The organism is Corallococcus sp. CA047B (assembly GCF_003612065.1).
GTDB classification, from domain to species: Bacteria; Myxococcota; Myxococcia; order Myxococcales; family Myxococcaceae; genus Corallococcus; species Corallococcus praedator.
The window spans coordinates 1-45,358 of record NZ_RAWD01000034.1; the positions used below are offsets into that span (position 1 = coordinate 1).

35 protein-coding genes and 1 pseudogene are annotated in these 45,358 nt (G+C 69.6%); 15 read left to right on the top strand and 21 right to left on the bottom strand.

All coding sequences use genetic code 11. The annotated features are described in order from the left end of the window. Nucleotides 1-28: 28 nt before the first annotated feature. Nucleotides 29-265, top strand: coding sequence for a hypothetical protein (locus D7X74_RS08630; RefSeq protein WP_120532447.1), 237 nt, complete (start codon nucleotides 29-31; stop codon nucleotides 263-265). A gap of 4 nt (nucleotides 266-269) precedes the next feature. Here D7X74_RS08630 and D7X74_RS08635 read toward each other — a convergent pair whose 3' ends face one another. Beyond that, entirely contained in the window at nucleotides 270-728 is a 459-nt protein-coding gene (locus D7X74_RS08635) for a cupin domain-containing protein (RefSeq protein WP_120532448.1), read from the bottom strand. A gap of 83 nt (nucleotides 729-811) precedes the next feature. Here D7X74_RS08635 and D7X74_RS08640 point away from each other — a divergent pair, with 83 nt between their 5' ends. Further along, nucleotides 812-2,251 (top strand): PLP-dependent aminotransferase family protein, encoded by a 1,440-nt coding sequence (locus D7X74_RS08640; protein WP_120532449.1) that lies wholly within the window; start codon nucleotides 812-814, stop codon nucleotides 2,249-2,251. A gap of 295 nt (nucleotides 2,252-2,546) precedes the next feature. Beyond that, nucleotides 2,547-2,876, top strand: a pseudogene (locus D7X74_RS45225) (putative quinol monooxygenase); the annotation flags it as partial. Between the two features lie 370 nt (nucleotides 2,877-3,246). Here the strand turns inward: D7X74_RS45225 and D7X74_RS08650 are convergent. The 3 genes from D7X74_RS08650 to D7X74_RS08665 all read right to left on the bottom strand — a co-directional run bounded on the left by D7X74_RS08650 (nucleotide 3,247) and on the right by D7X74_RS08665 (nucleotide 5,841). Continuing rightward, a complete protein-coding gene (locus tag D7X74_RS08650) occupies nucleotides 3,247-4,137 on the bottom strand; it encodes a LysR family transcriptional regulator (protein WP_120532450.1) in 891 nt (296 codons plus the stop codon). A 94-nt stretch (nucleotides 4,138-4,231) separates the two neighbouring features. Continuing rightward, a complete protein-coding gene (locus D7X74_RS08655; RefSeq protein WP_120532451.1) occupies nucleotides 4,232-4,687 on the bottom strand; it encodes a nuclear transport factor 2 family protein in 456 nt (151 codons plus the stop codon). A 314-nt stretch (nucleotides 4,688-5,001) separates the two neighbouring features. Beyond that, nucleotides 5,002-5,841, bottom strand: coding sequence for a hypothetical protein (locus D7X74_RS08665; protein WP_233595345.1), 840 nt, complete (start codon nucleotides 5,839-5,841; stop codon nucleotides 5,002-5,004). A 331-nt stretch (nucleotides 5,842-6,172) separates the two neighbouring features. Between D7X74_RS08665 and D7X74_RS08670 the strand changes: the two genes are divergently transcribed. Further along, entirely contained in the window at nucleotides 6,173-7,315 is a 1,143-nt protein-coding gene (locus tag D7X74_RS08670) for a hypothetical protein (RefSeq protein ID WP_120532453.1), read from the top strand. Then, nucleotides 7,312-7,557, top strand: coding sequence for a hypothetical protein (locus D7X74_RS08675; RefSeq protein WP_120532454.1), 246 nt, complete (start codon nucleotides 7,312-7,314; stop codon nucleotides 7,555-7,557). The genes D7X74_RS08670 and D7X74_RS08675 overlap by 4 nt, the downstream gene beginning before the upstream one ends. Before the next feature lie 16 nt (nucleotides 7,558-7,573). On the opposite strand, the gene D7X74_RS08680 is transcribed toward D7X74_RS08675, so the two are convergent. The 3 genes from D7X74_RS08680 to D7X74_RS08690 all read right to left on the bottom strand — a co-directional run bounded on the left by D7X74_RS08680 (nucleotide 7,574) and on the right by D7X74_RS08690 (nucleotide 12,742). After that, nucleotides 7,574-8,863 carry an amidohydrolase family protein gene (locus D7X74_RS08680; protein WP_233602028.1) on the bottom strand — a complete coding sequence of 430 codons (1,290 nt, stop codon included), beginning with the start codon at nucleotides 8,861-8,863 and terminating at the stop codon, nucleotides 7,574-7,576. Nucleotides 8,864-9,008: 145 nt separating this feature from the next. Continuing rightward, nucleotides 9,009-10,961 (bottom strand): FG-GAP-like repeat-containing protein, encoded by a 1,953-nt coding sequence (locus tag D7X74_RS08685; protein WP_120532455.1) that lies wholly within the window; start codon nucleotides 10,959-10,961, stop codon nucleotides 9,009-9,011. 152 nt (nucleotides 10,962-11,113) lie between these two features. Next, nucleotides 11,114-12,742: a cell wall anchor protein gene (locus D7X74_RS08690; protein WP_233595343.1), complete on the bottom strand. Its 1,629-nt coding sequence runs from the start codon at nucleotides 12,740-12,742 to the stop codon at nucleotides 11,114-11,116. A 339-nt stretch (nucleotides 12,743-13,081) separates the two neighbouring features. Here D7X74_RS08690 and D7X74_RS08695 point away from each other — a divergent pair, with 339 nt between their 5' ends. Then, nucleotides 13,082-13,672: a DUF938 domain-containing protein gene (locus D7X74_RS08695; protein ID WP_120532457.1), complete on the top strand. Its 591-nt coding sequence runs from the start codon at nucleotides 13,082-13,084 to the stop codon at nucleotides 13,670-13,672. Between the two features lie 51 nt (nucleotides 13,673-13,723). Here D7X74_RS08695 and D7X74_RS08700 read toward each other — a convergent pair whose 3' ends face one another. The 3 genes from D7X74_RS08700 to D7X74_RS08710 all read right to left on the bottom strand — a co-directional run bounded on the left by D7X74_RS08700 (nucleotide 13,724) and on the right by D7X74_RS08710 (nucleotide 17,051). Then, nucleotides 13,724-14,269 carry a hypothetical protein gene (locus tag D7X74_RS08700; RefSeq protein ID WP_120532458.1) on the bottom strand — a complete coding sequence of 182 codons (546 nt, stop codon included), beginning with the start codon at nucleotides 14,267-14,269 and terminating at the stop codon, nucleotides 13,724-13,726. Nucleotides 14,270-14,669: 400 nt separating this feature from the next. After that, entirely contained in the window at nucleotides 14,670-15,428 is a 759-nt protein-coding gene (locus tag D7X74_RS08705) for a DUF1338 domain-containing protein (RefSeq protein WP_120532459.1), read from the bottom strand. A gap of 267 nt (nucleotides 15,429-15,695) precedes the next feature. Further along, nucleotides 15,696-17,051, bottom strand: coding sequence for a hypothetical protein (locus D7X74_RS08710; protein WP_147446507.1), 1,356 nt, complete (start codon nucleotides 17,049-17,051; stop codon nucleotides 15,696-15,698). 403 nt (nucleotides 17,052-17,454) lie between these two features. Here D7X74_RS08710 and D7X74_RS08715 point away from each other — a divergent pair, with 403 nt between their 5' ends. Together D7X74_RS08715 and D7X74_RS08720 are read left to right on the top strand one after the other, a co-directional pair. Further along, the gene (locus D7X74_RS08715) at nucleotides 17,455-18,336 is read left to right on the top strand and encodes a PAS domain-containing protein (RefSeq protein ID WP_120532461.1); all 882 of its coding nucleotides are present in this window, start codon (nucleotides 17,455-17,457) and stop codon (nucleotides 18,334-18,336) included. Beyond that, nucleotides 18,333-18,587, top strand: coding sequence for a hypothetical protein (locus D7X74_RS08720; RefSeq protein WP_120532462.1), 255 nt, complete (start codon nucleotides 18,333-18,335; stop codon nucleotides 18,585-18,587). Before D7X74_RS08715 ends, D7X74_RS08720 begins: the two co-directional genes overlap by 4 nt. A 144-nt stretch (nucleotides 18,588-18,731) precedes the next feature. Here D7X74_RS08720 and D7X74_RS08725 read toward each other — a convergent pair whose 3' ends face one another. Continuing rightward, on the bottom strand, nucleotides 18,732-21,482 hold the full coding sequence (locus D7X74_RS08725; RefSeq protein ID WP_120532463.1) for a pitrilysin family protein: 2,751 nt from the start codon (nucleotides 21,480-21,482) through the stop codon (nucleotides 18,732-18,734). A gap of 283 nt (nucleotides 21,483-21,765) precedes the next feature. Between D7X74_RS08725 and D7X74_RS08730 the strand changes: the two genes are divergently transcribed. Both D7X74_RS08730 and D7X74_RS08735 read left to right on the top strand, forming a co-directional pair. Further along, a complete protein-coding gene (locus D7X74_RS08730; RefSeq protein WP_120532464.1) occupies nucleotides 21,766-22,335 on the top strand; it encodes a hypothetical protein in 570 nt (189 codons plus the stop codon). A gap of 32 nt (nucleotides 22,336-22,367) precedes the next feature. After that, nucleotides 22,368-22,949 (top strand): hypothetical protein, encoded by a 582-nt coding sequence (locus D7X74_RS08735; protein ID WP_120532465.1) that lies wholly within the window; start codon nucleotides 22,368-22,370, stop codon nucleotides 22,947-22,949. On the opposite strand, the gene D7X74_RS08740 is transcribed toward D7X74_RS08735, so the two are convergent. Further along, complete coding sequence (locus D7X74_RS08740) at nucleotides 22,939-23,697, bottom strand: ferritin-like domain-containing protein (protein WP_120532466.1); 759 nt, start codon at nucleotides 23,695-23,697, stop codon at nucleotides 22,939-22,941. The genes D7X74_RS08735 and D7X74_RS08740 overlap by 11 nt on opposite strands. 185 nt (nucleotides 23,698-23,882) lie before the next feature. After that, nucleotides 23,883-24,809 carry an AraC family transcriptional regulator gene (locus D7X74_RS08745; protein WP_120532467.1) on the bottom strand — a complete coding sequence of 309 codons (927 nt, stop codon included), beginning with the start codon at nucleotides 24,807-24,809 and terminating at the stop codon, nucleotides 23,883-23,885. A 156-nt stretch (nucleotides 24,810-24,965) separates the two neighbouring features. On the opposite strand from D7X74_RS08745, the gene D7X74_RS08750 reads away from it, so the two are divergent. Together D7X74_RS08750 and D7X74_RS08755 are read left to right on the top strand one after the other, a co-directional pair. Further along, nucleotides 24,966-25,706: an SDR family oxidoreductase gene (locus tag D7X74_RS08750; RefSeq protein ID WP_120532468.1), complete on the top strand. Its 741-nt coding sequence runs from the start codon at nucleotides 24,966-24,968 to the stop codon at nucleotides 25,704-25,706. A gap of 78 nt (nucleotides 25,707-25,784) precedes the next feature. Continuing rightward, a complete protein-coding gene (locus tag D7X74_RS08755) occupies nucleotides 25,785-27,428 on the top strand; it encodes a hypothetical protein (protein ID WP_147446508.1) in 1,644 nt (547 codons plus the stop codon). Nucleotides 27,429-27,482: 54 nt separating this feature from the next. On the opposite strand, the gene D7X74_RS08760 is transcribed toward D7X74_RS08755, so the two are convergent. The 4 genes from D7X74_RS08760 to D7X74_RS08775 all read right to left on the bottom strand — a co-directional run bounded on the left by D7X74_RS08760 (nucleotide 27,483) and on the right by D7X74_RS08775 (nucleotide 36,078). Beyond that, nucleotides 27,483-30,950, bottom strand: coding sequence for a methylmalonyl-CoA mutase family protein (locus tag D7X74_RS08760; protein ID WP_120532470.1), 3,468 nt, complete (start codon nucleotides 30,948-30,950; stop codon nucleotides 27,483-27,485). Between the two features lie 75 nt (nucleotides 30,951-31,025). Beyond that, complete coding sequence (gene meaB / locus D7X74_RS08765) at nucleotides 31,026-32,009, bottom strand: methylmalonyl Co-A mutase-associated GTPase MeaB (protein WP_120532471.1); 984 nt, start codon at nucleotides 32,007-32,009, stop codon at nucleotides 31,026-31,028. Next, the gene (scpA, locus tag D7X74_RS08770; protein ID WP_120532472.1) at nucleotides 32,006-34,195 is read right to left on the bottom strand and encodes a methylmalonyl-CoA mutase; all 2,190 of its coding nucleotides are present in this window, start codon (nucleotides 34,193-34,195) and stop codon (nucleotides 32,006-32,008) included. Before scpA ends, meaB begins: the two co-directional genes overlap by 4 nt. Beyond that, nucleotides 34,195-36,078: a methylmalonyl-CoA mutase family protein gene (locus D7X74_RS08775; protein ID WP_120532473.1), complete on the bottom strand. Its 1,884-nt coding sequence runs from the start codon at nucleotides 36,076-36,078 to the stop codon at nucleotides 34,195-34,197. The genes scpA and D7X74_RS08775 overlap by 1 nt, the downstream gene beginning before the upstream one ends. 248 nt (nucleotides 36,079-36,326) lie before the next feature. Here D7X74_RS08775 and D7X74_RS08780 point away from each other — a divergent pair, with 248 nt between their 5' ends. Further along, nucleotides 36,327-36,683, top strand: coding sequence for a hypothetical protein (locus D7X74_RS08780; RefSeq protein ID WP_120532474.1), 357 nt, complete (start codon nucleotides 36,327-36,329; stop codon nucleotides 36,681-36,683). A gap of 85 nt (nucleotides 36,684-36,768) precedes the next feature. On the opposite strand, the gene D7X74_RS08785 is transcribed toward D7X74_RS08780, so the two are convergent. After that, on the bottom strand, nucleotides 36,769-38,052 hold the full coding sequence (locus D7X74_RS08785; protein ID WP_120532475.1) for an agmatine deiminase family protein: 1,284 nt from the start codon (nucleotides 38,050-38,052) through the stop codon (nucleotides 36,769-36,771). Between the two features lie 412 nt (nucleotides 38,053-38,464). Between D7X74_RS08785 and D7X74_RS08790 the strand changes: the two genes are divergently transcribed. Next, the gene (locus tag D7X74_RS08790; RefSeq protein ID WP_158622199.1) at nucleotides 38,465-40,867 is read left to right on the top strand and encodes a M12 family metallopeptidase; all 2,403 of its coding nucleotides are present in this window, start codon (nucleotides 38,465-38,467) and stop codon (nucleotides 40,865-40,867) included. A 59-nt stretch (nucleotides 40,868-40,926) separates the two neighbouring features. Here D7X74_RS08790 and D7X74_RS08795 read toward each other — a convergent pair whose 3' ends face one another. The 3 genes from D7X74_RS08795 to D7X74_RS08805 all read right to left on the bottom strand — a co-directional run bounded on the left by D7X74_RS08795 (nucleotide 40,927) and on the right by D7X74_RS08805 (nucleotide 44,929). Then, nucleotides 40,927-43,344, bottom strand: coding sequence for an arylsulfatase (locus tag D7X74_RS08795; RefSeq protein WP_233602029.1), 2,418 nt, complete (start codon nucleotides 43,342-43,344; stop codon nucleotides 40,927-40,929). A 305-nt stretch (nucleotides 43,345-43,649) separates the two neighbouring features. Then, nucleotides 43,650-44,504 (bottom strand): NmrA family NAD(P)-binding protein, encoded by an 855-nt coding sequence (locus D7X74_RS08800; protein WP_120532477.1) that lies wholly within the window; start codon nucleotides 44,502-44,504, stop codon nucleotides 43,650-43,652. After that, nucleotides 44,501-44,929 (bottom strand): nuclear transport factor 2 family protein, encoded by a 429-nt coding sequence (locus D7X74_RS08805; RefSeq protein WP_120532478.1) that lies wholly within the window; start codon nucleotides 44,927-44,929, stop codon nucleotides 44,501-44,503. Before D7X74_RS08805 ends, D7X74_RS08800 begins: the two co-directional genes overlap by 4 nt. Here D7X74_RS08805 and D7X74_RS08810 point away from each other — a divergent pair. Then, the coding region (locus D7X74_RS08810) for a cupin domain-containing protein (protein WP_233602030.1) at nucleotides 44,928-45,358 on the top strand (431 nt) is incomplete at its 3' end. The genes D7X74_RS08805 and D7X74_RS08810 overlap by 2 nt on opposite strands.

Genomic DNA, 45,358 nt, shown 5'->3' on the forward strand with positions numbered 1-45,358 from the left:
GAGGGGTGGGCCTGGGGGGCATCGTCGCGTGTCCTTTCAAGAAGACTTCGGGCACCGCGTGGAATGGCACGTCACGGGGCCTTCGGGTAGCATTCCGTGCGAGCTGTCGGGCCGGCGAAGCGCGAGTGCGACCCTGAGCGATTCCCCCTGGACGCAGACCCCGTCGTCACCTCCCAGGTCCCAGGACTCCATCGCGGTGACCCACGAGACCGTGGAGGCGCAGGTGAAGGCGCCGCTCCTGCGCCACGGCATCCGCGTCCCCTGAGGGGCTATTCGAGGGTGGCGAGGAACGCCGAGCCGGTCTCCTCGCACCAGCGCCGGTAGGTCACCAGCCGGTCCGCGGACGTCACCCGTCCCAGGACCTCGCCGTCCGGGCCCAGGTATTCGATGGCGCCGCGCACGTTGATGAGCAGCACCACGGGCTCGTCACCGACGACCTGCCAGCTGTCGACGTTGCCGGCGGGTTCGTAGACGTAGGTGCCCGGGCCAATCACCTCGCCGGTGTCGAGGAGCTGGCGGCGGCCCGAGACGTTGAAGCCGTGCGCCTCACCGGTGTGGCGGTGCCGGGGGATGCGGGTGCCGGGCTCCAGCCGGAAGAGATACATCCAGCCACTGCCGTCCCGGAAGAAGCGGAGCGGCTTGAAGGAGAGCCCGGGAGGCCCCATCGGAGTCCACGCCATGCGGTCGGAGTCGATGGGGTGCGATGCGAAGTCATGGGATGGGTTCATGACGGCAGGGTGCCTTGTTCCTGGACCCGTGACAGGGCCAGGAATGATGAATCCCACTGGGCCAATCCGTGGGAGCATCCCGCATGGACTTCCACGTCGCCCTCCAGGGCCGCAGGGACCTGTCGGGGCAGATCTACCGGGGGCTGCGCGCGGCCATCCTCGACGGGCGCCTGCGCCGGGGGGAGCGGCTGCCGCCCACCCGGGAGCTGGCGCTGCGCCTGGATGTGTCCCGCAACACCGTGGGGCTGGCCTACGAATGGCTCACCGCCGAAGGGCTCCTGGAGGGGCGCACGCGGGCGGGCAGCTTCGTCCAGGGCGAGCCTCTTCCCCGGGACGGCCGGGCAGGGCGGGCCTCCCGGGTGCGGCTGCGGGCACGGGCCTTCTGGCGCGCGCTGCCGGATGAACCCGAGCGCCGGCCCTTCGCGGGCTACGACTTCGACGTCGGGGTGCCGGATGCGCAGCGCTTCCCCTTCGAGACGTGGCGCCGGCTGGTGACGCGCCAGCTCCGAGCCGCCGCGCTGCCCGAAGGCTGCGTGGTGGATTCGGCGGGGCACCACGGGCTGCGCGAGGCGGTGGCCCGGCACGTGGGGGTCGCGCGAGGTGTCCATGCCGACGTGGAGGACGTCCTCATCACGAATGGTGCGCAGCAGGCGCTCGACCTGGTGGGGCGGGTGCTCATCGAGCCGGGAGACTGCGTGGCCGTGGAGGAGCCGGGCTATCCCCCCGCGCGGCAGGTGTTCCAGGCGCTGGGCGCGCGCGTCGTGCCCGTCCCCGTCGACGCGGAAGGGCTCGACGTGCGGGCGCTGCCGGACTCCGCGCGGCTCGTCTATGTCACGCCCTCGCACCAGTTCCCGCTGGGCATGCCCATGTCCCCAGCGAGGCGCAGCGCGCTCCTGGAATGGGCAAAGCCTCGCGACGCGGTGATTGTCGAGGACGACTATGACAGCGAGTTCCGCTTCGGAGGCCGCCCCCTGGAGACGCTGCATGGCCTGGATCGCTCCGGGCGCGTCCTCTACGTGGGCTCGTTCTCGAAGGTGATGCTCCCGACGCTGCGTCTGGGATTCCTCATCGCGCCGCCGTCACTCCAGCGGGAGCTGCGCCAGGCCCGGCGTGTGATGGACCTGCACAGCCCGCTGGCTGAACAGGCGGCCCTCGCGCGCTTCATCGACGGAGGAATGCTCGCGCGTCACATCCGGAAGATGCGGCGTGAATACGAGGAGCGCCATGCGCGCGTCGCGGAAGGCCTTGCGCGCCATTGCGGAGACTGGCTCCAGGTCGTGCCTTCCGTCGCGGGCCTGCACCTGAGCGCGACCTTCCGGCGGGGCGGCTTGAAGCTGGAGCGGGAGGTGGTGGCGCGAGCGCGGGTGGCGGACGTGGGACTCGTCACCCTCTCTCGCTTCTACGCCGGACCGCGCGCCCGGCCGGGGCTGGTGCTGGGCTATGGAACGCTGCCGACCGCGCGCATTCCGGAAGGGCTGCGGCGCCTGGGGGCCTGCCTCGCCACCGCGACGGACGGGGACTGAGCGCGGGAGGCCGGCGCGGGGCTCGCCATTCCCGGGAGCGGCCCCGAGGGCTTTCGTGCATAGGCAATGGCTATCGATCCATTGGCGCCAGGGCCTCACGGTGGCCGGAAGCGAGGACTATACGTGTCCTTGTCGCGGACGCGGTGACGCCCAGAGCGCCCCTGACCTCCCCTGGAGCCTGGAGCCTTCCATGAATGCCTTCCTGAAGCCGTACCGCATGACCTTCCTCGCGCTGGCCATCTCCCTGGTGGGGCTGGGCTGCGCGTCTTCCACCAAGAGCACGACGGGTGAATCCATGACGACGACGACGCAATCGCAGAAGGCGGAGAACGTGCACGTGGGCCTGCTGGTGCGCCTGGAGGCGAAGCCGGGCAGGGAGGGAGACGTGCAGAAGTTCCTGGAGGGCGGCCTGCCGCTGGTCCACGAGGAGCCGGCGACGGCGCAGTGGTTCGCGCTGCGCTTCGGTCCGACCGCGTTCGGCATCTTCGACACCTTCGCGGACGATGCGGGCCGCAAGGCGCACCTGGGCGGCAAGGTGGCCGCGGCCCTGATGGCGCAGGCGCCGGACCTGCTGTCGACGCCCCCGTCCATCCAGCAGGTGGACCTGCTCGCGGTGAAGGCGCCGGGAACTCCGGATGCGACCGACCAGAAGGCGCTGGTGGTCATCCTGGAGGCGAAGCCGGGCAAGGAGGGGGATGTGCGGAAGTTCCTGGAGGGCGGCCTGCCCATCGTGCGTGACGAGCCGGCCACGCTGCACTGGTATGCGATTCGTTTGTCGCCGACCACGTTCGGCATCGTGGACACGTTCCCCGACGAGGCGGGCCGCAAGGCGCACCTGGGCGGCAAGGTGGCCGCGGCCCTGATGGCGCAGGCGCCGGAGCTGCTCGCGAAGCCGCCGGCCATCGAGCAGGTGGACGTGCTCGCCGTGAAGCGCTGAGCGTCTTTCCGGCTGCCTTGATTCCGGGCGCGAGGAGGTCCTCGCGCCCCGCTTCGTTTCAGGTGCCCGGGCGAGGGCGGCCCGCGCTCTCCAGCAGGGTGCGCCAGAAGAGCTTCGCGACCGGCGGCGCGGTGCGGTCCCCCGAGCGCAGCAGGGAGATGGTGCGCTGGAGCGAAGGCTCGACGAGGGGCCGCGCGGTGGTGGCGCCGGGCAGCAGCGAGTGTTCGGGCATGAAGGCGAAGCCGACGCCCGCCGCGACCAGGCTCTGCACCCACTCCTCGCGCTCGGTGCGGTAGCTGGCGTACAGCGCCACCTTGCGAGAGGTGCACAGCGCCCCGACCTCCTCGCGCATCTCGCAGGAGAGCCGGTCGATGTAGGGCTCATCGGACAGCTCCGCCAGCCGCACGGTGTCCTGCGCGGCCAGGCGATGGCCGGGAGGGAGCACGACGAGGTAGCGCTCGTCATAGAGCGGGGTGATGACGCACCAGTCGGGCGTGGGCGCGGCGGCGTGGGTGATGACGAGGTCCACCTCCGCTTCCTCCAGGTGTCGCAGCACCTTGTCGCGCGTGCCGACCTGGAGCTCCACCTCCACCCCGGGCGCCACGGCGCGAAACGCCGCCAGATAACCGGACAGGCGCGCGGGACCGATGGTGCACAGCACCCCGACGCGCAAGGGCACCTGCTTCAGGCGGCGGTGGTTCTCCGCGATGAGCGCCACGCTCCGGCTCTCGTCGTCGATGCGCTGGAGTCGGGGCAGCACCAGCCGGCCCAGGGGCGTGAGCTTCGCGCCACCCCGGTCGCGCAGCAGCAGCGGCCCGCCCAGCTCCGCCTCCAGCTTCTTGATGGCGGCGGTCAGCGTGGGCTGGGACACGTGGCAGCGCTCCGCCGCGCGGGTGAAGCTGCGTGCCTCCGACACCGCCAGGAAGTACCGGACCTGATGCATCTCCATGCGGCGCAGGCTCGCCCGTTGGCGTTGGCGAGGCAACCCGCGTGGACCTTTCGAGTCGTCCGGTCCGGCCCGCGCGATGGGCGGGGGAGGGAGCTCACGGGGTGGCTGCGGGCTTGGACAACCGGGTCACGTGGCTGGCGGCGAGCTTCCACTGGCCTTCGCGGTGGACCCAGGTGTCGGTGAACTGGAAGTCGCCCTCGAACTGCGTCTTGCCGGAGTGGCCCTTGAGGGTGGTGATGCCGGTGACGACGGCGGCGTCGCCGTACAGCCGGACCTTCTGGTGGTGGTTGCGGAAGACCTCGTAGACCGGATCGCGCTTCACCACCTCCGCGAGGTTCTGGTCGAAGTTCGTCACGGTACCCTTCGAGTCCGTGAGGATGAATTGCTTGTCCAGGCTCTTGCGCAAGGTGTCGGCATCGCCGGACTCGAAGGCGCGGCACAGGGCCGCTTCGACCTTGAGCAGGTCGCGCTCGTCCTGCGCGGGGTCACGTGCTTCCGCGGTGCTCGCGGCGACGGCGAGGACGGTGGTCAGCATCGTCTGGACTTTCATTCGTGGCTCCCGGCGTGGGTGGAGGGCGCGAGCGAGCGAAGCACATCCGCCCGCTGGTCGTCCAAGCGCGGCCCCGGTGCTCAGCCCGGTGCCGCGATGCGGACCAGTTGCTTGCCCAGGTTGTGGCCCTCGAACAGGCCCCGCAGGGCCGTGGGCGCTTGCTCCAGTCCCTCGGCGAGGGTCTCGGCGCAGACGAGGTGTCCCCCGGCGGCCCAGGTGGACAGCTCGCGGAAGGCCTCGGATTACCCGGGTATAAATGAGCGTCAATTATACCCGGGTAGAATGTGCCGAGAACGCTCGCCCCCGTTCTGACTTCACGGCCGCGGCGTGCGCTGTCGCCAGAGTCGGAGCGTGGCCAGGAGACCCAGGGCGGTGAGGCTTCCTCCAGTCTGTGAACACCCGTCACTGGAGGCAGGAGGGCCGGGCTCCTCCGGCTCCGGCTCTTCCGGTTCGGGGTCCACCGGCTGCTCGGCGCACTTCAGCTCGAAGTCCACGTGCAACGGCGGCAGCGTGAGGTTGGCGTGCTCCAGCGTTCCCTGGAGTGTGGCCCGGTGGCGGCCGGGCGTGAGGCCGGTATTCGGGACCTGGGGCTGGAGCTCTTCGCAGACGGTGTAGAGGAAGAGCAGCCTGCGGTTGTACTCGTACAGGCGGGTGTCGAAGTTCTCCTCACCCGTCGCTGTCACCCCGCCGTGCTTCGCGTAGGACCAGGGTTCTCCATCCACCTGCACGGTCCAGCTCACCCACGGCAGGAACGGCACCAGCTCCGGTGACGGGGTGAAGCGCAGGCTGGTGGAGTCACCCTCCTGCTGCGTGTTTCCACAGTTCGGAGTTCCGTAGACGGCGAAGGTTCCCCGGCGCGGAGTCTCCGCCGTCAGGGTCCCCAGCGCCGTGGGCAGCGGCAGGGCCGTGCCCGCGGTGAAGGTCTGCGACCCGGGCTGGGTGCCCTGGAAGGTGCAGACGCCCGTCGCCTCCAGGCGGTACTCCGTTCCCTGCACCAGCGGTGCTTCCGGGACCAGGACCTGGGTCGAGTGGGCGCCCGCCGTCACGGTCGCGGGCACCGGGGTTCCATCCGCCAGGAGCAGCCGGACGGTGGCGGGGTCCACGCTCTCCAGCAGCGGTGGGACGACCACCAGCCCCGGAAGGTTCGCCGGCACGCTTCCTTCGTCCGGTGGGAGCGGGAAGCGGACCCCTCGCAGGCAGTTGGGCGCGACACAGGCGCGCGCCGAAGGCGGAAGGACCGCCCCCATCCCCACGAGGAAGACCCCCACCGTGACCGATTTCCAGACGTATCCGAGCATGCCTCATCAGACACCGGAGCCGGGCGGACTGGGACATCGTTCGAGCGTGGTGCGGAGGTCCAGCGCGGTATGGCTGTTGAGACACCCGGGGCCAGCAAGTTGGGACATGGCGACCGTTCGTCCCACGCGTTCGACCGCTGGGCCCGGAGGCCCGCACCCGGACGGCCCGGGGACGGACACTCCGGGCATGCGACGCGGACTCCTCCTGGTGTTGGCCGTGGTGGTGTGGCTTCCCCTGCTCCATCAGGTGTTCCTGCCCGGTGACCTGTCGGGACTCGCTGGAGCCCTGGCTTCGCGCCAGCGCGTGTTCTCCCTCCAGGAGGAGAGCGTGGAGCGGGACGTGCTCCACCGCACCAACCCGGAGTGGGACCTGATGGTGCGCACCTTCTCCGTGCTCTCGTTCGCGAACCTCGCGCTGTCGGAGCCCTCGCGGAAGGCAGAGCACCTGGCGGTGGTGGATGCGTGGATTACGCGGACGCTGCGCGACGAACGCCGGGCCCATGAGGCCTTCTTCCTGCCCTATGTGCACGGGGCTCCCTTCCGTGATCCGGCGGGACGCAGCCTCTTCGTGGATGGGGAGCTGGCGTTGATGCTCGCGGCCCGCCAGTTGGTGGAGCCCCGCGCGGACTACGCCCCGCTGCTGCGCGAGCGCGTGGACCTCATCAACGGCCAACTGGAACGCGCTCCGGTGCTTTCGGGGGAGAGCTATCCCGACGAGGGCTGGACCTTCTGCAACACGGTGGCGCTCGCGGCGCTGCGCCTGTCCGATGTCGTGGACGGCCGGGACCACGGCCCGCTGTTGCGCCGGTGGGTGGCGTCCGCACGCGAGCACCTGATGGAGGCGAAGCATGGCCTGCTCGTGTCGAGCTTCACCTACGACGGCGTGATGAAGGACGGACCGGAGGGCTCCACGCTGTGGCTGGCCGCGCACATGCTCCAGGTGGTGGACGCGGACTTCGCACGCGAGCAGTACCAGCGGGCCCGTCAGGCCTTGATGGGGCAGGCGCTTGGCTTCGCGTGGGCGGCGGAGTGGCCGGTGGACGGGGAGGCGGTCCAGGACATCGACTCCGGGCCGACCATTCCATGGGTGAACGCGAACGCGGGCTCCAGTGGGCTGGCGCTCGTGGGGGCGGCGGCGTTCGACGATGAGGAGGTGCTGCACGGACTCCTCACCAGCCTCCACTTCGCGGCCTTTCCCGTGCGGGACGACACCGGGTTGCGCTTCGCAGCGGGCAACCTGCTCGCGGACGCGGTGCTGCTGTATTCACTCGTGGAGGGCCCGCTCTGGCGTCTGGCCATGACGCAGCCGGGCCTGGAGGCACACCGATGATGCGCCATCCCTTCGTGCTCTTCGCGCTGGGCACCTTCGCGGTCTTCCTGCTGCTGCACCTGGCCGGAGGCCGCCAGTACGTGGGCGTGCTGTCCGGCACCGTGGTGGGCGGCGCCGGGGGCGCGGGCTTGGGACTGCTCTATGCACTGGCGTGGTTCGGCGCGGTGCTGGCCGCGCCGGTGTTGCTGCTCGCGGGGCTCCTGGACGGCGCGCTTGCCCGCGCATCGCGTGCGAGGCCTTGAGGCCGCGCCTTGGATTTCAACGCCGGTAGAGCGTGCCGCCCTTCATGACGAACCGCACCTGACGCACGGCGGAGATGTCCTGCGTGGGGTCTCCCTCCACGGCGACGAGGTCCGCGAGGAGGCCGGGCTTCACCTGTCCGATGCGGTCCTCCCGGTGCAGCATGCGCGCGTTGCCGGAGGTGGCGGCCTGGAGCGCCTGTGCGGGCGTCACGCCCTGGGCCACGAGCAGCTCCAGCTCCCGCGCGTTGTCCCCGTGCGCGAACACACCGGAGTCCCCGCCGACGCACAGGGGCACGCCCGCGGACAGCGCGGCCTTGAGGCCCGCGTTCTTCTTCTTCAGCGACTCCGGCTCGGGGTCCACGCCCCGCCTCCAGCCCCGGTACTGGAGCATCGCGTCGCTCGCCCCCAGGGTGGGGCACAGGAACACGCTCCGTTGCGCCATCAGCCTCCAGACCTCGGGGGTGCCGTCGTCGCCGTGCTCGATGCTCTCCGCGCCGGCCAGCACCGCGCGCCGCATGCCCTCCGGCGTGCTGGCGTGCACCGCCACCGGACGTCCGCCGCTCCTCGCCGTCTCCACGATGAGGCGCATCTCCTCCAGGGAGAAGGTGGGCAGGGCCTCGCCATTCGGGCCCCAGCGGTAGTCGCCGTACACCTTGATCCAGTCCGCGCCGCGCCCCATCTGTCCGCGCACCGCGCGAACCAATCCGTCCACGCCGTCCGCTTCCTCCGCGCCCTGGGGGACTGCCCATTCGGAGGCGAAGCCCTTGGGGCCGTAGCTGCCGGTGGCGACCAGCGCGCGTGTGGTGACGATCATGCGCGGGCCCGGGATGATGCCCTGGTCGATGGCCTGCTTGAGGCCCACGTCCGCGTCGCCCGCGCCCTCGGTGCCCAGGTCCCGTGTGGTGGTGAAGCCCGCGAGGAGCGTGGCCTTCGCGTGGTTCGTGGCCCGCGCCACCCGCAGCGCCAGGGACTCCTTGAGGACCTGGTCGTTCCAAGTTGCTTCGTTGTACGGGTGCAGGAACAGGTGCGAGTGGCCCTCGATGAGGCCGGGCAGGAGCGTGGTCCCGGGCAGGTCGATGACCTCCGTGCCTTCGGGCACCTTCACGCCCTGCGCGGGCCCGGCCGCGACGATGCGCTCACCGGTGACGAGCACCGTCCAACCCGTGTGCGGCCTGGGCGTGGTGCCATCGAAGACGCGCGCTGGGCGCAGCAGGTACGAGCGGGGCGGGGCCGCCACGGGCGCCTGGGCCTGGACGGACGCGGAGACGAGGACGGCGAACAGGACAATGGCGCGCAGGGAGAGCACGGTCGGAACGGTGAACCGTGCCAGGCAGAAGCGCAATCCCTTTCGGGGCCATGTCCATGGTGCAGGACGGATGCGTTTGCTGGACCTGTCTCTCCCTCGCCTGTGACAGCCATTGGAGGGCGTCCGGCCTCCTGGCTGCCTCACATCACGGTTCCAGCGAACGGAACACCTTCGTGTCGCCGTCGTAGTTGCCGGGGTTCCAGTACACCTTGTCCGCGCCGCCCCGACCGTCGATGTCCGCGAAGAAGAAGGCGGCATTCTCCGAACCGCTGTAGCCGGTATTGTCCATCACCGGGCTGCCCGCGAAGTTCGTGCCGGCGCTCGGGTAGATCTGCATCCGGCCCTGGCGGAAGGTGGGACGCCAGAAGAGCTTGTCCGCCTTGCCATCCCCGTCCACGTCCGCGAAGTAGAGGCGCGTCGTGTCCACTCCGCTGGTGCCCGCATCGTGGGCGAACGCGAAGGCGAAGGCCCCCGCGCCGGTGGACCGGTACACCCGCGTGCGGCCCCCGTCCTGGTCGGGATTCCACAGCACGCGGTCCGCCTTGCCATCCCCATCCACGTCCGCGAAGTACACGCGCGTGCCCTCGCTGGTGTTCGCTCCTTCCGTGCTCCGCACCGCCGCGCCGAAGGAGGGCGAAGCGCCGCGCTTCGCCACGAAGGTCTCGAACGCGCCGCTCCGCTCCTTCGGGTTCCAGCGCAACAGGTCCGCGCACCCATCCCCCGTCACATCCGCGAAGAACAGCCGGGTGGACTCGCTCTGGCTGGCGGCCTGGAAGACAGACACGCGGTCGCCAAAGGTCCCGTCGCACTTCGACGGGTAGATGCGCACCTCGCCGTCCCCCAGCGTCGGCCGCCAGAGGACCTTGTCCGCGCACCCATCCCCGGTGACGTCCGCGAAGAAGAAGCGCGTGGTGGCCACGCCGCTCGTCGCGCCCGCGTTCTTCACCGCCGCCGCGAAGCCCCCGTCGCACTTCGACTTCGCCACCCACGTCTCGCCCTCGCCCACCGAATAGTTCCAGGTGATGCGGTCCGCGCAGCCGTCCCCGGTGACGTCCGCGAAGAACAACTGCGTGGACGCGGACGCGCCCGACGGCGTCGGGGAGAAGGTGGAGCCGGCGGAGAAGATGGCGGGGCGGATGGTCGCGAGCACCGGGTAGTGGTCCGACGGCGTGTTGCCACCGCTCTCCGTCCGGTCGATGCCCGGCGCGGACGACGTCAGCGCGCCCCCGTTGTGGAAGATGTAGTCCAGCCGCGAGTAGTTCGTGGACGGCGTGCCGTCCCAGGCGTTGTTGAACGTGGCGTCGTCCTCGCCCGTCGTGCCGTCGAAGCGCGCGGTGCGGAACAGCTTCGCCCCGGCCTCCAGGTCCTCCAGGGTGGTCTCCCCCGGCGTGGACTGTCCCTGGGCATCGGCGTTGAAGTCGCCCATCGCGATGACGGGCAGGCCGCCCGGCTTCGAGGCCAGGAACGAGGCCATCTGCGCCGCTTCCCTCAACCGTCCCAGCGAACACTCCGCCGCGTAGGCGAAGTGCGTGTTCGCCACGAAGTACACCTGCCCCGAGGTCAGGTCGCGCAGGCCCACCCAGGAGATCTTCTTGCCCTCCGCGTGGCTGAAGCACGTCGCGCTGGCGCTGTAGGGGTTGATCAGCGCCTCGTTGCCCTGGCCCACCTCGGAGGCGATTTCAAAGCGGCTCTTCTTGAAGAAGATGAGCTTCGGACTGCCGCCTCCGGGGTTGTAGACGCCGTAGGGCTTGTCCGTGCCCGTGAGCCCCGCGATGAGGTCCGCCGGCACGCTGGGCCCACCCGAGGGCGCTTGCGCCTCCTGCACGCCGATGACGTCCGCGTTGTTCGCGAGGATGCGCTGGATGACCGCCGCCTTGCGGTTGGGCCACGCGCGCACCCCCGTGTCCAGCGGCCCCCGCACGTTGTACGTCATCACCCGGAAGGCCCGGTGGCCCGTCACCGCCGCGGCGCGAGCCTCCCCGAGCAAGACCTCGCTGGAGGGCACGTCACCGCCAGGGGCGCCCTCCTGCGGACCGCAGGCACAGACCATGGACGCAAGCGCGAAGGCGCGCACGAAACCCGTTCGGAAGAATCGCATGACTGCGATTGTACGTGAAAAACGAGTAAAAGCGACAATTCCATTCCCGCGCGAAACTTCCGGAATGTCTCATGAAGCACGAGGGGCCGCGCCCGGTGTGGAGACCCGGACGCGGCCCTGGACCCTCGGAGGAGGGATGGCTGCGATTGTGGCTACTGGCGCACGACGCGCTTGAGTCGGAAGGGCGAGGGGGACTCGCTCATCGTGTAATAGGCCGTGCCGGTGGGGTCGTACTCGATGGCCTCACCCTGGCCCTCCACGGTGTCCGTCAGGGAGACGGGGGTGGCGGCGAAGGCGGTCTCGAAGGCGGCGCCCGGGGCGGCGCGGAACTCATACACCTTGCGGTACGTGCGCAGCAGGAAGCGGTTGTCGCACGGGTGGATGTTGCCGGAGGTGGCCGCGGCGTAGTTGGTGTCCGTGGTGGTGGGCAGCTGGATGTTGGCCACGAAGACGAGCGTGGACATGACGCCCGGGGCCGGCAGCGGCTGGGGGAACTTGTAGACCTTGCTCGCGCCCGCGTAGGACTTGGTGACGATGTAGATGTCGCCGGTGGTGGGGTGGACCATGATGGTCTCCGCGTCCTTGGGCGAGTCCGGGTACTGGAAGGGGAAGGCCGTCGCGGTGAGGTCGCCGCTCGTCTGGCCCGCGCCGATATTGGGCTCCGGGATGCGGTAGACGGCGAAGGTGGACGGCGGGGTGGGGAAGTTGGCGCTCGAGCGGCCGATGTCCCCCATGTAGATGCACTGGCCGGTGGGGCACGGGCCGGTGGCGACGTCCTCCCAGTCCGCGGGCGTCACGTTGGACACGTTGAACGTGCCCAGGGTGGCGGCGTTCGCCGTGCTGATGCCGACGATGGCGGTGGTGTCCTCGTTGTGCACGTAGACGACGCCCGGCGTGAGGCGGCTCGCCGCCAGGCCCGACGGCTCCACGATGGCGGTGGACGCCACGGTGCCCTGGGTGGTGTACGTGGTGGCGAAGGTGTCCCCCACGGAGCAGGACACGGTCGCGCCCGCCTCACGCAGGGCCACGACCTGCGCGATGTTCGTGTTCGGATAGGGCGAGGTGCCGTTGAAGGCGCCCTGCGCCCCCGCGGCCCCCAGGGCCTTGTAGGCGACGTCGTAGAGGATGCCGGTGCTGTTCGCGTGGCAGGTGTCGAACGGCTCCGTGAAGCCCGTCGGCGGGACGAGGGGGCTCGCCGGGCACGCGGTGCCGGACCACAGCTGCGAGCCGAACCACACCGCGACGCCGTTGGCGGTGCTGGTGGACAGCGCGGGCGTGTCGAGGTTGGCGCTGTTGCCGTTCTTCTGGCCCGTCTGCGCGTCGATGGGGTTCGTCGGGTTCGCGCCGGAGAAGGCGGAGATGCTACCGGCCAGGTGGCTGGCGCTGGCTGAGTCCAGGGTGAAGGCGTAGCTGGCGGGCTCGGACGCGGTCGCGACCTTGTAGAAGACCCACGCCTTGATCTGCGAAGCGCTCTGGTCCGAGCGCAGGAAGGTCCAGCCCGCGGGCGGCGTGGCCACCGCGGTCACGACGTTGCGGTTGACGATGCGCGCCAGCAGCACGTCCCCCGCCACGGTGCCCGCGGGCTTCGCGAGCGTCAGCGAGGTGTTGGAGACCACGCTCGCGGTGCTGCTGCTGCGGTAGGCGATGGTGGACACCGCCTGCCGCGCGGTGCCGACCCCGGCGGTGACGCCGTCCTGTCCGGTCTGCTCGGGAAGCGAGGAGGTGCCCGAATCCTGCGGCCCACAGCTCGCGAGCGCGAGCAGGGAAACCGAGCACAGCATGCGTGAAACATTCCGATTGAAGAACTTCAAGGTCACTCCAGACTGGATGGTGATGCGAGACAGACGTCCACGAGAGCCGACGGCGCTCTCGCTTTCGCAGGAAGTTGTCGGGAAGGACGAAGGACTGTTGCGGAATTCCCGCACGTCCTCTGTTCACGTCGCCCATGGGTGCAAACTTCCGCGAGGAGCTGTCTTGAAGGGGGGCTGTCTTTCAAATCCGCACGGCTGCCTGTCCGCTGGTGGACCGACAGGACCTGGACGGTTCGCCGCGCATCGGGTGGGGCTGGCACGGGGCGTGCGGCCTTCCCTCATGCGCGCGGGTGTGGAAGACCGTCGGTCATGATGCGCCATGCCCCCGCCACCGAGCGAAACCGCGAACCGCTCCTCGCCGTCCTGAAGGAGGTGCTGCCCGCGTCCGGCGTCCTGTTGGAGGTGGCGAGCGGCACCGGCCAGCACGCGGCGTTCTTCGCCCGGGCCTTTCCGGGGCTGAGCTGGCAGCCGACGGATGGAGATGCGCAGACGTTGGAGAGCATCGACGCGTGGCGCGTGGAGGCGGGGACGCCGAACCTGCTGCCCGCGCGCCTGCTGGATGCGAGCTCCGACGCGTGGCCGGTGGAGCACGCGGACGCGATGCTGTGCGTGAACATGATCCACATCGCGCCCTGGGCGGCTTGCCAGGGGTTGATGCGGGGCGCGGGCCGGGTGCTGCGTCCGGGGGGACGGCTCGTGTTGTACGGGCCCTACTTCGTGGAGGGGACGCAGACCGCGCCGAGCAACCTCGCCTTCGACGCCTCGCTCAAGGCCCGTGACGCGGCCTGGGGCGTGCGCGAACTGGGCGCGGTCACCGCCGAGGCGCTGCGGCACGGGCTCACGCGGGAGCGCGTGGTGGAGATGCCGAGCAACAACCTCACGGTCGTGTTCGTCCGGTAGGGCCTCCCACCGGGACGGCAGCTCCCCGCCGTCCCGGTGACCTGCGCGTGGCTACATGCCGGGGCAGTGGCCGCCCTTCATCTGACGGGCCGTCTCGTTGACCTGGTCGATGAGCTCGCGCTTCTGCATCCCGTCGTCGGCGGAGTAGGTGACGGTGAGGCCGTTCGCGGTGTCCTGCACCATCGCGCGCGACGGAACCGTGGGGGCTCCGGCCGAGCCCTTGGAACCACCGCCACCGGTGCCGGTGTCATCCACACCGTCCATCTCCTCCGTCGAGCTGACGCCCAGGTCTTCCGCCTGCGCCATGTCCATCGGCGTCTCCGACTGCGCGTGCTGGGCTTGCGCGACCATCATCTTCCGGCCTCGCATCTGGAGGTCCGTCACCTGGGATGGATCCGACGTGGTGAAGATGAGCGCCACGCCGTCCGACGTTTCCTGCGTGCTGACCTGGGCGCCCGGCACCGACATGGGGCAGTTGGGGTCCTTTGACGAGGACGTCGCCTGCTTCGATTCGGACTTGTGCATCCCCTGCTTGGAACAGCCTGCGGAGAAGCACAACGCCGCGGATGCGGCGAGGGCCAGCGAAAGTCTGGACATGGGCACGGTGAGCCTCCTCTGTCGTGAGTTCTTCGTGCGCAAGGTGGGGACGCGGCTTCCACCCGCGCAAGCAGGTGTCGCCAGGGACGCGCCTGAAGGCCCCGCCCCACGGGGAGAGGCCTCCATCACGCAGCGGACAGGCGGTGGGGCTCACCACACGGCTTCGAGCTGGAGCACCACCCCGTGCTTCTCGTAGTTGCCATTCGTGGAGTCATACGTCCGGCCTTCGCGCGACGTGTGCCCCTGGCCCACGGGCGGCACGCTCACGCGCACCACCGCGGACGGGCACTGTGAGCCTGCCCGACCGCTGCGAGCGCGGCGGCGGTCGCCACTGGCTTTCACAAGGCCTCGCGGTCCGGGGGAACCACCCCTCCCCCGAATCTCTCCCGGGCCGCGAGCCTCAGCTCCGCTTCGTCATGTCGAACAGCGCGCGGGCCTGCGGGCCCAGGAAGCCGTCGAAGCCCCCCGTGCGCTGGGCGATTTCAAAGTACGCATAGGGCCACGTGCGCGTGCCACCGCCCCGGAGCTGGAGGGGCAGGGGGGACGCGTGCGTGGCCGTCTGGCGAAGCGACGTGCCGGGTGCGCCCTCGATGTCTGTCTTCATGGGCACCCCCGCCTCGCGCATGCGCCGCTGCCATGCCTCCACGTCGTCCACCGCCCCGGTGAAGTGGTTCACCTTGCGGCCGAACGCGAGCAGCCACGCGCCGTACTGCGTCTCCTTCTCAAGCTCCAGCAGCGCGGCCTCCTCCGGCGGCGACGGCGGTGAGAACCACGCCGCGAGCGACTCCACGTCCTCCGGAAGCGGTGGATCCACCGGGAGCGCGGCGAGCAGCTCGCGGGCCCGAGGCGACAGCTCCTCCGACTTCAGCTCCGAGAGGAAGACGCGCGGCAGCCCGTCCGGGTGGGCCAGATAGATGGCGGACAGGTGCGCATCCGGGAAGGTGTACGTCCCCGCCGGACGCCAGCCGAACCGCTCGAACACCCGCGAGAACAGGGCGATGCCACCCCCGGGCCGCGCGAGCGTGCGGAACGCGACGTGGTCGTTGCGGAAGCGTCCCCCCGACAGCGCCACGAAGGTGCGCGCGAAGGGGACTTCGGAGGCATAGCGCTCCCACAGCAGGTCCAGCAGCCGCGAGGCGTCGGAGGCGGAGGTCGTCATGCGCGGCAGTGTAGGCCGAAGGCGCGCCGGGTTTTGAGTGCCATCCTCCTCCCGTATTAACAAACACAGGCCCGCTTTGGGCGGAAGACTGGAACACAAGGACAAGGCTCATGACCGGGATGACGAAGGGTCTGTTGGCCCTGATGGCGGGCCTGCTGTTGGCCTGTGGCGCTGAGCTGGACGCGGCACCGCATGCGCAGGAGCTGATGGGGCAGGAGGTGGTGGCGGCCCATCTGTTTTTGAGGGTCGCCTGTCTTCCGTCGTGCTTCAGCGCAGCTCCACGGTGAGCCCACCGAAGGTCATGGCCGCCGTGTTCCCGCCGTCTCCCGAGTGCGTCATCGGCGCCTCCGCGAGCCCCACGGCCACCAGCGAGTCCCCGTCCGCGTCCACGCCCAGCAGGTGGAAGTGACGGTCCTGTCCTTCGGGGCCCGCGTGCTGCGTGCGCACCGTCTGTCCATCGGAAGAGGCCAATGTGAGCAGCGCCCCCGCGCCGCGGGAGATGCTCATGCCGCCGTACCACCGGTCCCAACCGGAGCCGCCCACCGCGAGCAGCCCCGCGTCCGTCCAGCGCAGCGCGGAGAAGTGATCCGCGCGGCCCGTGTCCACCCGGTGCTCGAAGCGCAGGGCGCCCGTGTCGAGCGACAGCACGCCCAGATAGCCGTCATACGGCGTCATCAGGGCCGGGGCTTCCGGCGTGGCCGGGTAGTACCCCACCGTGCCGTCCGCTCCTTCCGTCACCACCGTGCCGGCGAGCGCCAGCTCTCCCTCGCGCACCGCCATGTCGAAGACGACGAACTCCGCCGCGTGGGCAGGGACGAAGACGTGCGTTCCCGTGCGGGCACCCGCCGGGGTGAAGGTCGTCACGGCGAAGGGCTGGCGCTCGGTGTCCACGGTGGAGGTGACGTCGTCGCCCGTCTTGCAGTGCAGGCTCGTGAACTCGTTGAACGTGCGGCTCGCGGCCAGACAGCGGGACGTGTTCCACGTGCGGCCCACCACCAGCCGTCCATCGCCGTCCACCGCGAGCAGCGGTCGCAGCGTGGCCTCACGCCAGCGGAACTCGTCGTAGGCCCAGGCCGCCGGTTGCGTGGAGTGGCGCCCGTCGACGACGCGCGTCCACTGCTCCTGGTAGTGCCCGTCCGCCCACTGGAGCGTCATCACCCCCGACGCCAGTTGCTGCGTGTCGGCGGCGCCTTCCTCGACGGCCACCCGCGACAGGAAGGCCACGGCCACGTCCTCGCCGCGCGCCTCCGTGCGCAGCCAGCCGTCGGTGAGTGCGTCCACCCACAGCGACCTCATGCGGAAGGGGGAGGGGAGCAGGGTGCCATCCAGGTCGGATGGCGGCACCGTCGCGGGCGTGGGCAGCGGCTGGCGTGACAGCACCCGCCCTTCGGCCGACAGGCGCACGAGGTCGAACGCACCGCTCGCAGCGTCGGTGCGCTCGACGCCCAGCGTGGCCTCTCCGGATGGGTGCACGGTGAAGTCGCTGAAGTGTTCCCCGGCCGCTTCATCGAGGTGCCAGAGCACCGCGCCGCCTGCGTCCCGCACCATGAGCCGGCGGCTCGCGCGACCTTCCACGTCCCGGGCCGTCTCCAGCACCAGGGTGCGTCCGGAGACCTTGCGCACCTTGAGTCCTCCGAAGTTCGCGCGTGGCTCCACGCGCGATGACGGCGTGCAGTGCTCGAATGCCCGGAGGAGTCCCTGTCCGGGCGCACCGTCACACGGGGCCGGGAGGTCCTCGGTTTCCTGGCAGGCGGAAGCCGCAAGCCCCACCAGCGCGCCCAACAGGATTCGGATTCGACGGAGGCTCGTGGCTCGCATGCTCCTCATACGGACGCATGCGTCGGGCCGGGTCGTTCCTACGGCCCCGGACATTCTTCCGCCTGGAGGCGGCGGTGGTGTTTCGCGGCCATCCGCATACAGTGAGTCACCCCCCTGCTGTTCGAAGTGAGTCGACCGAGTGCCCCCCACTCCGCCCCGCCCGAGTCCTTCCATTGCCTCCCTGGCCCCGCCGGAGGTGAACGCAGTCGTGCGCACCCTCGCGGAGAGCGTCGAACTCGCGCTGTTCATGACGGATGCGCGGCTGCGCTGCACCTATATGAACGCGGCGGCGGAAGCCCTCACGGGCCGCACGCTCGCGGAGGTCATCGCGCGCGGCCTGTCACTGTCTGACCTGGTGCGCCCACCGTCCCCGGAAGGGCGCTCCTCCAGCGAGGACAGCGCCCTCGCCCGGGCCCTGGTGAAGCAGACGCGCGAGCGGGGCGAGGACGTCTTCGTCCACAAGGACGGCCAGCTCCATCCCGTCGCCTTCACCGTGAGCCCGCTGCGGGAAGCGGACGCAGTGGTGGGCACCCTCATCGAGGTCCGCGACCTGACGGTGGAGCGGCGGGCGGCGGAGGCCCTGCGCACCAGCGAGGCACGCTACCGCTTCCTGGCGGAGACCATCCCGGTGCAGGTGTGGACGGCGAAGCCGGACGGCCTGCTGGACTACGTGAGCTCCCGGGCCGTCATCGAGTTCGGCGTACCGCTGGACACCCTCCTCTCCGAGGGATGGCTCAACGTCCTGCACCCGGAGGACCGCCCCCTGGCCATCGAGCGCTGGACGACCGCGCTCCGCACGGGTGAAGGCTACGAGGTCGAGTTCCGCCTCAAGCTGGCCAATGGCCAGTACGCCTGGTACCTGGCGCGCGCGGTGCCCGAACGGGACGCGAACGGCCACATCCTCCAGTGGCTGGGCACCAACACGAACATCCACGAGCAGCGCGAGGCCCGCGAGCGCACCGAGGCGCTCCTGCTGGAAGTGGGCAAGCAGGCGCGGGAAACCGAAGCCACGCTGGTCCGCCTGCGCGCGGAGAAGCTCGCCGCCGAACAGCGGGCCGCGGAACTCGAAGCGAAGTCCGCCTCGCGATGAATGCCCAATCCAAGGACTGGCACGGCATCGCGGTCGCGAAGCTGAACTCCGTGCTGGGGCCCGCACGAGGGCCCGTCGTCCTCGAGGAGGCCCTGCGCGCCACGGGCCTCTCCCACATCTCCAGCGCGGATGAGCTGCATCGCTTCGCGCAGGCCCTCATCACCACCGGCGGCTTCGCGGGCGCCGTGGGAGGCCTGCTCAGCGTGCACGCCGTGATGCACGGCGCGAGCGGCGGCAGCGGCTCCCGCTGACGCCGTCGAAGGCGCCGCGACCCTCCACGCCGGGGTGACGGGGCCGCGTCGTGAGACCTGGCCCCGTCGTCTCTTCCCCCCGGTCACCCGGTGGCCGTCTCCGCTCGGGCTGGAACGTCGTGCCTGCGCGAGGTGACGGAGGGCCTACGGCACCGACACCGCTTGGAGCGCGGCGCGGCTGCGGGCCTCATCTCCCGTGACGCTCACCACGAGGCGCTGGAGACACCCGTCGAACGCCTGCTTCAGCCGGTCCGCCGTCACCGCCTGGAGGTGCGCGGGACGCTGGGCCACCGCTTCCACGGGGAAGCCGCGCACGCGCGCGGTGAGGAGCGCGTCCACCCACTCATTCGTGGTGATGAAGGACACCGCCTGCTGCGCGAGCAGCCGCGACCGGGCCTGCTCCAGGTCCGCGGCCGACACGTCCTTCGCGAACCCCGCCAGCGTCGAGCGCAGGGCGCCGATGCCCTCCTCCATGCGCTGTGCGTCCAGCATGCCCGCCACCAGCAGGTGCGCCGCGCCGCCCCGGGCGATGAAGGGCCTGGCCCCGAAGCCGTAGGACGCCCCCGTCCCGGCACGCGTCTCCTGGTACGCCCTCACCTCCAGCAGCTCCGCCATCAGCGCGTACTCCGCCTCCAGCTCCGGCGTCGCCGTGGGCAACCGGCAGGCCATCTGGACCTGACCCTGCGTGGCCCCGGGGCGGGCGGTGAAGAGCGTGCTCACGCGCGGGGACGCGGCGGGCAGCGCCGGCGCCGGCGGCACCCCCACGGGCTGGGGCTTGCCCCGGCTCCAGTCGCCCAGGTACTTGCGCACCAGGGGTTCGACCTCCTTCACGTCGAACTCACCGGCCACCACCACCACCGTGTTGCCGGGGCGGTAGACGTCCTCCAGCCAGGACTGCGCCTCGGACCAGGACACCTGTCCCATCTGGGCGCCGGTCGCCTCGTCGCCGTAGGGATGGACGCCGTAGAGCGCGCGCATCAGCTCCCGGTGCGCCACCACCTCCGGGCGCGTGTCCACCGCTTCGCGCCACGGCAGCACCTGCTCGCGCATGAGGCGCACGATGTCCTCCGAGGTACGGGTGGTGGCGAGCTGCTCGGTGAGCATCGCCAGCATGTTGCCCACGTTGCCCGCCGTGCCGGCCACGTCCACGCGCACGTGATCCATCGCGGCCCGGGAGCCGCCATGCAGACCCCAGTCGCTCAGGTGGCCCTCGAAGTAGGTCTCGCGGAAGGCGCCCCAGGTGGCCAGGTCTCCCACGCCTGGCTTCTCGCCATGCGCCGTCCCGCCGCCCATCGCGGCGCCCACCCGCACCACCGGCAGGCCCGGCCGGGGCGCGAGCAGCACCTCCATGCCGTTGTCCAGCTTCAGCACCTGCACGGGGCCGGAGGTGGCCGTGAGCATGGACGGGGTGACGCGGTGGCCCGTCTCCGGGGCGGCCTCTTCCCCGGCAACCTTCGCCAGCGGACCCACCGTCTTGGGAACGCCACTCTCTCCCGGCTTCACGAAGATGGCGTGCGCCCGGCCGCGCTGGAGCCACTCGTAGGCGAAGTCCGTCACCTTGCCGCCGCCCAGCCCCATCAGCGCCATCTGCGAGCGCGTGTAGGAGCGCACGTCGAGCGTGAAGTGGGTGAGCAGCGCGCGGCGCTTCGTGCGCGCCAGCAGGCGCTCCGACTCCAGCGCCATGCTCGTCACCACCTGACGGCGCAGGGACTGGAAGTTGAACTCCTGCCCCAGCACGCCACCGGCGTTGATCTCCTGGTTCCAGGTCTTGTGCACCTGGTCCAGCACCTTCTCCGCCGTGCGCTCCGGGTGCTCGCCATGGGTCAACTGCACGCGCACGATGAGCAGCGACGCGCGGGTCCCGGACACGAGCCCGGTGCTGATCCCCGCGATGTCGCCGTCACTGCGCATGGACTCCCACAGGCCGCTGTCCAGGCTGACGCCCACGAAGTCGTGCACGGCGCTGGCCTCGTCGAAGCCGCGGGGCAGCACCCACGACAGGTACAGCTCCGGCGTCGGCACGGCGGCCTCGTACACCGGCATCTTCTTCGGGACCGGCACGGCGACGGGCGCGATGGGGTTCGCGGGCAGGCGCGTGTCCGGAGCCAGGGGGGCGCCGGTGCCCACCCACGCGGGCGGCAGGTTCTGCGCGAGGATGGACTCCACCTCCGCCAGGTCCACGTCCCCGGCGATGACCAGGGTGACGTTCTCCGGGCGGTAGTGCGTGCGCGCGAAGCGCTGCGCGTCCGCCAGGGTGAGGGCGCTCAGCGACTCATGCGAGCCCACCACCGGCCGCGAGTACGGGTCCCCCGCGGGGTAGGACGCCGCGTGCAGCCAGCTGAACACCTGGCCCACGTAGCCCGTCTCGTTGCGCTGGCGAAGCTCGTTGCGCACCACCTCGCGCTCCACCGCGAACACCTCCGGGCTGATGCCGGCGATGGGCGCCGAAAGCCGCTGCCCCTCCAGCTTCACCAGGGTGGCCAGCGCCTCCTTGGGGGCCAGCGTTTCGTAGGCGGTGAAGTCCAGGCTGGTGGAGGCATTGGAGTGGCCCGCGCCAGCGGCCTCCAGCCGCGCCATCGCCGACGGTGTCCCGGCCGGGTGCGAGCGGAAGGCCAGGTGCTCCACCAGGTGCGCCAGTCCCTCCCGACCGCCCGGATCGCTGGAGCCGCCCGCGCCCACCACCGCGACCACCGCCACCACGGGCGAGCGCGCGTCGTGCTCCACCACCACGCGCAACCCCGACGCCATGCGGAAGTCCCGCAGGGGGAAGGACACGTCGCGCATGACGACCTGCCCACGGGCCGGAAGCGTGGCGCACCCGCCCAGCGTCAGGGACAGGGAGGCAAGGACACCCGCGGCAAGACGCGACCAGCGGATGGAACGAAACGGGGACATACGGCTCCAAGCGGCATGCCGGAGGGAGCCCACGAAGGGCGCACGGCCCCGCGCCTCCCCCAGGCGGATTGAAAGGTGGTGTCGGGACGGCCGGGGAGACACAAAGCCTGACGGGAACAGGCAGGCGGGGCCGGTAACGGCAGACAGCGCCGGGACTCATAGCACCCCGACTTCCCCTCCGTCACCTCACCCCCCGTACCAGGAGGGATGACAGGAATTGCCTGGAGCCCCCAGTTCCAGGGGTGCTGGCGGAAGTCCGCGACCCTCCGTCTAGGATGGGGGCATGACCCAATCGTCGCGCCCCGTCCTTCCACTGTTTGCCTGTGCCCTGCTGCTCTCCGCCTGCGACCCCCAGCCAGAAGGTGAATGCAAGGGCACCCATCTGGGCCAGAGCGTGAACTGGCCCATCTCCAGCAACGCTGTCCTGACGCGCATCGACTTCCTGGAGGACGGGACGCCGAGCACGTTGATCGACCTGAGCTACACGCCGGACCGCGTCGAGGGTCTCCAGGAGTTCGGGGTGGACATCCAACTGGTGCGCGGCGCCTCGGTCGAGGAGGGCGAGGCGAAGACCGTGAAGCTGTTTGCGAAGGAGGACCGGCTGGAGCCCGAGGACCGGTCGCTGGTGGCCCGGTGGGGGGGGAACATGGGGGGCACGCTGATGGGCTATCTCGCCGTGCCCGGGGTTCCGGTGGAGGGCTCGGTGACGCTGGACCGGGTGGCGCTGGACCACGCGGAAGGCCACTTCGTCTATCGCTACGCGGACGGGGGCGAGCTGACCTGTACCTTCGATGTCCCGGAGCTGGTGCTGGTCGGCGGGGGCGACGGCGACGGGGACTACGACGACGACTGACCCGTGCCGGAGGGGACTGCTAGCATCCGGGCATGGGCGTCCATGACTACCGGTGCAGTGTCTGCGGCCCCCCCACGTCGTACACGTGCGGGGAGAAGACGGGCGAGGAGTGCGAGGAGGAGGGGATGGGCGACGACCAGGCCATCCTGGACCTGTTCTTCTTCGCCGAAGAGGACGCCCCCGAGGACACCGGCGACTTCGAGCAGGCCCGGGGCCGCGCCCGGCGCACCGAGACGCGGCCGTATGGCTATGACTGGGGAGACTGGGAGTTCGTCCCCAGCCTCAACTACCGCGAGCTGCTCATGGGCTCCGACGACGAGACCGGCGTCTGGTGCATCGAGCCCTATGAAGAGGGCGTGAGCGACGGCAGCCCTGTCTCCCTGGAGATTCCGCCGGGCGAGCGCGTCTGGGCGGTCAACTACTGCCCCACCTGTCATCCGGTGTTCGCGGAAGGCAAGCGCTCCGGCGACGAGCCCTGTCTGGAATACCTGCGGGCCATCGCGGAGAACCTGGGCCTGGACTTCGAGGGCGTGCGCACGAGCGCGGACAAGCCGGCCTTCATCGAGGCCGTCCGCGCGAAGGTCGCCCAGCGGCGTCCCCTGGCTAGAGGCTGACGGGGTAGGGGTTGTTGGTGGAGGGCGCGTCCGTGTACGTCCCGTTCGCGACCCAGACGGTGACCTCCGCCAGGTGATGTGATTCCACGTGCAGCACGTCGCGGAAGGCCAGCTCCAGGTCGGGCGGTCCCAGCTCCGAGGCCAGGTCGACGAGCAGCGCCCAGCCCGCGTTGTTGATGAGCTCCGACACGAGCGTCGCGCGCAGGGCGTCCATCAGCGTGGCCCCCGGGGCGTCGACGGCCTGGATGAGCCCCCGGGACTGCGCGCTCGCGACGTCCCCGGAGGGCGTCCGCAGCGAGGGATGGGCCCCGAAGCGCAGCAGGCCCTCGCGCACCATGCCCAGGTGCTCCAGCTCCTGGTTGTGCAGCTCCAGGAGCCGCTCGGGCGTGGGGCCCCCGGCGAAGGTGCCCAGGGTGTGGGTCTTGAGGAGGAGGCTCGCGTAGAGCCGGGAGCTGGTCCGCTCGAAGGCGAGGCGCTCACACAGCTTGTCGATGAAGAGCGCGGGCGCGGTCCCCTTCAAGGCCTGGAGGGCGTGGCTCACCTTCTCCCGGAAGGCGCGCGGGGGCGGCAGCACGTCCGGGTCCCCGGCCAGCCGCGAGAGGTGGATCCGCAGGGCTTGCACGGCGCTCTTCGCCGGAGGCAGGACCGTGTCGCGCACGGCACCATGGGCCAGGTGCTCCAGCTCCTGCGCATCGAGCAGCATGGCCGTGCGCATCAAACCCTGCCTCACGTCTTCATCCGACGACATGTCAGCCCTCCTCCCGGGCACTCCTCCCTGCGCGGTGGCCTGCATCCGGGGACGGGAAGAGGGCTCAAGCTGTGGACGGGCGGGCAGGGTGTCCATGGGACCCTGGGACGGCTGGCACGGCGGGCCTGGGCCATGACTGTCATTGCGAGGACGGACAGGCCGTCCCCGAGGGCCGAGGCTTCGCGTCAGGGCGTGGTGGCCAGCGACTCCCGCAGCCGCGCGATGTCGCGGGAAGGAGGGGCCCCGAACAGCCGGCTGTACTCGCGGCTGAACTGGGACGGGCTCTCATAGCCCACGGAGTGTCCGGCCATCGCCGCGTCCATGGCCTGCGCCAGCATCAGCCGGCGGGCCTCCTGGAGCCGCAGCTGCTTCTGGTATTGAAGCGGACTCATCGCCGTGACGGATTTGAAGTGGTGGTGCAGCGCGGACGGGCTCATGTGGACGGTGCGCGCCAGCCGCTCGATGCGCAGGGGCGCGGTGTAGTGCGCCTTGAGCCAGTGGATGGCGCGGGTGACGGACTCCAGGCGGCTGTCGGCCAGGGCAATCCTCCGCAGCCGTTCGGAGTTCTCACCCGACAGCAGGCGGTAGAGGATCTCGCGGATGACGAGCGGCGCCAGCACGGGGATGTCTCGCGGCGTGTCCAGCAGTCGCACGAGCCGCGCCGTCGCGTCCAGCAGCGGCGCACCCACCGGGCCCAGCGCCAGTCCCCGGACCATCCCCTGGGACGCGGGTGTCTCCAGTTGCGCCTCCATCATCAGGTCGCCCAACTGGCCGGGTTCCAGGTCCAGCCGGAAGCAGAGGTACGGCGTGGCGGAGGAGGCCTCGACCACCTGTCCCGTGACGGGCAGGTCCACCGACGCGACCAGGCACTGGTCCGGGCCATAGACATACGATTCGTCCGCCAGCAGCACCTGCTTGCGGCCTTGCGCCACGATGCAGAGCGCCGGCGCATGCAGCGCGTGCAGGGGCGTGGTGGGCTCCGAGGCGCGGATGAGGACCAGCCGGGGAATGGCCGTCGCGTGGATGCCGTCCGTGGGCGCATGGCGCTTCAGCAGCGTCGCGAGCGCGGACAGGTGCGGGTTCAGGGCAGGGGCGGGACGGTCGGTCGTCATGCGATGCCTGTCTTAATCCCGAACGCAGCGGGGCGCCCGTGCAGGAATGGGCAAGAGTCCGGGAGCATCCGGATACCGCCTCCCGGGCCCGTCTTGAGAGGGTGTGCATGTTCCCGGCGGACTTCACGCGCCGGCCAATCACGAGAGGACAGGCACATGACGACGAACATCCAGGGCAAGGTGGTGGCCATCACCGGAGCGAGCAGCGGCATTGGCGAGGCGGCGGCCCGCCTGCTCGCCCAGCAGGGCGCGAAGGTGGTGCTGGGGGCGCGGCGCGTGGACCGGCTGGAGGCGCTGGCCTCCGAGCTGAAGGCGAAGGGCGGCGAGGCGCGGGTGCGCGCGCTGGACGTGACGAAGCGCGAGGACGTGCAGGGCTTCGTGGACTTCACGCTGAAGGAGTTCGGGCGGCTGGACGTGCTCATCAACAACGCGGGCGTGATGCCGCTGTCGCTCCTGGAGATGCTGAAGGTGGAGGAGTGGGACCGGATGATCGACGTGAACATCCGGGGCGTGCTGCATGGCATCGCGGCGGGCCTGCCGGTGATGAAGCGCCAGAAGGCGGGCCAGTTCATCAACGTGTCGTCCATCGGGGGGCACACGGTGAGCCCGACGGCGGCCGTCTACTGCGCCACGAAGTTCGCGGTGCTGGCGATTTCGGAGGGCCTGCGCCAGGAGGTGGGCGCGGACATCCGCGTGACGGTGATCTCCCCGGGCGTCACGACGTCGGAGCTGGCGGAGAGCATCTCCGACCCGAACGCCCGCGAGGTGATGCGTGAGTTCAGGAAGGGCGCGATTCCGGCGGAGGCCGTGGCCCGGTCCATCGCCTACGCCATCGCCCAGCCCGCGGACGTGGATGTGAGTGAGATCATCATCCGCCCCACGGCGAGCCCGTACTGAAAGTCAAACGGAGCGGAGGATGGGCAGACAGTCAGGCTTCGGATAGGGTGCGCGTCCTCCGAGGGGGAGGCCCTTTTCATGCCTGTGACGAAGCACCTGCTGTCTGCCTTTTTTCTCTGTGCCTGTCTGTCCATCCTGGGCGCCTGTGATTCGACCCCCGACCCTCGCCCTGACGCGGGGGTTGTCGTGGACGCGGGCCTTGACGCCGGAACCGTCGTGGAGCCGGAGCCCACCTGCGATGGCTTCTCCTGTTCCGAGGGGACGTGCTCCATCCAGGAAGGGCTGCCGGTGTGTCGGTGCGAGGACGGTAGCGCCCCGCCGTGCCCGGCACCTGAAATCCCGGACGGCCACACGCTGCTGACGCCCTCGGAGACGGAGGTCCATTCCGTCCCCTGGGGGAACAAGGAGGTTCCGCTCCGGTTCGCCTTCGTCGCCCAGGCCGGGCGGCACTACGACTTCATCGTGGAGGTCGAGACGGAGGGCTATGTCCTGAATCTGCGGGACGCGGCGGGTGTGTCGCTCGATTACGGTGTCATGGGGGACGGGGTGCCGAGCTGGATGCCCTACACCTGGCATTGGTCGGGCTTCGCGGCGAACGCCGTCTACACGCTGGAGATCTCCGCGTTCTACGAGGACGCCCGCCGGCCCTTCGCCTTCCGCTTCGTGGACACGGGGCCGGATGACCAGGCGGACCTGTTCGCCTTCGCGGCCCCCTGGGTGCCCTCGGCGCAGCCCCTGACGGGCATCAATGAGCACTACTACGAGCGGGACCTGCTCTCGTTCCAGACCGTGGCGGACCGGGTCTATGCCCTCACCTGTACCTTCCCGACGCCGTACTGGGAGATGGCCTTCGTCAACCGGAGGGACCAGGAGTATGCGATCGCCGCGTACGACATCTTCTTCGAGGAGATCCGGGAGGGCAGCATCGCCTTCAAGTCACCGGGCGGGCTGTTCTATGCCTCCATCAATGACATCACGTACCCCGCGACGCTGGCTCCCTACAGTTGTCTGCTGAATGACCTGGGGGCCGAGGACCACGGAGACACGATGGAGACCGCGACCGCGCTTCCGGCCGGCACGGCGTCCGTCCAGGGGAAGATGGAGACCTTCATGGACCGGGACGTCTTCTCCCTGCGCGTCGTGCCCCAGCACCACTACCGGGCGTCGTGCACCGAAGACGGCCTGATGTCCTGCGAGATCCTGGATGCCGTCCCGGGTGGAGCCTTCACCCGTTCGACCTCCGAGCGCACGACCACGACCTTCAAGGCCTCCCAGTCCACGCACTACGTGAGCATCAACCTCAACGCGTTCCTGGTGCCGCGGTGGGTGCAGCAGAACTACGCCCTCCAGTTCGAGGACCTGGGCGAGGACGACCACGGAGACACCCTGGCCACGGCGACGCCGCTCACGGGGCCGGTGCAGGCCATCACGGGCCACATCCCCGACGCCTACGACCACGACTTCTTCTCCTTCCAGGCGATCGCGGGGCGGCGCTACCGGTTCGGCTGCGACTGGAAGGAGACGCCGGGGCAGGTGCAGCTCTACGCGGTCGTGCGTGACGCCCAGGACAACCGGCTGGAGGTGCCCCGCGAGCACGTGGACTCGCGGTGGACCCAGACCTACACGCAGCTCCAGACCGGAACCTACTCCGTCGACCTGATGGCGGAGTACGAAGCGGTCCTGGGCGACTACGCCTGCCAGTTCGAGGACCTGGGCCCCTGAGGCCGTCCCATCGCGGTCCCGGGCTCATGGCCGGGACCGCGACGTCGCGGCGCACTACATGTTGCGCCGGTACTGACCGCCCACCTCGTACAGCGCGCGGGACAGCTGGCCCAGCGTGCACACCTTGCACGCGTCCATCAGCGCGCCGAACACGTTGCCGTTGTCCAGCGCCGCGCGGCGCACCGCCTCCAGCGCTTGCGCGGACGTCTTCTCATTGCGCTTCCAGAAGGCGTCGCGGGCGGTGATGGCGTAGTCCTTCTCCTCCTTCGTCGCGCGGATGACCTCCGGCGGCGTCACGGTGGGAGAGCCCTTCGGATCCAGGAAGGTGTTCACGCCGATGATGGGCAGCGTCCCGTCGTGCTTCTGCATCTCGTAGTAGAGCGACTCTTCCTGAATCTTGGAGCGCTGGTACATGCGCTCCATCGCGCCCAGCACGCCGCCGCGCTCGGAGATGGCGCGGAACTCCGCCAGCACCGCCGCCTCCACCATGTCCGTCAGCTCCTCGATGATGAACGAGCCCTGGTTGGGGTTCTCGTTCTTCGACAGGCCGAACTCCTTGTTGATGACCAGCTGGATGGCCAGCGCCCGCCGCACGCTCTCCTCCGTGGGCGTGGTGATGGCCTCGTCGTACGCGTTGGTATGCAAGGAGTTGCAGTTGTCGTTGAGCGCCAGCAACGCCTGCAACGTGGTGCGGATGTCGTTGAAGGCGATCTCCTGCGCGTGCAGGGACCGGCCAGACGTCTGGATGTGATACTTCAGCTTCTGCGAGCGGTCGTTGCCGCCGTACTTGTCCCGGATGGCCTTGGCCCAGATGCGGCGAGCCACGCGCCCCAGCACCGCGTATTCGGGGTCCATGCCGTTGGAGAAGAAGAACGACAGGTTGGGCGCGAAGTCGTCGATGTGCATCCCGCGCGACAGGTAGTACTCGACGAAGGTGAAGCCGTTCGCCAGCGTGAACGCGAGCTGGGAGATGGGGTTCGCCCCGGCCTCCGCGATGTGGTAGCCGGAGATCGACACCGAGTAGAAGTTCCGCACCTTCTGGTCGATGAAGTACTGCTGGATGTCGCCCATCACCCGGAGCGCGAACTCCGTGGAGAAGATGCAGGTGTTCTGCGCCTGGTCCTCCTTGAGGATGTCCGCCTGCACCGTGCCCCGCACCGCCTGGAGCGTCTGCGCGCGGATCTTCGCGTAGACCTCCGGTGGCAGCACCTCGTCGCCGGACACGCCCAAGAGCAGCAGGCCCAGCCCGTCGTTGCCCTGGGGCAGCTCGCCCTGGTAGCGCGGACGCGGCACGCCGCGCGCCTTGTAGAGTTCCTCGATGCGCTTCTCGACCTCCTCCACCTTGCCCTGCGCGCGGATCCACCTCTCGCACTGCTGATCCACGGCGGCGTTGAGGAAGAAGCCCAGCAGCATGGGCGCGGGGCCGTTGATGGTCATCGACACGGAGGTGGACGGGTCCGCCAGGTCGAAGCCGGAGTAGAGCTTCTTCGCGTCGTCCACGTTGGCGATGGACACACCGGAGTTGCCCACCTTGCCGTAGATGTCCGGCCGGTGGTCCGGGTCCTCGCCGTACAGCGTCACCGAGTCGAACGCCGTGGACAGGCGCTTCGCCGGCAGGCCGCGCGACACGTAGTGGAAGCGCTTGTTGGTCCGCTCCGGGCCGCCCTCGCCCGCGAACATGCGAGCCGGGTCCTCACCCTCGCGCTTGAGCGGGAAGACGCCCGCGGTGAACGGGAAGGCGCCCGGCGCGTTCTCCCGCAGCAGCCACGTCAGGATGTCGCCCCAGTCTTCATACCGGGGAAGGGAAATCTTGGGGATGCGCAGGTGGGAGAGGGACTCGGAGATGAGGTCCAGCTCGATGACCTTGTCGCGCACCTGGAACTGGTACTTGGACGCGGCGTAGCGCTTCTTCGTCGCCGGCCACTCGGCCAAAAGGCGCCGGCAGTCCGCGTGCAGGCGGCTCTCCAGGTCCTGGTACAGCGCGACCAGGTCGCCCAGGTACGCGGGCTCTCCCTCCACGCGCTCCGTCACCTGCACCACGTCGGAGGCGTCCTTGGGCTCGACGATCTCCAGGCGCTTCTTGCCCACGTTGGTGCGCAGGGCCTGGATGGTGCCGTGGAGCTGGTACATGCGCCGGGCGATGGCGGCCTGGGCGCGCACGAAGCCGTCATAGGACTCACAGGCCTCGACGATCTCCGCCAGGTAGCGGGTGCGCTCCGGGGGGATGATCCACTTCTTCTCGCTCATGCCGGGGGTGAGCGCGAAGCCCGACGGCAGCGACGCGCCCGTCTTCTTCACCAGCGCGTCGATGATGGCCCGGTAGAGCGTGTTCATGCCCGGGTCGTTGAACTGCGAGGCGATGGTGCCGTGCACGGGCACCGCGTCCTCGGGCAGCGTGAAGGCGTTGTGGTTGCGCCGCCACTGCTTGCGCACGTCGCGCAGCGCGTCCAGCGAGCCGCGCTTGTCGAACTTGTTGATGGCGATGACGTCCGCGAAGTCGAGCATGTCGATCTTCTCAAGCTGCGTCGCCGCGCCGTACTCGGCCGTCATGACGTAGAGCGCCACGTCCGAGTGCTCGGTGATCTCCGTGTCTGACTGACCGATGCCGGAGGTCTCCACCACGATGAGGTCGAAGCCCGCCGCCTTGCAGACCTCGATGGAGTGGGCGACGTGCCGCGACAGCGCCAGGTTGCTCTGTCGGGTCGCCATCGAGCGCATGTAGACGCGCGGGTTGTCGATGGCGTTCATCCGGATGCGGTCGCCCAGGAGCGCGCCGCCGGACTTGCGCTTGGACGGATCCACGGAGAGGACGGCGAGCGTCTTGTCCGGGAAGTCCGCCAGGAAGCGCCGCACCAGCTCATCCACGAGGCTGGACTTGCCCGCGCCACCGGTGCCGGTGATGCCCAGCACGGGCACGCGCGGGTGCTCCACCCGGGCGTTCGCGAGCGCCGTGCGCAGCTCCTCGCCCGCTTCCGCGAAGTTCTCCGCGATGGTGATGAGCGACGCGATGCGCGCGGGCTCGCGGGGCAGGGGCTCCTTCAAGAGGGGCTTGAAGTCCGCGGGGCGCACCTCGAAGTCGCACTGGGAGATGAGGTCGTCGATCATCCCCTGCAGGCCCATGGCCCGGCCGTCATCCGGCGAGTAGATGCGCGTGACGCCGTACTGGTGCAGCTCCTCGATTTCGGTGGGGAGGATGGTGCCGCCGCCGCCGCCGAACACCTTGATGTTCGCGCCGCGCTCGCGCAGCAAATCAATCATGTACTTGAAGTATTCGACGTGGCCGCCCTGGTAGGACGTGAGGGCGATGCCCTGGGCGTCCTCCTGGATGGCGCAGTCGACGATCTCCGCCACGGAGCGGTTGTGCCCCAGGTGGATGATCTCCGCGCCCGAGGACTGCATGAGGCGGCGCATCACGTTGATGGCCGCGTCATGTCCGTCGAAGAGGCTGGCGGCCGTGACGATGCGGACGTGGTGGCGCGGCTTGTAGGGCTGGGGAGCGGTCGTCGGTTGGGGGTGTCGCACGGGCGTACACTAGGAGTGCGATGCGGGCCCGGCAAGCGATTGAGACAGGCGCTGCCGCCTGCACGACGCGGCTCGTCAGCCCTGCGTTTGGGGAAGGAAGGCCCCCAGCACACGCAGTGCGGCCGAGGTCGGCGTCGCGCGCCCTTCGCGTACGTCCTCTTCCAGCGAGGGGATGAGGGCGGACACCTCGGGGTGCGCTCGCAGGGCCGCTCGCAGGCCGTCGTGCACCATGGCCCACATCCAGCCCACCTGCTGCCGGGTCCGCCGCAGGGCCAGCTCCCCGGATGCCTCACGCTGGGCGACGGCGGACTCCACGGAGTCCCACAGCGTGTCGATGCCGGTGCCCTCCATGGCGCTGCAGGTGGTGACCACGGGCTCCGCGCCCGGGCGCATCAGGTGCAGGGCGGCCCGGTACTGGGCGCGGGCCTGCGCCGCGTGGAGCTTGTTGTCGCCGTCCGCCTTGTTGATGGCGACCATGTCCGCCACCTCCAGGATGCCGCGCTTGATGCCCTGCAGCTCGTCGCCCGCGCCCGCGAGCATCAGCACCAGGTAGAAGTCCACCAGGTCCGCGACCACGGTCTCGGACTGGCCCACGCCCACCGTCTCCACCAGCACCACGTCGAAGCCCGCGGCCTCGCACAGGAGCAGCGTCTCCCGCGTCTTGCGCGCGACGCCGCCCAGCGTGCCGCTGGAAGGACTGGGCCGGATGTACGCCGCGGGCGCGCGTGCCAGCCGCGCCATGCGCGTCTTGTCGCCCAGGATGCTGCCGCCGGACACGCTGCTGGACGGGTCGATGGCGAGCACCGCGACCTGGTGCCCGCTTCCGACCAGGTGCATGCCCAGCGCGTCGATGAAGGTGCTCTTGCCCACGCCCGGCACGCCGCTGATGCCCACGCGCCGGCTCCTGCCGGTGTGGGGCAACAGCCGCGTGAGGACCTCCTGCGCGAGCGCCGCGTGGCGCGGGTGCTCGCTCTCCACCAGGGTGATGGCGCGCGCGAGCACCGCCCGGTCTCCCGCCCGCACGCCTTCCACGTAGGTGTCCGCGGGCAGCGACTTCACGCCTCTTCCTCCAGCGCGGCGGCCAGCTTGTCGAGCAGCTCGATGGCCGCCTTCGCGATGACCGTGCCCGGGCCGAAGATGGCGGCGGCGCCCGCGGCCTTGAGCTGCTCGTAGTCCTGGGCGGGGATGACGCCGCCCACCACCACCATGATGTCCTCGCGGCCCAGCGCCTTCAGCGCTTGCTTGAGCTGGGGCACCAGCGTGAGGTGGCCGGCCGCGAGCGAGCTTGCGCCCACCACGTGCACGTCGTTCTCCACCGCCTGCTTCGCGGACTCCTCCGGCGTCTGGAACAGCGGCCCGATGTCCACGTCGAAGCCCAGGTCCGCGAACGCCGTGGCGATGACCTTCTGCCCGCGGTCGTGGCCGTCCTGGCCCATCTTCGCGATGAGGATGCGCGGCCGGCGGCCGAAGCGCGCCAGGAAGGAGTCCGCCTTCGCCCGCGCCTCCGCGATGCCCTGCGCCCCGCCGGCCTCCGCCGAATACACCCCGGACACGCTGCGCACGGTGGCCTCGTAGCGCCCGTAGACCTTCTCGAGCGCGTCGCTGATCTCACCCACGGTGGCCTTCGCCCGCGCCGCGTCGATGGCGAGCGCGAGCAGGTTGCCCTCGTTGCGGCGTCCGGCTTCGGTGAGCGCGTCCAGCCGGCGGCGCACCTCCTCCGCGTTGCGTTCGGCGCGCAGCTCGCGCAGCCGGGCGATTTGAGACTCGCGCACCGCGGAGTTGTCCACCTTGAGGATCTCGATGCGGTCCTCGCGCTCCGGCGGGTACTTGTTCACGCCGATGATGGCCTGGCGCCCGGAGTCGATCCGCGCCTGGGTGCGCGCGGCGGCTTCTTCAATGCGCAGCTTGGGCAGGCCCGCTTCGATGGCCTTGGTCATACCGCCCAGGGCCTCCACTTCCTGGATGTGGCCCCAGGCCTTCTGCGCCAGCTCGTGGGTGAGGCGCTCCACGTAGTAGCTGCCGCCCCACGGGTCGATGACGCGCGTGGTGCCGCTCTCCAACTGGAGGTAGAGCTGGGTGTTGCGGGCGATGCGCGCGCTGAAGTCGGTGGGCAGCGCGATGGCCTCATCCAGCGAGTTGGTGTGCAGGCTCTGGGTGTGGCCCTGCGTCGCGGCCATGGCCTCCACGCAGGTGCGCACGACGTTGTTGTAGACGTCCTGCGCGGTGAGGCTCCAGCCGGACGTCTGGCAATGGGTGCGCAGCGCCAGGCTCTTGTCGCTCTTCGGGTTGAAGCCCTTGATGAGGCGGGCCCAGAGGAGGCGGGCGGCGCGCATCTTCGCCACCTCCATGAAGAAGTTCATCCCGATGGCCCAGAAGAACGACAGGCGCGGGGCGAACGCGTCCACGCCCAGGCCGGCGGCGAGGCCCGCTCTCACGTACTCCACGCCGTCTGCGAGCGTGTAGCCCAGCTCCAGGTCCTGCGTCGCGCCGGCCTCCTGCATGTGGTAGCCGCTGATGCTGATGCTGTTGAAGCGCGGCATCTTCTCCGCCGTGAACTTGAAGATGTCCCCGATGATCCGCATGGAGGGACCGGGCGGATAGATGTACGTGTTGCGGACCATGAACTCCTTGAGGATGTCGTTCTGGATGGTCCCGCTGAGCTGTTCGGGCTTCACGCCCTGTTCCTCGGCCGCGACCACGTAGAGCGCGAGCACGGGCAGGACGGCGCCGTTCATCGTCATCGACACGCTCATCTGGTCGAGCGGGATGCGGTCGAACAGGATGCGCATGTCCTTGATGGAGTCGATGGCCACGCCCGCCATGCCCACGTCGCCCGCGACGCGAGGATGGTCGCTGTCGTAGCCCCGGTGCGTGGCCAGGTCGAACGCGATGGACAGGCCCTTCTGTCCGGCCGCCAGGTTGCGCCGGTAGAAGGCATTGGACGCCTCCGCGGTGGAGAAGCCCGCGTACTGGCGCACCGTCCACGGCTGCTGCACGTACATGGTGGCGTACGGGCCGCGCACGAACGGGGGCAGGCCGGGCAGCGAGCCCAGGTGATCCACGCCCTCCAGGTCCTCGCGGGTGTAGAGCGGCTTGACGGGGATGCCCTCGGGGGTGTCCCAGCGCTCGGCGGTGCGCGTGGCCTCGCTCGCGTGGGCGCGCTGCGTGTCGCGCACGGCGGGGGCGGCCTGGGTCTCAGGGGCGTCGAACGCGACGCGGGAGAAGTCGGGAACGGTGGGGCGCATCAGGCGACTCCCAGCTGCTGGTGCAGCGTCTTCAGGAGCTGGAACAGGTCCGCTCCCGCGTAGAGGAAGAGATCGACACCGGCCGCGCGGAAGGCGGCCTCGTGCTCACCGGGACGGCCCGCGACGGCGACCGTGCGCGCGCCCTTCGCCTTCAAGGCCGCGACGAGCGCGGGCACCTGCTCCGGATAGAGCGCGTCCGGACCGGAGATGACGGCGAGCGACGTGCCCGACTTCGCGAACAGCTCAGCGCCAGCGGCCGCGTCCGGGAAGCCCCGGTGCTCATCCGCTTCGATGCCGCCCACGGCCAGCACGTTGGAGATCCACGTCGAGCGCGCGGTGTGCTCCGCCACCGTGCCCAGGTTTGCCATGAAGGCGCGGGGCCGGACGCCGTGCGCCGCGTGGTGGCGGTCGCTCGCGTCGCGCAGGGACTCGAAGGGCTCCGAGAAGCGGAAGGGACGCGGCGGCGCGACGACGCCCTCGCCCTGCACGGGCGCGGCGGCGTGGGCCTCGCGCTGCACGGGGGCCTCGGTCAGGTGGGGGAACTCGCTGACGCCCACGATGGGCAGCTTGCGGGTGCGCACGGCCTTGTCGCGCGCGGCGCGCGTCTCGGTGAGGACGCGGGCCACGTCGCCCTGCACGAGCGCCTGGGTGATGCCGCCCAGCGCCTCGATGCGCTGCAACTCCGCCCAGGCCGCGCGCGCGATGTCGTCGGTGAGCTGCTCCAGGTAGTAGCTGCCGCCCGCGGGGTCCGCGACGCGGTTGAGGCTGGACTCGTCGCGCAGGATGAGCTGCGTGTTGCGCGCGAGCCGGCGACCCTGTTCGTCGGGCGTGCCCAGGGGTTCGTCGTAGGGGGACGTGCTCACGCTGTCCGCGCCCGCGAGGACGGCGGCGAAGGACTCCGCGGTGGCGCGCAGGATGTTCACCCACGGGTCGCGCTGCGTCTTGGTGGCGCTGGCGGTGCGCGCATGCAGCGCCATGGCCTGCGACTCCGGCGCGCCACCGGAGGCGGCGACGACCTTGGACCAGAGCAGCCGCGCCGCGCGCAGCCGGGCGATCTCCGGGAAGAACTGCCCGCCCACGGACAGGGCGAACTGCATCGAGCGCGCCGTGTCCCCGGGTGACACCCCCGCGCGCTCCAGTTCGCGCAGGTACTCCACGCCGGTGGCGAGGGTCCACGCCAGCTCATGCACGGACGTGGCGCCCGCGTCCGCCCAGGCCCGCGACGACACGAGCAGCGCGCGCAGGCCCGGGGCGTCCTTGAGCAGCGACGTCACCAGGGGGGCGGCCTTCGCCAGGGTCGCGGCCACGTCCACCTTCGCCGTGCCCAGCCGCGCCAGGGCGCCCACGGGATCGACGCCCAGGCTGCCCTTCAGGGCCTGCTTCGGAACACCGGCCTTCTGGGCCACCTGGAATAGGAACGTGGAGGGGGCAAGCAGGTCGGTGGTCGGCTCGAAGTGCACGGGCGTGCGCTCCAACGGCACGTGCGCCAGCAGGCGCTCCAGGGCCGCCGCGTCCTTCACGTCGACGCCGTGCGGCGCGTCGAGCAGCAGCCAGACGCCCTGGCCACCACGCTCCAGGTCGGTGCGGAGGGCTTCGGCCGTCTGCGTCACGTCCGGTCCGGCGTACTCCTGGCACACCAGCCAGCCACCCTCGGTGTGGCCCAAAGGCTGCGTTCCTCGCACATAGGGCGCGACGCCGGGCGGCTCAGCGGGCGCGCCAGCGTCCTGGGCCGTGTAGAGGGGCTGGAGGGACAGGCCGCCTTCGAGGGGCGACTGGAGCGACGTGAAGGGCTTGCCCTTCAGGTCCTTGTCCACGAGCCGGCGCCATTCCTCGACGGAAGGAGGGGGAAACGCCGTGGCGCTGGGGAGAGGCTCTGACGACATGCTGCGTCCTCGCTGGGGAGAGTGGCCATCCGGCGGGCCACGCCATCCCCCGTCCCATAGGCGCAATGGGGCCGTGGGGCAATGGGGCCGTGACCCGGCCGGAGGGGACGTCCGCAAGTGTGCGCATTTAATGCAATTAATAATGATTAAGCGGTTTTGTGCTGATTTACGGCTTTTGGTAGGGATCGAGCGTCCCGAGGCGCCACGTCCAGTGCCGGGGGACGCAATCCGTACACGGAGGTAATGCCATGAAGCGTCAGAGCCTGTTCCTTGCGTTGGTGGTCCTTCCCTTGCTGGCTTGCGGTGGGATGGACATGGCTTCGGATGAAGGGGTGACGTCGGCGCCGGAGATGGGCAGCGTGCAGTCCGAGCTCCAGCCGAACTGGGCCTCGTGCAGCGGGGATGCGGACTGCACGTCCAACCGCTGTGGGTGCAATGGTGGGACGGCGCGGGTGTGTCTGCCGAACTCCACGTACCCGAAGCAGTGTGGCAACTGGACGGCGTGCAACAGCGATTCGCAGTGCACGTCGAACTGGTGCGGCTGCAACGGCGGGCAGGTGAAGCAGTGCCTGCCGAACACCAGCTACCCGAAGACCTGCACCTGAGCGATGCCCCCGCCACCGCCTCCTTCAAGGGAGGCGGTGGCGCCTGACCGTCCGTGCTCCGGGGCCACGCGAGCAGGGCGCGCGTTCAGCGCAACGTCTTCGTGAGCCGGTGCAGCGCGCCCTGGCAGGGGATGACGGTGTCGGAGGGGATGGGGTGCACCTTCACCGCGCCTGGGCCGAACTCGCGGTCCAGGGCCCACTGGTAGGTGGCCAGGGCCTCCTGTTCCTGGCGCTGATGGCGGTACGCCAGGGAGCCCGGCACCCAGCGGTACACGGGCACGGCCATCACGTCCCCAAGCCGGATGGAGTTGAGGTACGTGGCCCAGACGCGGGTGTTGGTGCCGTCGCACTCCCGGACGCGCCCGGGGTCTCCCAGGCAGGAGTCACCGGCGTCCTGGCAGTAGGGCGTGGGCATGGGAATGCGCACGACGTCGTAGCCCAGGTCCGCCAGCCGCCGCGCATTGCGGTCCAGGATGGCCGCGTTGATGGCGTCGTCGTGGACGTCGTAGCGGCCCACGAGCACGGTCTTGGAGGACAGCATCGCCATCCACATGTCGATGTGGTCGACGACGCCTCCTTCCAGCGACTCCAGGGTGACGACGTCGCAGCCGTGCGCGCGGCCGATGGCCTCATCCGTCTCCTCCTCCGAATAGCACCAGACGGGGAAGCAGTTGCGCGCGTTGGTCTCCCGCCGGGCGCGGAAGCACCGTCCCGCGCCGTCCGTCAGCAGGTTGCCGCCCGACAGCACCACGGCCGGCCGGTCCACCGGGACACCCCACCACTCGCCCAGCACGGTGGGGATGCGGTCGGAACGCTCGTAGAAGTCGAAGCTGCTGCACTGGACGGCCTGCATGGGACGGAGGACTGTGTCCACGAAGCGCCGCTTCCCATCCGCGCCGACCACGGCGTCCGGCCCATGGTCGCGGATCCACTCAGTGTCCACCCTGAAGGGGACGAGGCCGAGCTCCCATATCTGAGCGCGGGTCATGCCCGCCTGGGACAGGCATTGGATGATCCCCGAGTGGAGCGGAGCCGCCGCGACGATGTGGATCGGGACGCGTCCTTCCAGCGCGGCGAAGATGAGCGCGAGCTGTTCCGGATGGCCGCATCCCGGTTGATTCCAGCTCATCAGCAGCTCTCCCTGGGGTTCGTGCTCGGCGGGGAATCGCACGACCTCCCGAGGCGGGGTGAAGCCATAGCGCTCCGGGTAGCACTCCCACTGGTACCGGGCGGCGAGTGAGGCCATCGTCTCCTCCTGGCTGTGCAGGGCCGGGTCCCCGAAAGGCACGGGCGCCTCTTCCTCGACCTGCCCGCAACCGATGCCCAGGCCCAATCCCGCGCAGAGCATCCAGACGTTCCGCTTCGTCATGTGCGGCCCCCGCTTCTAGGAGAGGCATCTCCCATGGACCGTCATGGCCCGGGGCCTCCCCGCCCAGGAGTTTAGTCGTGAAGCGCCCGGGCGGGTCCGCGAAGGTGCAAACGGGTTGCCTGGCGCAAGCACCTCCCCCGGAGCGCGCTGCCGGGAGGACCGGGACCGTCTTGAACCCGAGACGGCAGTCCATCTGGATGGACGTTTCCCCATGGGTCCGCACGAACCTCTGTGTTTGGCGCGGCGGGCCCCAGACGCAGTGAGGCCCCCTCACGCCCTCGCGGTCCCGCACGCATGCGCATGTCTGGCATGCCTTGTGCTCTGTGGATCTCCCGAGCAGGGCGCGGATGCCAGAGCGCATCCCCCGTGGCTCGAAGGCTGTTGCGATCCATTGACAAGGGAAACAAAGAACATGGGAAAGAACCATCGCGGGGCGCGGGGCGCCCGCGCATTGGCTGGGGGCGTCTTCCTGCTGTCGCTGGTCGGGGCTGGCTGCGGGCAGGATGAGAAGACAAAGGTGCCGGAAAGCACCCCGGCGGAAGAGGTTCAACCGCAGGCCGAGACACCCGAGGTCCGGGGCTCGGCGTTCCTGCCGTTGGGGCGCAGCAAGACGCCCCAGGACGTGAACTACCGGGTGGAGGATGGCTGGGCGGTCGCCTTCGGCGATGTCCTGCTGGGGCCGGTGGAGCAGGTCGAGGCGGAAAGCCAGCGGCTGCGCAATGCGCAGCCCGGTGCGCGGTCCGGGGTGAGCGCTTCCAGTGTGGGCTACCACGACGACGACAACCTCTGGCCGAGCGGAGAGGTGACGTACACCTTCGCCTATAACTTCCCCGAGTCACGCAAGCCCGCAGTCTGGGCGGCGATGGCCGAGTGGGAGAAGTACACCGTCATCCGTTTCAAGTGGCAGGCGGAGTGTGACTTCCTCGGAAGCTGTGTTGTCATCCGGCTGCCGGACGATCCCAGCACGTGCAAGTCCGTCGTCGGGCGGCTCTCCGGCCGGATCATTGTCGCCAATCCGCAGCCCCTCTGGGTGGGACCGGAGTGCTCGTTCGGGAGCATCCTCCACGAGCTGGGCCACGCCATCGGCCTCTATCACGAACAGAGCCGCAAGGACCGCGACCAGTTCATCCAGGTGCACGAGCAGAACTTCGCTGACTGCCTGGATGAGTTCGACAAGGTGCAGGAGGACGTCAACAGTCCGTATGACTATGGCTCCATCATGCACTACTCGCGCTTCAGCAGTTGCTCCAAGGTCGACCCGAACACCCAGAACCGACTGCCGCTCTTCACCGCCACGCAGACAGTTCCCTCCGGTGTGCAGATCGGTCAGCGAGCCGAGCTCAGCGACAGCGACATCGGCGGACTGACCTCCATGTACGGCAGTTATGTGAGCCGGAAGTATGGAGTCCTCGGGATCACGCGGTTGGGGTTGCCTGTCAGCGCGGAAGGGGCCGCCAAGGACCACGGGCGCTACCGTGAGTACCAGCTCGGGTACATCTACTTCCACCCGGATGTGGGGACGCACGAGGTCCAGGGGGAGATCGCCACCCGGTATGCGCAGCTGGGCCATGAGAACAGCCCGCTGGGCTACCCGCTGGACGATACGCAAACCCTGCCGAGCGGCCTGAAGCGCAATCACTTCCAGGGCGGGACCATCACCTGGCATCCGAAGGCGGGCTATCACGTGAAGTATGGCTCGGACATCCAGCTCAAGGGCGACTTCATGGACCTGGGGTACGACCAGGTGATGTACATCAACCCGGATGGCGCCGGCACCAAGGTGAAGGTGGTCAACTACGGGGGCCTCACCGCACCGGGCGTGGCGGGCTACACGGAACAGTGGGGACAGCACCTGCTGCTGAGCGGGTGGATCGACGAGGACGATGACCAGCTCGTGGGTGACTTCATGGGCCTGGGCTACGACCAGGTGTTGTTCATCAATCGCAGTGGCGACGCGGGCCGGCTGATGGTGCTGGACTTCAAGTCCACCCAGGTCCCGGGGCTGATGGTCGGCTATGAGGCCTATTCGGAGAGCACCCTGCTGGGCGGCTGGCTGGACGACGAGGACCTGCGGTTCGTGGGGGACTTCGCGAACCGGGGACATGACCAGGTGATGTTCATCAACCGCGAGGGCCAGACGGGAAAGCTGATGCTGATGGACTTCAAGACGCCTTCGGCGCCGGGCCGGTTCGGCTCCATCGCCTACCGCGAGGAGTGGGGCGAGTCCCAGCTGCTGAGCGGATGGATGGACGCCAACGACCTGCAGCTCGCCGGCGACTTCATGGGCCTGGGGTATGACCAGCTCATGTTCATCAACCGCAGCGGTGAGAGCGGCAAGGTGGCGGTGGTGGACTACTCGACCGGCGTGCTGGGCGGCGTCACGCGTGCCTCCGAGCTGTGGACCAGCGCCTCGTGGCTGTCGAGCGACTGGCTGGACGAGGACGACCGGCGGCTCGTGGGGGATTTCCGTGGGCTGGGTCACGACCAGGTGATGTTCATCAATCGCGGCGGGACTGGTGGCCGGCTGATGGTGATCGACTACGCCCTCAACGTGACCCCCACCCAGCTCGGCACCGCCGTCTATCAGGAGCCCTGGAGCACGCCGGGGCACCTGACGAACTGGTTGGACCAGAACGACCTCCAGCTCGCGGGTGATTTCGGGAACAAGGGCCGCAGCCAGTTGCTGTCCATCAATCGGACGCCTCCGGCGGGCAAGCTCATGCTGCTCGACCATGGAACCGGTGTCGTGCCCGGGAGCATCATCTACTCCGAGCAGTGGGGGGCCTACTCCCAGCTCGACGGCTTCCTGGACTGATTCAAGACAGGACCCGTGCCGCATCCCCGGGGCAGGCTCACGCCTGCCCCGGGGCGTTTCTACTGCCGCAGCATCTCGTGCTGGAATCTCGCCTCGGCCTTCCTGGCCGGGTCATCGTGGTCCGGGTGGAAGTCCGGCTTGAGGTCGAAGTCCACGCGGAGGACACGGCCGTTGAAGCTGGCGTTGGACGGGTACTCGGGGCTCACCGCCGTACCCTTGTCGCAGCCCAGGTCGAAGGTCTCGTCCATGGAGTAGCCCACGGACACGGTTCGCGGAATCCTCCCTTCCGCCACCTGCTTCCCGTCCACGAAGAGCCGCCCGGTGCCGCCCGCGCCGAAGGGCTCCGGTCCGGTCTTCTCGAACTCGTAGCGCAGCAGGTGCCGGCCCGGCGTGAGCGCCGCGGTGCCCCGGATGTATGTGTATTCGGGCCCCGGGAAGTTGTAGCAGAACGCCGGCACGCCCTTCTGGAGGTACAGCGACCACCCGGCGGAGGAACCACCCAGCACGACGACGGGGCCTTGCGCCTCGCCCGCGGGCACCTCCACCTCCGCCGTCATCTCCCAGGAGCGGTTCTTGGTGTCCGGCCCCGCGAACTCCTGGATGCGCACGCTGCCTTCGTAGAAGGTCAGACGCTCGCGCTCGGTGTAGAGGCCCTGCCGCCCCAGTGCGCGGATCTGGAACCGGTCGTCCAGGGGGAGCACCTGGTAGCGCCCCGCCTCCGCCCACCACATGCCCACCAGTTCGATGAGCTTCTTCACCATCGGGTCGTCCAGCTTCGCCCGGTCCCGCCCCTTCATCAGGTCGTTGGACTCGGTGGGGTCCTCGTTGAGGTTGTAGAGTTCCCAGTGGTCTTCATCGAAGCCCCAGCGCGCCGTGTTCTCCCACGGCTTGCGCCCGTGGTACGTCACGATCTTCCAGCCGTCGTGGTACAGGCCCCGGTTGCCCAGCATCTCGAAGTACTGCGTGACGTGATTCGACGGCGCCTTCGCGTCGTTGAATGAGTCGTTCATCACGTAGCCCTCGACGGGCTCCTGCTGCACGGAGTTGATGGTACGCGGCGCCTCCACCCCAATCGCTTCCAGGATGGTCGGAACGATGTCGATGACGTGGTGGTACTGCGTGCGCAGCTCCCCCTTCGCCTGGATGCCCCGGGGCCAGTGGACGATGAGGGGATTCCGCACCCCGCCGAAGTGCGTGTATTGCTTGCAGAGCTGGAACGGCGCGTTTCCCGCCATGGCCCAGCCCACCGGGTAGTGGTTGTAGGAGTTGGGCTGGCCGAACTGGTCCAGGCGCGCCAGGTTCTGCGCCACCGTCTCCGGGACGTTGTTCGCCACCGACTGCTCGTTGAACAAGCCCGTCAACGTCCCTTCACCGGAGGAGCCATTGTCCCCGATGAAGGCGAAGACGAGCGTGTTCTCCAACTGCCCCGTCTGTTCCAGGAACTGCATCAGGCGGCCGAGCTGCGCGTCGGCGTGTTCGACGAAGCCGGCGTAGATCTCCGCCATGCGCGCGAAGAGGCGCTTCTCGTCGGCGGACAGGGAATCCCAGCGCTGGACGCCCTCCAGCATGGGCGCGAGCCTGGCGTCCTGGGGAAGGATGCCCATCTCCTTCTGCCGCGCCAGCACCTGCTCGCGGTAGGCATCCCAGCCCATGTCGAACTGGCCCTTGTATCTGTCTGCCCATTCGGGCGCGACGTGGTGCGGTGCGTGCGCGCATCCCAGGGCGAGCCACGTCAACCAGGGCTTCGTCGGCTGGACGGAGTGGTGCTGGGAGATCCAGCTGATGGTCCGGTCCACCAGGTCCTCGGACAGGTGGTAGCCCTGTTCCGGCGTGCGCGGCGGATCCACTGCTTCGCGGTCCAGGAACAGCTTCGGGTTCCACTGGTCGCAGTCGCCGCCGAGGAAGCCATAGAAGCGGTCGAACCCGAAGACGGGCCCCGTGGGCCAGCGATCATAGGGGCCGGCGAGGGTCGTCTCTTCCGACGGCGTGTTGTGCCACTTGCCGACGCAGTAGCTGGTGTAGCCGTACTGGTGGAGCATGGCGGGCACGCCGGCCTTGTCCTGCGGCTGACGGCCGTTGTAGCCGGGGAAGCCCGTGGCCAGCTCGGTGATGTTGGCCATGCCCACGGAGTGGTGGTTGCGCCCGGTGATGAGGCAGGAGCGCGTGGGTGAGCAGAGCGCCGTGGTGGTGAAGTGCGTGTAGCGCAGGCCCTGCTGGGCGAGCCGCATCAGGTGCGGCGTGCGGATCATGCCGCCAAAGGGCTCACACCAGCCGAAGCCAACGTCGTCCAGGATGACATAGAGGATGTTGGGCGCGTCCTTCGGCGCGGTGGGGGGAACGGGGAAGGCCGGCTCCGACTCCTCCCAGGTCCTGCCGATACGGCCCGGAAAGCGCTCTCCCTCCTGGTAGGTCTTCATGGCGGCCGTCTTCTGGCCCTGCTTCTTCCCATCCTGCTTCTTGCGGCCGTCCTTGCTCATGGCAACCCCGGGTTGGTTTCACGGGAAGGTACGGAGGCGCAGGGGCTCAGACTTCGCACTGACGGAGGGGGCGGTCGAGGTGGCTTGCCGCCGAGAGCTTTGGCCTGGTCGCGAATGCACCGCGCCCAGCCCCACCATGAAGACGGGCACGTCGCGCGTCGTCGCCTGGACCGTCAGCACGGGCTGCGGACCCTTCGCCCCACCGTGTCTCCGCGCTCCACCCGCTCCCGATGACGAGACCCACGAGGAGCAGGAACCAGCCCCAGCGGATGCGCTGATGTGGGGAGGGAGCCGAAGTCACCGGGTCAACGCCAGACGTGGGCGTGGGCGCGGGCGAAGGCTTCGAAGGTGCGCGGTGCCCGGCCGGTGACGCGCAGCACGGTGTCCGTCACGCGGTCCTCGGCCCCATCCCGGAGGGTGACGTCCAGGCCCGCGAGCAGCCTTGCGTAGGCCTCCGGCATACCCGTCCCCTCCTGAAGGTGCCGGCGCACCTCCTCCTGGCTTGCATGCACATGCCGGATGGGGCGGCCCGACACCCGGGACATCACCGCCGCGATGTCGTCGTAGCTCAGCGCCTGGGGGCCGGTGATGACGTGCGCGGTGTCATGGGAGGGCTCATCCGCGAGCGCCCGGACGCCGACCGCCGCGATGTCCGCCGTGTCCACGAACCCGACGCGCCCCTTGTCCGTGGAGGTCATCAGCGTGCCGTCGCGCCGGACGCTGGCCCCGTGCTGGTTCTGGGGGTTGGCGAAGTTCTGCATGAACCACGACGGCTGCAGCACGCTCCACTCCGGTGCGTGCTCGCGCACGAAGCGGTGCACCTGTCCCAGTCCCGGGCTTCCCTCCGGAATGGCGGAGGCGCTGAGCAGGACGACGCGCCGCACGCCCCTGGCCAGCGCGCGTTCGATGAACGGATTCATGAGGAGGGACGGGTCCGCATCCAGCGGGGGCAGCAGCAGGTACATCCGGTCCACGCCGTCCACCGCGGGTTCGTGCGTGGTGGGGTCCGCCCAGTCGAAGAGGACGTGGTCGGCGGAGGGGAACGGTGGCGTCGTGCTCCGCGTGGCGGTCCGCACCCGGAACCCTTCCGAGGCCAGCCCTTCCGCGATGGGACGTCCCGTGTTGCCAGAGGCGCCGGTGACGAGGATGCGCGGCTTCATGCCTGCTCCTTGCCGAAGCTTCCCGCCGGAGCGGCCAGGGGGTTCCAGTACTCGCGGTAGCGCACGATGCGCCCCTCGCGCAGGTGCAGGCGCATCACGTAGTCCTGTTCGTAGTGGAAGTGTGACGGCAGCAGCGTCGCCGAGCCGTGGACCTCCATCCATCCGACGTTCGGGTCGGTGGTCGGGTAGCGCTGGACGTCCGCGAAGGCGAGCCCCTGGAAGCGCTGGGTGATGGGCACGAAGTAGGCCCGGATGGCTTCGATGCCCTCCAGGCGCGAAGGCATTCCGAGCGAGGGGGCGTAGGGGAATTCAACGACGGCATCGTTGGCGAACAGGCCCAGCCAGCGTTCGATGTCCGTGCCGATGAGCGCGAGGTGAGCGTCCATCATGCGGGTCAGGTCGGAGGTGGGGGCGGCGAGATCCATGGGAAGCTCCATCAACGAGGTGGACCTAGAATGTGACCGACGCTATGGACGCTCAATGTCACTGCGTCCAAAAGAACTGTCAGCGCGTCCAGGGATGCCAGACGAAAAGACCGACGTGGTTTCCGATGTGCTGGAGACGCTGCGGTTCAAGACGCTGCTCTTCGGTCGCTTCGAACTGGGTGCACCGTGGGCGCTGCGCCTGCCCAGCAAGGTCAATGCGTCCTTCTACGTGGTGACGCGGGGAGGACTGCGCCTTCAGGTGGAGGGTTCAGCGCAACCGATGTTCCTGTCCGCGGGTGACGTGGTGCTGCTGCCCCGCGCCACCGCTCACGTGCTGGATGACGGCGCCATCAACGAGGTGGACCTAGAATGTGACCGACGCTATGGACGCTCAATGTCACTGCGTCCAAAAGAACTGTCAGCTGTCTC

What these genes read in the sequence shown, in the direction of transcription:
- D7X74_RS08640 (WP_120532449.1), top strand. Translation starts at nt 812, where the DNA reads ATGGACTTCCACGTCGCCCTCCAGGGCCGCAGGGACCTGTCGGGGCAG.
- D7X74_RS08735 (WP_120532465.1), top strand. Translation starts at nt 22,368, where the DNA reads ATGGGCGTCCATGACTACCGGTGCAGTGTCTGCGGCCCCCCCACGTCG.
- D7X74_RS08795 (WP_233602029.1), bottom strand. Translation starts at nt 43,344, where the DNA reads ATGAGCAAGGACGGCCGCAAGAAGCAGGATGGGAAGAAGCAGGGCCAG.
- D7X74_RS08685 (WP_120532455.1), bottom strand. Translation starts at nt 10,961, where the DNA reads ATGCGATTCTTCCGAACGGGTTTCGTGCGCGCCTTCGCGCTTGCGTCC.
- D7X74_RS08790 (WP_158622199.1), top strand. Translation starts at nt 38,465, where the DNA reads ATGGGAAAGAACCATCGCGGGGCGCGGGGCGCCCGCGCATTGGCTGGG.
- D7X74_RS08740 (WP_120532466.1), bottom strand. Translation starts at nt 23,697, where the DNA reads ATGTCGTCGGATGAAGACGTGAGGCAGGGTTTGATGCGCACGGCCATG.
- D7X74_RS08745 (WP_120532467.1), bottom strand. Translation starts at nt 24,809, where the DNA reads ATGACGACCGACCGTCCCGCCCCTGCCCTGAACCCGCACCTGTCCGCG.
- D7X74_RS08635 (WP_120532448.1), bottom strand. Translation starts at nt 728, where the DNA reads ATGAACCCATCCCATGACTTCGCATCGCACCCCATCGACTCCGACCGC.
- D7X74_RS08675 (WP_120532454.1), top strand. Translation starts at nt 7,312, where the DNA reads ATGATGCGCCATCCCTTCGTGCTCTTCGCGCTGGGCACCTTCGCGGTC.
- D7X74_RS08695 (WP_120532457.1), top strand. Translation starts at nt 13,082, where the DNA reads ATGATGCGCCATGCCCCCGCCACCGAGCGAAACCGCGAACCGCTCCTC.
- scpA (WP_120532472.1), bottom strand. Translation starts at nt 34,195, where the DNA reads ATGCGCCCCACCGTTCCCGACTTCTCCCGCGTCGCGTTCGACGCCCCT.
- D7X74_RS08755 (WP_147446508.1), top strand. Translation starts at nt 25,785, where the DNA reads ATGCCTGTGACGAAGCACCTGCTGTCTGCCTTTTTTCTCTGTGCCTGT.
- D7X74_RS08800 (WP_120532477.1), bottom strand. Translation starts at nt 44,504, where the DNA reads ATGAAGCCGCGCATCCTCGTCACCGGCGCCTCTGGCAACACGGGACGT.
- D7X74_RS08805 (WP_120532478.1), bottom strand. Translation starts at nt 44,929, where the DNA reads ATGGATCTCGCCGCCCCCACCTCCGACCTGACCCGCATGATGGACGCT.
- D7X74_RS08720 (WP_120532462.1), top strand. Translation starts at nt 18,333, where the DNA reads ATGAATGCCCAATCCAAGGACTGGCACGGCATCGCGGTCGCGAAGCTG.
- D7X74_RS08730 (WP_120532464.1), top strand. Translation starts at nt 21,766, where the DNA reads ATGACCCAATCGTCGCGCCCCGTCCTTCCACTGTTTGCCTGTGCCCTG.
- D7X74_RS08775 (WP_120532473.1), bottom strand. Translation starts at nt 36,078, where the DNA reads ATGTCGTCAGAGCCTCTCCCCAGCGCCACGGCGTTTCCCCCTCCTTCC.
- D7X74_RS08780 (WP_120532474.1), top strand. Translation starts at nt 36,327, where the DNA reads ATGAAGCGTCAGAGCCTGTTCCTTGCGTTGGTGGTCCTTCCCTTGCTG.
- D7X74_RS08650 (WP_120532450.1), bottom strand. Translation starts at nt 4,137, where the DNA reads ATGGAGATGCATCAGGTCCGGTACTTCCTGGCGGTGTCGGAGGCACGC.
- D7X74_RS08670 (WP_120532453.1), top strand. Translation starts at nt 6,173, where the DNA reads ATGCGACGCGGACTCCTCCTGGTGTTGGCCGTGGTGGTGTGGCTTCCC.
- D7X74_RS08725 (WP_120532463.1), bottom strand. Translation starts at nt 21,482, where the DNA reads ATGTCCCCGTTTCGTTCCATCCGCTGGTCGCGTCTTGCCGCGGGTGTC.
- D7X74_RS08655 (WP_120532451.1), bottom strand. Translation starts at nt 4,687, where the DNA reads ATGAAAGTCCAGACGATGCTGACCACCGTCCTCGCCGTCGCCGCGAGC.
- D7X74_RS08750 (WP_120532468.1), top strand. Translation starts at nt 24,966, where the DNA reads ATGACGACGAACATCCAGGGCAAGGTGGTGGCCATCACCGGAGCGAGC.
- D7X74_RS08705 (WP_120532459.1), bottom strand. Translation starts at nt 15,428, where the DNA reads ATGACGACCTCCGCCTCCGACGCCTCGCGGCTGCTGGACCTGCTGTGG.
- D7X74_RS08785 (WP_120532475.1), bottom strand. Translation starts at nt 38,052, where the DNA reads ATGACGAAGCGGAACGTCTGGATGCTCTGCGCGGGATTGGGCCTGGGC.
- D7X74_RS08700 (WP_120532458.1), bottom strand. Translation starts at nt 14,269, where the DNA reads ATGTCCAGACTTTCGCTGGCCCTCGCCGCATCCGCGGCGTTGTGCTTC.
- D7X74_RS08690 (WP_233595343.1), bottom strand. Translation starts at nt 12,742, where the DNA reads ATGCTGTGCTCGGTTTCCCTGCTCGCGCTCGCGAGCTGTGGGCCGCAG.